General features: G+C 52.6%; 40 protein-coding genes (2 of these 40 cut by a window edge). 14 read left to right on the top strand and 26 right to left on the bottom strand.

Features of this window, described 5'->3' with window-relative positions; genetic code table 11:
* On the top strand, positions 1 to 1,026 hold the 3' portion of the coding sequence (locus tag AB1L42_RS15840; protein WP_367057763.1) for a hypothetical protein. The gene continues 90 nt to the left of window position 1, outside the view; only the last 1,026 of its 1,116 coding nucleotides appear in the window; its start codon lies off the left edge, out of view; the stop codon is at positions 1,024 to 1,026.
* A gap of 77 nt (positions 1,027 to 1,103) precedes the next feature.
* Here the strand turns inward: AB1L42_RS15840 and AB1L42_RS15835 are convergent, their stop codons facing one another.
* Positions 1,104 to 5,072, bottom strand: coding sequence for a hypothetical protein (locus tag AB1L42_RS15835; protein WP_367057760.1), 3,969 nt, complete (start codon positions 5,070 to 5,072; stop codon positions 1,104 to 1,106).
* 379 nt (positions 5,073 to 5,451) lie between these two features.
* Between AB1L42_RS15835 and AB1L42_RS15830 the strand changes: the two genes are divergently transcribed.
* Positions 5,452 to 7,623 (top strand): hypothetical protein, encoded by a 2,172-nt coding sequence (locus AB1L42_RS15830; RefSeq protein ID WP_367057757.1) that lies wholly within the window; start codon positions 5,452 to 5,454, stop codon positions 7,621 to 7,623.
* A gap of 221 nt (positions 7,624 to 7,844) precedes the next feature.
* On the opposite strand, the gene AB1L42_RS15825 is transcribed toward AB1L42_RS15830, so the two are convergent.
* Together AB1L42_RS15825 and AB1L42_RS15820 are read right to left on the bottom strand one after the other, a co-directional pair.
* On the bottom strand, positions 7,845 to 9,215 hold the full coding sequence (locus tag AB1L42_RS15825; RefSeq protein ID WP_367057754.1) for a sigma 54-interacting transcriptional regulator: 1,371 nt from the start codon (positions 9,213 to 9,215) through the stop codon (positions 7,845 to 7,847).
* Positions 9,216 to 10,131: 916 nt separating this feature from the next.
* Positions 10,132 to 10,614 carry a division/cell wall cluster transcriptional repressor MraZ gene (locus AB1L42_RS15820; RefSeq protein ID WP_367057751.1) on the bottom strand — a complete coding sequence of 161 codons (483 nt, stop codon included), beginning with the start codon at positions 10,612 to 10,614 and terminating at the stop codon, positions 10,132 to 10,134.
* A 253-nt stretch (positions 10,615 to 10,867) separates the two neighbouring features.
* On the opposite strand from AB1L42_RS15820, the gene AB1L42_RS15815 reads away from it, so the two are divergent.
* The gene (locus AB1L42_RS15815; protein WP_367057748.1) at positions 10,868 to 12,265 is read left to right on the top strand and encodes a phage portal protein; all 1,398 of its coding nucleotides are present in this window, start codon (positions 10,868 to 10,870) and stop codon (positions 12,263 to 12,265) included.
* Positions 12,266 to 12,389: 124 nt separating this feature from the next.
* Here AB1L42_RS15815 and AB1L42_RS15810 read toward each other — a convergent pair whose 3' ends face one another.
* Positions 12,390 to 13,343, bottom strand: coding sequence for a GNAT family N-acetyltransferase (locus AB1L42_RS15810; RefSeq protein WP_367057745.1), 954 nt, complete (start codon positions 13,341 to 13,343; stop codon positions 12,390 to 12,392).
* 495 nt (positions 13,344 to 13,838) lie between these two features.
* On the opposite strand from AB1L42_RS15810, the gene AB1L42_RS15805 reads away from it, so the two are divergent.
* The 3 genes from AB1L42_RS15805 to AB1L42_RS15795 all read left to right on the top strand — a co-directional run bounded on the left by AB1L42_RS15805 (position 13,839) and on the right by AB1L42_RS15795 (position 16,413).
* Positions 13,839 to 14,258 (top strand): hypothetical protein, encoded by a 420-nt coding sequence (locus tag AB1L42_RS15805; protein WP_367057738.1) that lies wholly within the window; start codon positions 13,839 to 13,841, stop codon positions 14,256 to 14,258.
* A 115-nt stretch (positions 14,259 to 14,373) separates the two neighbouring features.
* Entirely contained in the window at positions 14,374 to 14,955 is a 582-nt protein-coding gene (locus AB1L42_RS15800) for an aminodeoxychorismate/anthranilate synthase component II (RefSeq protein ID WP_367057735.1), read from the top strand.
* A gap of 129 nt (positions 14,956 to 15,084) precedes the next feature.
* Entirely contained in the window at positions 15,085 to 16,413 is a 1,329-nt protein-coding gene (locus AB1L42_RS15795) for an HD domain-containing protein (RefSeq protein ID WP_367057732.1), read from the top strand.
* Positions 16,414 to 16,617: 204 nt separating this feature from the next.
* Here AB1L42_RS15795 and AB1L42_RS15790 read toward each other — a convergent pair whose 3' ends face one another.
* Positions 16,618 to 18,033 carry a sialate O-acetylesterase gene (locus AB1L42_RS15790; RefSeq protein ID WP_367057729.1) on the bottom strand — a complete coding sequence of 472 codons (1,416 nt, stop codon included), beginning with the start codon at positions 18,031 to 18,033 and terminating at the stop codon, positions 16,618 to 16,620.
* Positions 18,034 to 18,381: 348 nt separating this feature from the next.
* Between AB1L42_RS15790 and AB1L42_RS15785 the strand changes: the two genes are divergently transcribed.
* The 4 genes from AB1L42_RS15785 to AB1L42_RS15770 all read left to right on the top strand — a co-directional run bounded on the left by AB1L42_RS15785 (position 18,382) and on the right by AB1L42_RS15770 (position 21,981).
* Positions 18,382 to 19,644, top strand: coding sequence for a hypothetical protein (locus AB1L42_RS15785; protein WP_367057726.1), 1,263 nt, complete (start codon positions 18,382 to 18,384; stop codon positions 19,642 to 19,644).
* Between the two features lie 79 nt (positions 19,645 to 19,723).
* Positions 19,724 to 19,891: a hypothetical protein gene (locus AB1L42_RS15780; RefSeq protein WP_367057723.1), complete on the top strand. Its 168-nt coding sequence runs from the start codon at positions 19,724 to 19,726 to the stop codon at positions 19,889 to 19,891.
* Between the two features lie 106 nt (positions 19,892 to 19,997).
* Entirely contained in the window at positions 19,998 to 20,225 is a 228-nt protein-coding gene (locus AB1L42_RS15775; protein ID WP_367057720.1) for a hypothetical protein, read from the top strand.
* A 448-nt stretch (positions 20,226 to 20,673) separates the two neighbouring features.
* Positions 20,674 to 21,981: an L-fuconate dehydratase gene (locus AB1L42_RS15770; RefSeq protein WP_367057717.1), complete on the top strand. Its 1,308-nt coding sequence runs from the start codon at positions 20,674 to 20,676 to the stop codon at positions 21,979 to 21,981.
* 67 nt (positions 21,982 to 22,048) lie between these two features.
* Here AB1L42_RS15770 and AB1L42_RS15765 read toward each other — a convergent pair whose 3' ends face one another.
* The gene (locus AB1L42_RS15765) at positions 22,049 to 23,053 is read right to left on the bottom strand and encodes a vWA domain-containing protein (protein ID WP_367057714.1); all 1,005 of its coding nucleotides are present in this window, start codon (positions 23,051 to 23,053) and stop codon (positions 22,049 to 22,051) included.
* Between the two features lie 537 nt (positions 23,054 to 23,590).
* Here AB1L42_RS15765 and AB1L42_RS15760 point away from each other — a divergent pair.
* A complete protein-coding gene (locus tag AB1L42_RS15760) occupies positions 23,591 to 24,013 on the top strand; it encodes a DCC1-like thiol-disulfide oxidoreductase family protein (RefSeq protein ID WP_367057711.1) in 423 nt (140 codons plus the stop codon).
* A gap of 202 nt (positions 24,014 to 24,215) precedes the next feature.
* Here the strand turns inward: AB1L42_RS15760 and AB1L42_RS15755 are convergent, their stop codons facing one another.
* The 7 genes from AB1L42_RS15755 to rimO all read right to left on the bottom strand — a co-directional run bounded on the left by AB1L42_RS15755 (position 24,216) and on the right by rimO (position 34,365).
* Positions 24,216 to 25,133 carry a hypothetical protein gene (locus AB1L42_RS15755; protein WP_367057708.1) on the bottom strand — a complete coding sequence of 306 codons (918 nt, stop codon included), beginning with the start codon at positions 25,131 to 25,133 and terminating at the stop codon, positions 24,216 to 24,218.
* A gap of 292 nt (positions 25,134 to 25,425) precedes the next feature.
* The gene (locus tag AB1L42_RS15750) at positions 25,426 to 26,691 is read right to left on the bottom strand and encodes an aldose 1-epimerase family protein (RefSeq protein WP_367057705.1); all 1,266 of its coding nucleotides are present in this window, start codon (positions 26,689 to 26,691) and stop codon (positions 25,426 to 25,428) included.
* Between the two features lie 160 nt (positions 26,692 to 26,851).
* Positions 26,852 to 27,865, bottom strand: coding sequence for a fatty acid desaturase (locus AB1L42_RS15745; RefSeq protein ID WP_367057702.1), 1,014 nt, complete (start codon positions 27,863 to 27,865; stop codon positions 26,852 to 26,854).
* A gap of 274 nt (positions 27,866 to 28,139) precedes the next feature.
* Entirely contained in the window at positions 28,140 to 30,446 is a 2,307-nt protein-coding gene (locus AB1L42_RS15740; RefSeq protein ID WP_367057699.1) for an MMPL family transporter, read from the bottom strand.
* A 320-nt stretch (positions 30,447 to 30,766) separates the two neighbouring features.
* Positions 30,767 to 31,891, bottom strand: coding sequence for a CPBP family intramembrane glutamic endopeptidase (locus AB1L42_RS15735; RefSeq protein ID WP_367057696.1), 1,125 nt, complete (start codon positions 31,889 to 31,891; stop codon positions 30,767 to 30,769).
* 331 nt (positions 31,892 to 32,222) lie between these two features.
* Complete coding sequence (gene pgsA, locus AB1L42_RS15730) at positions 32,223 to 32,861, bottom strand: CDP-diacylglycerol--glycerol-3-phosphate 3-phosphatidyltransferase (RefSeq protein WP_367057693.1); 639 nt, start codon at positions 32,859 to 32,861, stop codon at positions 32,223 to 32,225.
* 70 nt (positions 32,862 to 32,931) lie between these two features.
* Positions 32,932 to 34,365, bottom strand: a complete 1,434-nt coding sequence (gene rimO, locus AB1L42_RS15725; protein ID WP_367057690.1) for a 30S ribosomal protein S12 methylthiotransferase RimO — start codon at positions 34,363 to 34,365, stop codon at positions 32,932 to 32,934.
* A 379-nt stretch (positions 34,366 to 34,744) separates the two neighbouring features.
* Here rimO and AB1L42_RS15720 point away from each other — a divergent pair, with 379 nt between their 5' ends.
* Positions 34,745 to 35,269 carry a DUF1643 domain-containing protein gene (locus AB1L42_RS15720; RefSeq protein ID WP_367057687.1) on the top strand — a complete coding sequence of 175 codons (525 nt, stop codon included), beginning with the start codon at positions 34,745 to 34,747 and terminating at the stop codon, positions 35,267 to 35,269.
* Positions 35,270 to 35,324: 55 nt separating this feature from the next.
* Here the strand turns inward: AB1L42_RS15720 and AB1L42_RS15715 are convergent, their stop codons facing one another.
* From AB1L42_RS15715 to AB1L42_RS15685, 7 genes are all read right to left on the bottom strand, one after another.
* Entirely contained in the window at positions 35,325 to 36,617 is a 1,293-nt protein-coding gene (locus AB1L42_RS15715; protein ID WP_367057684.1) for a DUF1552 domain-containing protein, read from the bottom strand.
* Between the two features lie 76 nt (positions 36,618 to 36,693).
* A complete protein-coding gene (locus AB1L42_RS15710) occupies positions 36,694 to 39,114 on the bottom strand; it encodes a DUF1592 domain-containing protein (protein WP_367057681.1) in 2,421 nt (806 codons plus the stop codon).
* 541 nt (positions 39,115 to 39,655) lie between these two features.
* The gene (locus AB1L42_RS15705) at positions 39,656 to 40,570 is read right to left on the bottom strand and encodes an alpha/beta hydrolase (protein WP_367057678.1); all 915 of its coding nucleotides are present in this window, start codon (positions 40,568 to 40,570) and stop codon (positions 39,656 to 39,658) included.
* A 162-nt stretch (positions 40,571 to 40,732) separates the two neighbouring features.
* Positions 40,733 to 42,604, bottom strand: a complete 1,872-nt coding sequence (locus AB1L42_RS15700; RefSeq protein ID WP_367057675.1) for a polymorphic toxin-type HINT domain-containing protein — start codon at positions 42,602 to 42,604, stop codon at positions 40,733 to 40,735.
* Positions 42,605 to 42,655: 51 nt separating this feature from the next.
* On the bottom strand, positions 42,656 to 44,092 hold the full coding sequence (locus AB1L42_RS15695; protein ID WP_367057672.1) for a hypothetical protein: 1,437 nt from the start codon (positions 44,090 to 44,092) through the stop codon (positions 42,656 to 42,658).
* A gap of 381 nt (positions 44,093 to 44,473) precedes the next feature.
* Entirely contained in the window at positions 44,474 to 45,805 is a 1,332-nt protein-coding gene (locus tag AB1L42_RS15690; RefSeq protein WP_367057669.1) for a DUF1552 domain-containing protein, read from the bottom strand.
* A gap of 149 nt (positions 45,806 to 45,954) precedes the next feature.
* Positions 45,955 to 48,441, bottom strand: a complete 2,487-nt coding sequence (locus AB1L42_RS15685; protein ID WP_367057666.1) for a DUF1592 domain-containing protein — start codon at positions 48,439 to 48,441, stop codon at positions 45,955 to 45,957.
* A gap of 181 nt (positions 48,442 to 48,622) precedes the next feature.
* On the opposite strand from AB1L42_RS15685, the gene AB1L42_RS15680 reads away from it, so the two are divergent.
* Complete coding sequence (locus AB1L42_RS15680; protein WP_367057663.1) at positions 48,623 to 48,988, top strand: putative quinol monooxygenase; 366 nt, start codon at positions 48,623 to 48,625, stop codon at positions 48,986 to 48,988.
* A 174-nt stretch (positions 48,989 to 49,162) separates the two neighbouring features.
* Here the strand turns inward: AB1L42_RS15680 and AB1L42_RS15675 are convergent, their stop codons facing one another.
* The 6 genes from AB1L42_RS15675 to AB1L42_RS15650 all read right to left on the bottom strand — a co-directional run bounded on the left by AB1L42_RS15675 (position 49,163) and on the right by AB1L42_RS15650 (position 57,497).
* The gene (locus tag AB1L42_RS15675) at positions 49,163 to 49,609 is read right to left on the bottom strand and encodes a carboxypeptidase-like regulatory domain-containing protein (RefSeq protein WP_367057660.1); all 447 of its coding nucleotides are present in this window, start codon (positions 49,607 to 49,609) and stop codon (positions 49,163 to 49,165) included.
* Positions 49,610 to 49,896: 287 nt separating this feature from the next.
* A complete protein-coding gene (locus AB1L42_RS15670) occupies positions 49,897 to 50,850 on the bottom strand; it encodes a DUF1559 domain-containing protein (protein WP_367057657.1) in 954 nt (317 codons plus the stop codon).
* A gap of 873 nt (positions 50,851 to 51,723) precedes the next feature.
* The gene (locus AB1L42_RS15665) at positions 51,724 to 54,000 is read right to left on the bottom strand and encodes a tetratricopeptide repeat protein (protein ID WP_367057654.1); all 2,277 of its coding nucleotides are present in this window, start codon (positions 53,998 to 54,000) and stop codon (positions 51,724 to 51,726) included.
* Positions 54,001 to 54,157: 157 nt separating this feature from the next.
* The gene (locus tag AB1L42_RS15660) at positions 54,158 to 55,084 is read right to left on the bottom strand and encodes a nuclear transport factor 2 family protein (RefSeq protein ID WP_367057651.1); all 927 of its coding nucleotides are present in this window, start codon (positions 55,082 to 55,084) and stop codon (positions 54,158 to 54,160) included.
* A gap of 693 nt (positions 55,085 to 55,777) precedes the next feature.
* Positions 55,778 to 56,758, bottom strand: a complete 981-nt coding sequence (gene lipA / locus AB1L42_RS15655; RefSeq protein WP_367057648.1) for a lipoyl synthase — start codon at positions 56,756 to 56,758, stop codon at positions 55,778 to 55,780.
* A complete protein-coding gene (locus AB1L42_RS15650) occupies positions 56,751 to 57,497 on the bottom strand; it encodes a hypothetical protein (protein ID WP_367057645.1) in 747 nt (248 codons plus the stop codon). Before AB1L42_RS15650 ends, lipA begins: the two co-directional genes overlap by 8 nt.
* A 152-nt stretch (positions 57,498 to 57,649) precedes the next feature.
* Between AB1L42_RS15650 and tilS the strand changes: the two genes are divergently transcribed.
* A protein-coding gene (gene tilS, locus AB1L42_RS15645; RefSeq protein WP_367057642.1) for a tRNA lysidine(34) synthetase TilS crosses the window boundary here: on the top strand, positions 57,650 to 57,671 show its start. 1,001 nt of this gene lie beyond the right edge of the window; the window shows 22 of its 1,023 coding nt (coding positions 1-22); it begins with the start codon at positions 57,650 to 57,652; its stop codon lies off the right edge, out of view.

The following is a 57,671-nucleotide window of genomic DNA, read 5'->3' as shown; positions in this document are numbered from 1 at the left end:
GGATTGGCTTACTGGGTTGAACGTCCGCGCGGTCCCGTTTGCCAGGGGACGTTGATGGCCCGGACAACTTACATCTCCTCTCCAGCAGACGGAAAGTTGGCCGAACTTCTCGTTGAAGAAGGTGCGAGTATCGAGATGGACCAGCCATTGGTTCGCATCGTCGATGACACCCTCGAACAAGCTGTCGTGACCAAGACTCGCGAAATTGACGCCCTCGAATTCCAACATCGACAGGCTCTGGCAGCTGCTGAGCTGGAACTGGCTTGGCGGCAACGAGCTTTGGATTCGGAGATTTGTGAGATCCAGCTGCAGTCAGCGACATTTCTGAAGGAGAAGTACAACTTCGAAATGCAGCAGAGCATGCTCAACGACATTCTTGCTGGTCAAGAATTGGTCATGGCGGACAACGACAGCTCATTCGTCAGTTCGCTGATCGTCGAAGGAGCGACCAAGCCTTCGGACCGCATGGCGACCATTCTGGAGATGGAACTGGCGAGCAACGCCGCTGAGGTTTCATCCGCTCAGGTTGAGATCTGTGATCTGCGTCAAAAGCAACTCGAACAACTTCGCCATGCACTTCCTGCACAAGTCCGTCGGACTGAGGGAGTCGACGTCGCGGAAGCGAATCTGAAGCGTGCACGTGCAGAACTTGATCAGCTTCGAGCCCAGCAAGAGAGCCTGACTGTCCTTTCCCCGTCGATTGGTCGGGTCGGTGTCTACCAGAATCGTGTTGGCTCTCGAGTCACAGAGGGAGCACCGATCGTTGAACTTCTCGACGATGCGCACCGGTATCTTCTGGTCAATGTTCCTTCGACCGAGATCGTCTCGTTTCCAATCGATCAGAAGCTGCTTCTGATCTTCCCCGGAAACCAGCATCGATTCGGAAAAGTGACTCTCATCGCTCCGCAGGCTCAGCACTGTTCACTTTTGAATCAATCTGCGATTCAGGTTCAGGTCGAACAGGTTGGGAAGATGTGGCCAAACGTCCCGATCGGCTCGCAAGTTGAAGTTCAAATCGATCGTTGAACCGTCGAGACGGTTTCATCGCACTCGCCTCACCGCATTGAACCGCTGAAGCGAGTGAGTCTGAAAACCGACGCTGGCTACGGAGTTTCCGCAACCACTCGAACTGGTTTCTCGAATCGGATTGGCTCGCTGTAGTCGGCGGTCATCAATTCGACCCCAACTTTCGAGTTGCATGCTCCAGCGGCAGTGAGAACGATATCGAACTCCTGCGAGTCACCCATTCCAACTTCAGCGACAGGTTGGAACACAACCCGATTCCCCTGAACCTGATATTGGCTGGGGCCTTTTGCGGACGTGAAGGTGAGCCCAGCTGGGATCACAAACTGAGTGAGGACGTTCTCAGCTGCTGCAGTTCCGTCGTTTTTGAGTTTCAGGCGGAACGAGACTTGTTCCCCAACGAGAACGGTTTGGTTCTGGCCGAGAACATCGATGTCGAGGTCGGCGAACCCCTTCACTTCGAGATTTGAAGAAGCTTCGACGATGTTGTTCTCATCGTCCCGAGCAACAAAGCTGAGGGCAATGTTTCCTGCCTGATCGGGGACAAGTTGAGTCTTCAGGTCTCGCGATTCACCTGCTTCCAGAACTTCAAAGTTTCGAATCAGAACTCGCTTTTCGGCGTCCCAGAAAGGCACGGGTTTCGCCGGGGAAAGTCCGGCAGGAATTCTCTCGATCACTTTCACGTTCGTCAGGCGTTGACTCGAAAGGTTGGTCACACGAGAAGTCAACTCGACCGGACGTCCAACGAATCCACGCTTGGGACCACTCTGGATCAGGCCGATTCGAGAATCGAGGATACGCAAATCCGAGTGTGTTTCCGCTTGTGTTTCACCGTTGACGGTCACGAGTGCTTGCGACGACGCCACACCGGCCGCTTCGGCAGTCAGCACGAGATCGATCGTTCGCGATTCTCCGGCCGGCAGTTCTCCAACTCGGTATTCAATGTCCTGCCCACCAGGATGGCTCAGCAATTCCGGAAGGATTGTTCGGAGGTAAACGTCTTTGGCAACACCCTCGCCGGTGTTCGAGATCGTCATTTGATAGGTCGCTGTTTTGCCGGTGACTGCTTCCTTCGGCCCCTTCATTTTCAGTTCAATTTTGGGAGCTGTCACTCGAATTCGGGCTGCGACGGCAGCTTCGAACGAGACGGTCGCCACACTTCCAATTTCGCCAGCTTCCATCGGGATGACGAGCAGCTGAATTTCCCAAACGTCCCCCGGGTGAAGCTCGGGACGTTCCCAGGTCAGGACGCCATTCGACAGAGAGGCCTGCGGAATTGTTCCCTTGAGTTTAGTTCCTTTTGGAATCCGATCTTCGACGACCAGCGACTTCGCTGAGCTACCGCCGACATTCTTGATGAGGATCGAGTAGATCAATGGCTCATCGATCGTTGCGCTTGCCGGAGCTTTCTTCTCGATGGTCAATTCTGGGCTTTGATCTCCTTCGTTGACATCTCGATCAATCGTTCCCCGACCAATCAGCTCGTTGTTGGTCTCTGGCTGTTCTGCTTCAGGAACTGCTTGTGCCTCAGGAATGTTGTTCGCCAACCCACTCTCTTGAACGTCCGAAAGAGGCTGGTTTCCGTTGTCGAGCTCAGCATCTGCTGCACCTCCGAATGAAAACGGAGCGACAGGGGCCATGCGATCGGTTGGCAGTGCGAGTTCGCGCGGAGTCGGGGATGATTCAAGACTCGACGGCGACAACCGTTCCTCTTGAATTCCCTGATGACTTCCGTCTGCAAATTTCACTTGAGGATTTGCTGGTGGCTCGATTGATTCGAACGGACTTGCGGGAGCTGACAATGTGTCTCCCGAGTCGGTTTGTAGCTCCATTCGATTTCGGTTCCGAGGAACGATCTGAGGAAGCTCTGATCCCGGATTTCCCGTTCCGTTTGAGAGATTGCCTGGGCTCACTTCTCGAGACGGGCTGACGTTTTGATCCCCGAAAAACGGACTTCCGTTTTCTTGAGCTCTGCCCGGAGTGATCGTAGGGAGTTCTCTCGTCGGGGCGGTCGAGAGCGGAGTTGGCATCACCAATTCGAGTTCGCCTGAAGATTCTGGCAAAGACTGTGGACTCGTAGTCGGCTCTGCGAGCGGAGCTGGTCGACTGAGGAGACCATCGTTCTTGGGTTGTTGTCGGGCTGGTGGAGTCGCAGCCTCTAGAGTCAGTTCCTGGGGATTTGGCCAGATGGGCTTCGCTTCCTCCGTCTCGCTTTCGATTGGGAGTTGTCGCGGCGCTGCTGTCAGTGGGAGTGACTGTGGTGTTGTTTGTATTGGAGCTGCTTCTGCGGATTTGTTTGTTGGAGAATTCGCAGGAGGGAGCAGTGTCAGCGGGACGACTTCGTCTTCTTCTGTACTCAAGGGAGTTGCCGAGAGCGGTGACGAAGCGGGAGCGTTCTGAGTTCTCAATGCCGGTGGGGTCGCAAATGGATTCTCTTGCGCTGGTGGAGCATTGTTCTGTACCGATAGCGTCGTTGAACCGGGTAGGACATCATCTGTTCCGCCAACCTCTGCAGCAGCAGGAACGGTGTTTTCGTACTTTGCAAACGGGTTTGGAGCATCTGTGAGTGCGAACGAAGTCACCGGTTGATTGTTTGATTCCGGTTGAGGAGCGCCTGGTCCGGGGAACGGTGGGTGATCGTTGCTCGTTCCAACATCGAGAGTCTCCGGCTGCATCGCCAGTGAATTCATCTGAGGCTCAACTGATCTGCTCAATCCTGGAAGTGTTGGACTTGGGCTTGCTTGTGGAGTTCCAGCGGTTTCAATTGGCAAACTTCGGTTCGATTCTGTCGGGTTTGATTCGGTCGCAAGTGGCCCACCGATTGAAGGATTCGATGCAGGCATTGCACCGAGTTGCGGCGGTGCTTCGACGCTGAGTCCGGGCAAAGTCGTCGGTGATGGAAGCACAACTTCCGAAGCGGGAGTCACGGCATTCTGATCGGCGGGTGAGTCTTCCCAACTGATCGGCTCAATTTCGGAGTTGTCACCGAGCTGTTTCTGATGCGACGGTCCGAACGAACTCTCTTTCTTGGGTGCCTCTGTGGGCGTGTTGTTTCCCAGCGAGAATGGAATCACCTCTGAGGAATCTTCTTCCGAAGCAATGTCATTAGAAACGGGCAGCAAGTCTTCTGAAGTGTTTTCGTTCTCACCGTTCGCCGATTTTTCTTTTGCAGCTTCCTCAGCTTCTCGCTTGGCTTTGGAGGCGACCCCATTGAAAAATCTCAGTGGGTAAGCATTCTCCTGAGCAGCTGGAGGCTCAACAAGTTTCTCGGATGATGGAAATTCCGAGTTGGCTGGCGCGGAAGGTGATCCGGTATCAACCGGGAAGACATCTGCTTCCACTCGCGATTCACCGACTGCGAATTCGACTCCTTGCGGGAATCCCCCTTGAGGATATTCGTTCGCAACGGGAGTCACTTCATCCGTGGATTCGATTGAGTCGTCAGCATTGAGAACAGTTCGAGGATTCCCAGCATCTCTGGAATCGTCTCTGCCGAATGGGTCTTCCAGCGGGACAGGGCTTGCCTCGATATGGACCAGCTCACCCGGTTCTGCTTCTTGAGAGGTTTCCGAACGAAATTGAATGAGCCCGGGAGAAAGTTCAGCGAGACCATTACTCCCGTTGGTCGTGGAAAATTCCTCCTCGCGCCCGTTCTCCTCGGTTTGCGTTGGAGAAGGTGCCGATGCAAGCGGTGAATCAACAGGCTGATTCGAGGATTTCAGCGGATCAGCGAGCGCAAAACGATTGTTGGGGAGGACCTCAGAGTTTGAAGCGGTCTCCGGAACCGCAGCAGCCGGAGTCGGCTCAAGTTCCTGATCGCTCTGTTCATTGAGATGATCGGGGAATTCAATCTGAACATCCTGAAAAAGATTCCCAGCGACTTTGGGCGTCTCTTTTGATGCTTCGGAAGGAGAATTGAGGGCTGTAAATGCTGAAGGATCAGGTTCAACATTATTTTTCTGCAGGCTTTCGTGAGCTTTCCAGACCACGAAGCAACTGCCGCCAATTACGCCCATCAGAACCAGGGACTTCACAATCAGGTTCTGCATTATGGGGAATCCTTTCCCGGATCATTGAAATCCCATCGAACGATGGGCGGTTCGAAAGTGCATCTTTGCACCGACAAGTGATAGCAAATTTTGCAAAACCGCGTAAAGGCGAATTCGAATGTTGATTTCAACGTGAGTCTTGATTCGTGATTCGGTCAATCAGTGGACATCGATCTGAACACGGACTGTTTGAATAGTCCGCTTACGCAAGTTAGAATGCTGACCGAAAATAGGTGGTTTTTAGCGATTGAATCGATTCTCGCAGCCACACATTTATTCCACGTCGATGGAGCGAAGTGGACGATAACTAAGAAGAGTCTCTTCGAGTCGTGATGACCACGCTTTGGGGAACAATGGAGCGACGGTGGAACAAATGCCAATGCGTCAACAATTTCTCTGGATCGCCGGTTGCTGCTCAATCATTATTTGGGCAGGGACACAAACTTGGGCGTATCAAGACGAGACACCTCAACCAGTGGGGCTGTCCGGGCTGATGGCAGCCTATGCCCCGGACGGCCTGAGCCCGGCCGATTTCGAGGATCTCAGCGAAGAAATTGACGAAAGCTGGAAAGAGTGGACCCTCGAAACCGGGCAGTTTGTCACGGATTTCTACGAAGGAGAAAACGACACTCTCGAAGCTCAGGAAACCGCGCTGAAGCGGGTTCGCGTCAAATTGAACACCATGGAGAAGGCCCTCGGGGATTCTCGATATCGCTCGATTCACGATCAGATTGGTCCGCTTTATTCCTCACTGATTGCCCGTGTGGATATGGCAGAAGCCGTTCTTGAAACGCTGACCATCGACGAAGAAACCGCTCTGAAGGTTCGAACTCAGGCAGCGACTGAAACTCTCAAATCCGCCCTGGCAGACTTTCGCCGGGATATGAACTCGGTGAGAGGCGGACAAGCCTGGCTGAAATGGGCCAAGTCCAACGAACTTCAGAATTTCCGACCTTCGAATGAAGAGTCGATCGAAGCTGTCAACAAGGTCAAAGCTCAACTCGAAACCCGAGAAGAATACGGAGACGAAATTCGCGAGTTCATGAGTCGCGAGTCGTTCCTCCAACTCGAAGATGCACTCGCTGCCGTTCAAGCAGCTGTTGCTCCAGTTTCACCCGAAGCACAGATCGAGCTTCGAGAACAACTCGGAATGTTCCTGGAAACTGTCGACGAGTACTACGACGAGCCATCGCCTGAGCTGGCTGCCTCGCTTCGAGAACAATTCGACGCGATTCGACTGACCGCCCCTGATGGGGGAGAAGCGTTGTCTTCAGCCTTCGCCGTTCACTTCCTCAACTACAACCTTCGTTTGGCGATCTCTGAAGGATTGCTGAACAAGGTGATCGGTGAGACCCGCAACGAGTCGTCTCAAATCAATGACTACATCATGGGAGCACGCGTCGTTGGAAACCAGAACTCCAACGTCAACCTTTCCGTGAACATCCAGCCGAGCACCAACGAAGCTCGCTTCGAGCTGAATCTTAATGGGGTCGTCCGAACGAACTCATTCGGATCGACAAGCCAGGCGACGATTCAAACGACCGGTTACCACACTTTCAATGCTGTCAAAAGCATTGGCTTCGATGGCAATGAGTTCTCGACTCGACCAGCGAGTGTTTCTGTTCGAGCGAATAACCGTCCAGTTGGAGCACGTACCCGTTTCAGTGGTGGATTGTTTGGCGGCATTGCAGATCGAATCGCAATGCGAGAAGCATCTGCTCGCATGGGGCAGGCGAACGGTTACACACAGCGAAGCATTCAAGAGGAAGTCAGTTCCGAGTTGAATCGCGAAGTCGATTCACGGTTTGCTGAAGCTTCAATGGAATTGCAAAACCGCTTGTACGGTCCGCTCCGCGAATATGGTCTTTATCCGGATGCAATTAAGTACTCCAGCACCAGCTCACAGATTCACGGTTCAACTCGACTGGCGAATCCTACAGAACTCGGTGGCGGGCGTCCTGATCCAGGTATCAAAGCTTCGTCGAAAGGAATTCTCGTTCAGGTTCACGAGACCCTGCTCAGCAACGGTTCGAATCGACTTGAGTTGGGAACCGAAGGCAAGCAGAAGCTGAGCGACGGCGAACTTCGTGAGATGATCGAAGAGCGATTGAGCAAGATTCTCGATCGCGAAGTCGACCTCGGAGAGCCAGATGAAAGCAGCGAAGGAACAATGTTCGTCTTCGATGAACCGAATCCGATTCGATTCCAGATCATCGAAGGGGAAGTCATTCTCACAATTCGTGCTGGTTTGGATCGTGGCGAAGAAGGTAGCATTCCTACTCAGATCATCACTGTTCCACTCAGTCCTTCTGTTGTCGAAGACAAAGTGATTCTGACGCGAGGCAATGTGGGCGTGAAGCCGGTCGAACGACCTTCCAACGTTGCCGAACAGGTCGCTCGAGCGAACGTGATGCGTCAGAAGATTCAAGCATCACTTCCTGAACAGGAAATCGATGCGGTCTTTGAACTCGAACAAGAGGGAAAGATCATCAAGCTGCGAATCACTTCGATTGTTGCCGAGAGCGGTTGGCTTTCTCTCAACATCGAATAGCAGTTAAGTCTTCGCCTGTCGTTGCTGAGTGAATTCAGTTTCGATGGCGAATTACTTTGCTGAGACAATCAGATCAATTGAAGAAGGACGTTTGCCCGCTGGGTGAACGTCCTTCTGTTTTCGCTTTACACAGGACAAACGTTCGGAAGCGAAGTTTTGCAAACAAAAAAAGCCGTCCGAGTGATTCTCGAACGGCTTTGTGCTGTCTTGATAGATGAGGATCAAGCAGCCCGGTCTTGTTTTCGGTTTGATCCGGGGCCTCCTCGTGGCGGGTATCCGTATTCTCTGAGTTTTCCAGAGAGAGTTCGAATTCCGATTTGCAGTGCCTTCGCCGTCAGTTCGCGGTTTCCGCCGAAGCGGTTGAAGGTGGCTTCGATCAACTTGCGTTCCATCTCGCGAAGAGTCATGCCGGGAGCTTCAGTCGACTCCTCGGTTTGTTCCAGCCATGGAAGCAGTTCTTCAACTGTGACGTCAGAGCTGCCCGCGAGGGAACAGATTCGATTCATCACGTTTTCGAGTTCCCGAACATTGCCCGGCCAGTGATGAGTTTCAAGGCGATTCAAGGCTTCGTTCGACAAGCGTCGTGGATGCTGTCCTTCTCGGACACTTGCCTGCTGAAGGAAGTGTTCTGCGAGGCACGCGACATCTTCGATTCGCTCACGAAGTGGAGCGACGGAGATGACGTTGCGTTCCAGAAGTTCCGCCAGTCGAAGGTCAAACTTCTGCTCGGCACAAAGCTTTCGCAAGTTTGCTGATGAGGTCGCGATGATTCGTGAACGGACAGGAACAAAGTTCTCGCCACGCTTGTACGCACTGTTACGAATCGCCGCAGCGAGTTTGGCCTGAACAGGCAGAGTGAGTGAATCAATGTCTTCCAGAACGAGCGTTCCGTCGGAAGCAGCACTGATGCGGCCTTCGCATTCTTCGTCGCCGAAGAGTTCTTTTTCGACAGCTGCCGATGTCAGCAGTTGGCAGCGAATCGTCAGCAAAGGTTTACTAGGGCCGGAACGTGTCAGGTGAATGGCTCGCGCTGCTTCACTCTTTCCGCAACCGACTTCACCGACGACGAGCACTGGCTGATCGTGCTCGGCAGCGAAGTGAATCTGGTTTCGCATTTCGCGAGTTTGACCGCTGAAACCGATCAGTCCGTCAAACATGCGGCCTTCGAGTTTCTGGCGAAGTTCCAGGTTCTCGATGATGAGTTGTGCTCGCCCCACAGCTGCGAACAATGCGCGACCGATTCGTTCTGGAGTGAGTGGAGGATCGACAACTTCGCAGGTGAGTGACTTTGGTAAGTTCATTCGCTGGCCGATGGATGGCAGCAGAACGAGCTGCGTTGGTCGATCAAGCCGACGAAGTTCTGAGTCGAGGTGTTGCACCTGCTCGATCGACTGTGGTTCGTCGATGACTGCGGCGGCGATCTCTTCGTCGAGGGCTAAATCGCGGAGTTGTTCAATGGAGGAAACCGCAATTGCGTCGTACCCGTTCCTGCGGATTGCAAGTTCGAGTTGCCGTTGAGCAGCGGGATCAGCTGCACACGCAACGACGCGTCCGGTTGGGCGAATAGTCGCCGGTGGGGTTGAAACAGACATGAGATTCCTGTCTGCGCGACCAACCAGTCATGCCAACAGCTGAGCTGGTATGTGAGAAGCATACCGCTGCGGAAATGATGATTGGAGGCGTTGGGTGATTAAGTGAGAGATGAGACTGAGGTGGGTTCAGAGAGGAGAGGGAGTGATATTCCTGACCGGCAGTTTGCGTCAAGATGCTTCAAATCGAATTTTCAACGATTTTGAAATGATGCAAATTTTTCATTCAAGTCGCCGATCAGTTGTGCCGGAGAGGTGCGAGTGTCTCACCCGCAAATGGCGACGATGGACTGATCCTGTAGGGCCAGAAATGTGATTCGCCAATCACTTACAGCAGCTTGGAGAGCGGGACTCAAGGTCACCCAAGTCGGTTGCAACGGTGTCGGATTCCTTAGGATCAATGACAAGAAGATGAAACTGCGGTGAGAGTGGATAGGGCAGTTTGGTCACCAATTGACATCAGAGGCACTTGAGATGGTCCGCGGTTCCGGAGTCTTCTGAGGCGATCTTTCTGATCCTCAATCGTCGTCGAGGTCCAAAGTGACAACATCTTCGATGGCTGTGTTGCCTCAAGAAGTTGTTCCTGAAGGGCGGACTCAGACCGCGAATCGCTCGGTCGGAATAAAGAAGAGGCTTCCGTTGGGCGAGTAGATGTCTCAGCCATGCAAAGAAGAAATATTGAAAGCGTGTGAAAAACATACCCGGCAGGTGATTGAAAGGGGCGTCCTTGCCATTTTCCATCCATGTTTACCGAGTGGGGACTCGGAGAGGTGTTGAGTAAGTCACTCTCGCCCATCTGCCGGGTATGCACTGAAAGCAGGGAAATCAACTAACAGAAAATCTGTTTGGTGTTGCAGGCGTCCATCACAGGGCGTGTGGCTGCCATGTGATCTTGAGGACGTGTTCTAAGCACATTGACTTAGCTGGAGAGTTCCTTGAACAGGTCTCCAAATCCGGGCATGTCTGTTCGCAGCTGTTCGAGCCAGGCTTCGGGTTTCCAGATTTCAACGCAAACGACTGCACCGACAATCATGACGTCGCCCCCTTTGGGAACGTCGAGGAATTCTCGAAAACCTTCCGGGATCAACAGGCGAGACCGATTCGCCAGTTTGACGTCAGATGAACGGGTCGACAAAAGCCGCCCAAGCCGTTGGACGTCGGTCCATCTCTGCTCCATACGACCTGTGCGGATCTTCTCGCGGATCAGCGATACGCCATCGCTCATCCGCTGACGCCAGTCGGCAGCTTTCCACAAGCTGAGACATCCGTAACGTTCCTTCGCCAGGATGGTCTGACCGTCGTCACCTAAGACAGCGGACGCAAACTCCGTCGGCAGAGTGAGTCGGAATCGATCGTCCAACGATCGACGGTACTCACCTGTGATGAATGCGTCCGGGGGCATGATCCAGTACCAGCAAGACTGTTGGTCACTTTTGTAACAACAGACTATTGGGTGCTTTCCCCACTTTCAATTCACTTTTTAAAGAACTTTTGGGCGTGTTTCCCACATTCGTGATGCTAATTGAGAAACGGTAGCGGTCAATCCGATTGTGACGCATTTGTCGAAAATTTCTCTGAATGAATGAGGGCGCGCAACCCGCTCACGACTGAATGAACCGCACCGATTCGCACCCGTTTTTTGCAGGAATTCCGCGATGTTTCAGCTTCTTCGTGACAAGTTTTCGACCGCGCAATTGAAGGCCCGCTATCAAAGACTTGTTCAGGAGAGACTACTACAGCTCACAGAATCGACGTCGACCATGCCTGTTTCTGAAGATCCGGGAGACTGGGAGATGGTGGGTGGAAAACATCAGAGTGGGCAAGATCCCCACACTCAGGCGATGACGCGTGAGCAGGTGCGGAAGCTCATTCAGGAGAATCCTCACGCGAGCAACATTCTGAGAACGCTCGAGTGTTACGTGACCGGTCCGGGGCTGCAGTTCAAGCACGAATGTGTGTGCAAGTCGAGTCGGATGTCGGACGCTGACGACGACTTGCTGGAAGCAGCCGACAGCCTGTGGGAAGCGTTTCTGCAAAGTGCCGACGGACATTACTCCTCGCAGGAACATGCTCGGAGGACCTGGCGAGATGGAGAATGTTTCATCCGAAAGTTCGGACGAGAAAGCTGGCCGCCGTCCGTGCGGTTTGTCGATCCCGAGCGGTTCGCAGCGACTCCTCAAGAACCGGACTCACAGGGAATTGTGACAGCCCCGCATGATGTCGAGACTCCGCTGGCGTATCTCTACTCATCACGAGGCGGACGAGTCGCTTCCGCTGGTCTACGCGCTGATCGAATTCCGGCCGATGAAATCCTTCAGACGCGAATCGGAGTCGATTCCAACGAGAAGCGCGGGCGCTCACTCTTCGCCGCGATTCTGGAACCGTTGATCGCGTATTCGAAGTGGATGGAGACGGAACTCTTGGCTCGGAAGCTTCAGTCATCGATCGTGCTGTGGCGGAAAGTTCAGGGATCGTCACAGACGGCGGATGCGTTTGCGGAGAATGCGGGAAGCGGCACGACTTTGAACGGACAGCGCCGCGAACGGTTCTCTCCGGGATCAATTTTGACGACGAATCATGCGACCGACATTCAGTTCCTTCAGCCCAACACGAATTTCGGGGACGCAGCGTCTCTCGGAAGGATGTTGCTGTTGTCGATCGCGGCTGGGGCAGGGCTGCCAGAGTTTATGTTGACGTCGGATGCTTCCAACGGAAACTTCGCTTCGACGATGGTCGCGGAGGGGCCGGCGGTGAAGTACTTCCAAAGTCAGCAGCAGTTTTTCTCGAAGGAGTTTTCGAGGCTGTGGAAATGGATCATGCAAGATGCGGTCGAACTCGGTTTGCTTCCGATCGATTTCTTCGAACGTGTGACAATCAAGTGGACGTTCCCGGGACTGGTCAACAGAGACCGCCCGAAAGAGCGGCTTACGGATGCGCGGCTTGTCGAGTCCGGAATTCTCTCGCGGGCAGAAGTGGCTCGCCGCGATGGGGTCGATCCTGTGGTGATGGAATCCGAGCGAGAACGCGAGCGAGGGCTGGAGTCTGATTCGTAAGCTTGGGCAAACTTGAATCGCAGACGGATCGGCGGGAACGAGCGAGGTGACTCTCGTGAATCATTCCCGCCGATGGAAGCAATGACAGATTGCTGAATCGCGGGAACTCCGAGTGTTGACTCGTTTACATCTTCTTGCGGTAGACGACCGCAGCATCAATTGGCTCGAAGCTGGCGGTCTCGATGGCTTTGAGGGCACCGGGTGAACTGTCGACGACGTGGATTTCTGCCCGAGTGATGAAGTCTGATCGCAGTCGACGCAGAGTTTCGATGATGAGCGTCGTTGCGAAGCCCTGCGAGCGGTACTTTTCTTCCACGTATAAGTCGACCAGCCCGATCACGCGTTCTCCCCAGCGGGGCATGAAGTGGTCCAATCCGACGACGGTGAGTGAACCGATCCGCTCCTTGGTGCGTTTTTCTACGAGGCTGAAGTACATCGATTCGATATTTCCGAAGTGTGTCAGCCACCACATGGTGGGATTCTTCGGTTGCTCCATGACCTGCAGCTCGGATCGTCTGCGGAGCCCCATGAGCTTGATGTTCATCGGATCGCGAGTCGTCCGAAGATCGCGTTGAAAGACGGTCGACCGAGACTCCGGCTCATAGCCGGCTGAAAGCATAAATGGGGCAGCCTGGGCATCTGACTCGAGAAATCCGGAACAACGCGCTCCGCCGTAGAGTCCGAAGTAGAAGGGATCACAGTAGCGAGACTGACCAGCCTGTATGGTCTGGGCTCCCTTCTGAAGCAAGTATTCTTCTGCTCGCTGCAGCAGTTCTCGACCGAGTCCCCGTCGCTGATGAGTGGGGCTGACCACGATCCAGCAAATTACTCCCCGAGAGTGGTCGAGTGAATTGAGGTCTTTCGAGAATCCAAACCCGGCGTGGGCGAAGCCGACGACTTTCCCATCTTCCACAGCGATGATTAGACCTTCGGGGTCGAAATAGGGAAGGCCGTACGCAGCGATTTCGTAGGCTTCAATCGAGGAGGGTTGAGCCGCCCCACGTCCCAGCTCTGCCCTGCGACACAACTCGAAAAGAAATGGGGGATCGGAATTCCGGAAGTGTCGGAACTGAATCACTCATTCTCCTTCGTGGATTGCATTGGGGGCCAGTGTCTCCTCGTGATCATGGGGTTCAGACCATTCGTTCTGAACAGTTGCTTGCTGATGTGAGATGTTGAGTAATGGTCGACAATCGACGCTCCAAAATTCACACCAACCAGTCCCGTTCACTTTCAATTTCTTGAATCTGCTGACAGCCAACCCTCACTCAATGCCGAATCTTTTCTTTTCAATGCTCAGGGCACGAAAGTCAAGACTCGTTCCCGGTTTCGCCGTTTTTTGCGCTCGATCAAAATCTGGTCGCTATCGACGTCGCTGCAAGACTCTATTCAATCAACGAGCAGTTTCGGAAACTGAGCTGAGTTGTGTGATTCTCCGCGATGCTTACAACACTTCTGAGATCGGCATTTCGGAAAGGGTGATTCCTTGAGTCGAGGAATTTTGGTATGCTAATTCGCTGGAATGTTCGACGCAACGTTCGCATGCCCCTCTTTCCGATCGATCCAATTGCCGATGCCGACATCCGAAGTGACTGACAGCGATTTACTCGCTTATCTTGATGAGATGCTCCCCGTGGAGCGAGCGACTCAGATCGAAGCTGTGCTCCGTGAGTCTGCAGGGCTTCGAAAGCGAGCAGCTTTGTTGTCTCGACGACGCGATCATGGAGCTCACACCGTGGGTGAAATCTGGCGCCGACGTCAATTGAGCTGTCCGTCGCGTGAAACTCTGGGATCGATGCTGTTGGGAGTCGCTGAGCCGGACCTCGAAGAGTACATTCAGTTTCATATTCAGGTCGTCGGATGCCGAGTCTGTCTGGCCAATCTGCTGGATTTGAAAGAGAAGCAGTCTCAGGGTGCCGATGACAGTGGTCGTCCGCAAAGATATTTCGAATCGTCGGCGGGACTCTTTCGCTCCCAATATCCACAAGACTAGACTGCCTCTTTATTCTTCGTCCTGATTCACTCCATGGGAAAACTCCAGACTCCCGGGAATGTTGAGCACTCGTCAGGTCGAGAAGTTGATCTCTTTTGACTGATCCGCAGAGACTATGATTTTCGTTCTCGATAACTACGACTCCTTCACGTACAACCTCGTCCAGCGACTGGGGGAAATCGACTCGTCGCTCGACATTCGTGTCTATCGCAACGATCAGATTTCCTGCAGCGAGATTGATGCGTTGAATCCATCGAGGATTATCATCTCGCCGGGACCATGTACTCCGGCCGAAGCTGGCCTCTCTTGCGAAGTCATTCGCCACTTTGCTCCTCGTGTTCCGCTGCTCGGCGTCTGTCTGGGGCACCAGTGCATTTCGGAAGCTTTCGGGGGAGAAGTCGTGCGGGCAGATCGTCTGATGCACGGTAAGACTTCTGCGATTCATCACGACCAGCAGGGGATTTTCCGAGGAATCGAAACTCCCGCAGTTCTGACCCGATATCATTCCCTCATCGTTCCGGAGACGACACTGCCGGAAGAGTTGATCCCCTGTGCTTGGACGCGAGACGAAGATCATCCCGCAGAACTGATGGCTGTCCGGCATCGAGATTATCCGGTGCACGGAGTGCAGTTTCATCCGGAGAGCTTTTTGTCCGACTGCGGAACGGACATCCTTCGGAACTTTCTGAAACTGTAGTCCAGCTTCAGAGAGGTTTCGCAGCAATTCACTCGGGTGCGATTTGCTGAGTCTCAGGGCTGGCAGAATGCGAGTGCCTGCGAGAACAGGCTTTGCTTCGAGAATTCACTTCAAGAAAGTTTCGATGTGATGCGATCGCTCGAAGACATTCCAGAACTGGCGGATCTGCATTCAGGCAGGTCGTTGATTCGTGTGCCAGCTGAGCAGAACGTGCCGTTCACTTCGCGAGTGCGTGCGATCGTCGATACTGCAGAGTTTCAGCGACTGAACGAAATCAGTCAGCTTGGGCTGGTTTCCAAGGTCTATCCCGGAGCTCGTCACACTCGATTTGAGCACGCACTGGGTGTGTATCACAACGCTCTTCTCTATTTGAGACAGCTCTCCAAGGACTCTCGTTTTCGAGAGCGGGTCACCGCGCATCAGGCGGAAGTTCTCATCGCTTCATCTCTGCTGCACGATCTCGGGCACTGGCCGTTTTGTCATCCCATTGAAGATCTCGGGATTTCCGGACTCGTCCCGCATGAGGTGAGAGCTTCTCGCTACTTAAGCGAGAACGCGGAATTGTCTCACGTTCTGCGTGAGCAATGGGGTATCGATCCCGATGAGGTCCTGGAGATCCTCGTTCCGAAGAAGTCAGATACAGGACTGAAGCTTCTCCGCTCGATACTGTCGGGACCAATCGACGTCGACAAGATGGACTATCTCGATCGTGACAGTTTGCATTGTGGTGTGCCGTACGGACGCAACTTCGATCGCCAGCGACTCATTCAGTCACTCGTCTTAAATGAGGAGGGCGATGGTCTCGCGATTACTGAAAAAGGGAAGACAGCTGCCGAGTTGATGGTCTTTGCGAGGTATGTCATGTTCAGCGAGGTGTACTGGCATCATGCTGTTCGATCCGCGACGAGCATGTTCGCGAGAGCTTTCTATTCAATTCATGAGAATGTCGATTTGAATCGCCTCTTTCATTCAACCGATGCGGAGATGATTTTCGAATTGAGGGCTGCTGCGAAGGATACTCCCACAGAAAAACTGATCGACTGTCTATTCGGTCCGCAACGTATTCTTTACAAGCGGGCGATCGAACTGAGTCATGATCAGCAGTCGCCTGCGTACACTGCACTCGCTGGTCGACCTTATTCGGAAGTCGTCGTCATTACCCAACGCCTGATCAAGCGGCTGAACGACGAAGGGCTAAAGTTGGCGGAAATGGATCTTGTGCTCGATACCCCGCCTCCTCACCGGGAAGTGGAGTTTTCGATCGACATCTTCTTCCCTAAGCAAAGCCAGTTTCGTCCGCTACAGGTTGTCTCACCGGTCGTGGATGCCCTGGCGACGAGGCAATTCGACGACTGGGTGAAGCGCGTTCGTGTCTTCATTCACCCGAAGCATCGCGACGCCGTCTCAGGACTGAACTGGGAAAGACTCCTGTTGGAAGCAGTTTCCTCCGAAGGGTGAGCGATTCGGACGCATGTTCATTTCGCTTTCGACTCGACTTCCATCGACATCGTTCGTTTCTGCGAATTGAAGCTTGCGTAAAACAGAAAATCTCGGCCCTCCTTCAAGTGTGGAAGACCGAGATCGTCAGTTTACAGCATGTCGCTCGTTGTGAAGTCACTCACCGAGATCACCAAACACGTTGGGCGAATCTCGGAATGTGGGCTACTCGCCGGCGCGGAACGGAGAAGCTGGGAGTCCGTTCTTGTTGGACAGATTCGGTTCAGCTTCCTGGTGCCATCCCAGTCGCACTGACTTCGGCATCGGAACATCATCGGATGAGACCACAACGGTCTTCCCTTTGATTTCGGCTTTCGCTGGTTTGTATTCACCATCTTCACCAGCAATTTCGAAGTGAGAGAGCGGTTCGCCGTTGCGCGACACCAGCCCATCGCCGACATGGTCAAAGCGGAGAACAATCTTGTCGCCTTTGACGTTCATTGATTTGAAGAGTGGTCCGGAGTAAACCAGGTCGTCGTGGCCGTAAGTCTTAGCGAGTGCCCACAGAGCGAGCCGGTAGCCGACGTCCTGCTTGTTTCGCGGATGAATGTCATCGAGATTCCCAATATCGACTGTCACAGCCATACCTGTATTGGGGATAGTCAACGCTTCGGTTTGAGCTTCCCAGACTTTCGGGAGGATGACGTCTTCACCTTTGTATCGGTATGGAGCGAGTTGAACGTAGTAGAACGGCAACTCAGGATTGCTCCACAGGTGTCGCCATCCACTGATCAAAGCCTTCATCTTCTCGAAGTAGAGCATTCCATCATGACGGTTGGACTCGCCCTGATACCAGATGGCTCCGCGGATCGCGTAAGGGACGAGTGGTGAAATCATTCCATTGTAGAGAGCGAGCGGAGACTGATGATTCACTTTGCCGTCCGGGCCCACTTCTGGATATTCTTCGAGCTTGTCAGCGATCGACTTCAGAGCAGGAACTTCTTTAAAACCGACGGGAGGAGTCCACGGTTCGATACGGGTTCCGCCCCAGTTGGAGCCGATCAATCCAATCGGCACGTCGAGTTGAGCCTGCAGGTTGAGTGCGAAGAAGTAGCCGACAGCTGTGTAGTTTCCGACTGTTTCGGGGGTTGTCACTTCCCAACCGTTCGAAGGAACATTGTCCTGCGGAGTCTTCATCGGAGTGTGAGGAATCTTGATGTGCCGAATCAGTGGGTAATTGGCAGCCGCTCGTTCTTCCTCAGCGTTTTTGGAATTGTTGACGGTCCATTCCATGTTGGATTGACCGGAACACAACCAAACTTCACCGACAGCAACGTTCTTCAAAGTCAGCTCGGAAGAACCGGCAATTTGAACTTCGTAACTGGGACCGGTTTTGAGGTCTTCAAAAATGACTTCCCAACGGCCATTTTCGTTGGCGGTTCCAGTTTTGGATTTTCCTTGAACAGTCACCGTGACTTCTTGTCCGGGCTCATCCCAGCCCCAGATGGGAACTTTCTGGCCACGCTGGAGGACCATGTTGTCTCCGATGATCGAAGGCAACTTGACTTCGGCGTCGACGCTGACCGGGGCCATACAGCCGATCAACACCGCGACAGAGAACATCCATTTGATTGGTTTCATCACAACTTTCTCTTCAAGAAAACCACAGGTGCTGCCCAACTGAGGTGATTGTCAGCCGGACTTCCATCAATGAATTTCGATTCTATTGTGAACCGGTCGTCAGTGGAACTGATGGCGCGTCCCAGTCATGGCTTTGTGAAATTCACAGACTCAAAACTCTGACGTCGTGGCAAAACTTGAGGAGAGAACGCACTCGGCGGGGAGAAGCGGTATTGCGTTCATTTTCCGGTTCGTGTTATTTCTTCAAAAATGGCTCTTTGTTCCCAATTTCGCTCAGGTGTCGGGATGTTGGCACTGTGAGGGAACTTTTTATTTGTTCGAATACAATCGTGTCCACAGGATGTACGGATGTGGTGTGCTAACTGTCAGGAAGATGTCGCCACCGAAATCTCACAGGACGGGCAAACTTTAAAATGCACAACCTGCGGTGATGTTGTCCGTGAAGTATTTGCCCCAAGTTTGCATCCAGAAACCAAGTCCGCTCGTGAGTTGCTTCAAAAATGGGCCGAAGAACAGAAGCTGACGATTCAAAAATCCTCTCAGCCCAAAGCATCACCCACAGCTACGGACTCCGCTCACATCGTCCAGAATCCAGCTGTAACCGAACAACCACTGAACGAACAATCTTCGCCGACTATAGCTTCGCCGGTTGAGTCAACGAAAAAAGAAACTGCTGCGCAACTTCAATCAAAAGGTGCGAAAGAGCCTCGCGACGAAAATGCACAGCAACTCGTCGAAAAGAGACTCATTGACAAATCAGCTGTGGAAGAAGCAGATACCGATCAAAGCGATGTCGACGACTTAAACACGAGTCCAAAATCCGTAGACAACATTTCCGTTTCGAAATCAGTTCGGCCAGCGGATCAGCGTAAAGCTGAAACTCCTTCGCGAAGCAGCAGCGATCCGAGCTTTCGCGTTGATACAGCTCATGGAAGTGAACAATTCAGCGATAATCGGGAAGACAGCTCGCATGGGAAACGGCGACGACTGATTCCGCGTGCTCCTGACTTGTCTTCTGTAAGCCATGAACAGATGGAAGAAGAAGTCGCGACCTCAAATGAATTGCCCGTTGACGACTTTGAATCGTCGGCCGATCACGAAACGGGGCATGACCGCGATGACGAGACAGTAAGAACTCGTGATCATGTCAAAACGATGGAATCACGCGCGACGCGTCAGGAAAATCACTCCGATCAAGTTCCTCCGCCACCACATTTCGATATGCAGAATGTCCGCAAGAAGTCACGTTCCCGTCCCGGAAAAGTGGAAGCGATGTGGGGACAGCTGCTGGCATATGCTGGCGTCGGCATTCTGACACTTGGATCAATCCTCGTCCTCTGGGGATACTTTGGAGCCATCGAAAGCTATGCCTCAACCGGTTGGCTGTTGTCGACAGCTGGGCAAATGCTCCTGCTGCTTGGCCTGGTGACTCTGATTTCTGGAGGGATGGAGCAAACTAAAACTGAAGTCACAGAACAGATCGAATACCTCGGCGGACGGATGATTCGCATTGAGGAGTCAACGGAACAGCTCTTACACGGACCGCACTTTGTTCGACACAAGGAGGCCTCTCCGAAGAATTCACAACTCCATCCGAAAAGAGCGGAATAGGATTTGAACTGATTGGGCGTTCTCCCTAACATTCGCCCCGCATCGATTCGATTCGACTGAGAACAGGGAGTCAAATCCAATGACAGGATACACAGTTCATACTGGGTCAAACGACAAGTTCCGCGACGGATGGGACAACATTTTCTCGAAGCCGAAATCGAAGACTGCTTCAAAGAAAAAAGCAGCAACGAAGAAAGTAGCTCCCAAAAAGAAAGCTGCTGCTGCCAAGAAGAAAAAGAAGAAGTAACGGTCGGACAGGATTGATCGGCCGTCGATGATGTGCTGCAAGTGACTCGCTGTGGAACAGCGGTCTGTTTCGTCGGTTATCCATCAAATGACATTGGAGGTCAAAGATGTCACATTCTGATCAATTAAGTGATCAACGCGTGCTCTCCCTAGACGATCAGGACAGCGCTTACGAAATCATCTCAAGCGACGAAGTTGATCGTGTCGTTGAGGTGCTCGAAGACTTGATGAATCGAGTGAAGAGCGAAAACATCCGCTCGATCCTCGATGAAGCAGCAGACGAGATTTACTCCCTCGTCTACTCCGAAGAACACGCTGACGCGGACGCTGCATAAGCGCGAAAACGTCGCCGCTGAAGTCTCGGATTCGCTCAGTCAACGACAGCATGTCGCTGTTCGGTTGACGTGCAGACACCACATTCGGACACGGACTTCGGCACTCGCATTCGATTGAGAAAGCCCCGGAAGCAGTGCGTACGACTGCTTCCGGGGCTTTCTTGCGTTCGAGAACGGTAATTGCCGTGGAATCCTCACGCAGATGCCTTTCAAGGGGACTCGAATTCGAGGATTTTGACCGCGTTTTTGAGTCGACACTTGCTCGTTCTCCGATTTGCGAGGATAACATGAGCGGCGTTTCGAAAATGCTGCGGTGGACAGGGTCATCATCACCGCGAGCCAGCTTCGCGAACCGCTTTGCCGATCCATTGAAGTGATTGTACTGGAAATTGACGCGCGCAATCGCTGTCGGCCGCAGACACTCCTTGCATGAGACGATCGATTTTCCATGACCACAATCACAGGTATTACAGCAAGAGACATTCGCTTTCCGACGTCACAGCATCTGGATGGGTCAGATGCAATGAATCCAGATCCAGACTATTCGGCAGCATATGTTGTCCTCGAAACCGACGCGCCGAGCGGAGTGTCAGGTCATGGGATGACATTCACGATCGGACGCGGAAACGAATTGTGTGTCGCTGCCATTCAGGCACTTGAGCCGTTCGTCATTGGAAAGAGCCTGGAAGAGATCATCAATGATCCCGGGGCATTCTGGAGCTACATTACCGGGGACAGCCAATTGCGATGGGTCGGACCTGAGAAAGGTGTGATTCACCTGGCGACAGCTGCAGTTGTGAACGCGGTCTGGGATCTTATTGCGAAGGTCAAACAGAAGCCGCTTTGGCGTCTTCTGAGCGAGATGACTCCTGAAGAACTTGTGAGGTCGATCGACTTTCAATACATCACAGATTTCCTGACACCCGAAGAAGCGTTGGACATTCTTCGTCGACAGGAACCGACGCGACAGCAGCGCATCGATCATCTGCTCGCAAATGGACTCGCTTCCTACACAACTTCGGCGGGCTGGCTGGGGTACAGCGATCAAAAACTTCGCGAGTTGTGCCGACAGTGTTTGAGTGACGGTTGGCAATGTTTCAAGATTAAGGTCGGTCAGAATCTGGAGGATGATATTCGCCGCTGCGAAATTATCCGGGAGGAAATTGGTCCCGACCGCAGACTCATGATCGACGCGAATCAGGTGTGGGATGTCGCTGAAGCCATCGAGTGGGTTCAAAAACTCGCGAGGTTCAATCCCTGGTTTATCGAAGAGCCAACGTCCCCCGATGACGTTCTTGGCCATGCTGCCATTGCCAAAGCGGTTGCCCCCATCAAAGTCGCGACAGGTGAGCACTGCGCCAATCGGGTGATGTTCAAGCAGTTCTTGCAAGCGAAGGGGATGGGGGTTTGTCAGATCGACAGTTGTCGGTTAGGCGGCGTGAATGAAATTCTGGCTGTGTTACTCATGGCAGCGAAATGTGATATTCCAGTTTGTCCCCATGCTGGGGGTGTCGGCTTGTGCGAGTACGTGCAACACTTGTCGATGTTCGACTACGTCGCTGTCAGCGGAAAGACGGAAGACCGGATCACCGAGTTCGCTGGTCATTTGCACGAGCACTTTGTGAATCCGGTTCAAATGAGAAACGGAAACTACCTGGCTCCGGAAGCAGCTGGTTACAGCATTGAAATGTTCCCTGAATCGCTCGATCGGTTTGAATATCCAAACGGAGAAGCTTGGAAAGAGATCATCGCTTAGAGCACTTTTTAATGAAGATGTTGACCGCGACGAACGGCTCCGTGAATGACCGTCCAGATGAGTCCCTTTACGGTGACCGGTCGACCGTTCGCGATGAGAGTTTCGGTCGGTTCGAAACGTCGGGGCCGAATGGAGACTGCGGGAAGTGTTCGACTTCTGGAATAAAGCGATACGATCCGCCATTGCGGGCTGCGAGTTCTTTCAGGAACTTCTCGCCCTCGTCATCTCCGAAACCAATGCAGTTGATCGACACTTTCGCGACGTTGGCTTTTGAGACGTTCTCCACGACGCGGTATTTGAAGTCGCCGTCGGTGAGGAAGTAGATGACTTCCGGACGGAGTTGCAGTGCCATCAAGAGCGCGATTTCCGGGTCCGTTTTTCCTTCCGGCTTGGCGGTTGCCATCCAGCGAAGGTATCTCTGCTTGGCTCCGTTTGTCGCATCAGCAAGTTGAGCGGATGGCATCGGGTATGCGTGTTCATTGAAGAGGATCATGAAGAACCGCTGCGTCTCTTCCATCGCTTGAATCGATGTGAGCAATTCCATTTGAACCCGAGCGAAGCGAGTTTTCGTCGGTCCCGGGAAAGGGTGAAGCATGCTCTTGGAAGCGTCAACAACGAACACGACGCTGTGACCTTGAAGATTGACTCCAAAGAAATGTGCGCCCCCGAGTCCGTCAGCGTCTCCATCGCCATTTTTCGCAAAGACCCCCGTTGGAATCAGCGGGCCGACGTCTTCGCTCATCGTTCCGGTCCCGTTCGAGGGAGCCATGCGAGGAAGGTCTCCTGCGATTTCGTATCGAGGGGCGGAAGTGACCGGAGCGGAGGCGGGTTGAAGAAAGCTGGGAGGTGCTTGTCGTTCTTGGTTTGAGCGATCTGCATCAGCTTCGACGCCGAAATTCATCTCGGCGGTGACGGTCATCTCGGGAAAGTCGCGAACTTCACTGTTTCCGACGATCGTTGACAGCTCGAGAGATCTGGCTTCCGGAAGAATCATCAACGCAAAAACGCCGACGACCATGAGATGGAGGATCAGCGATGCAGCTGCCGGCACCCCTTTCTCAATCATTCTCATTGTCGGACCTGCGAAGATGGAAGAAGAGAAGAAACGAAATCCGAAACGTCGTCTCTTGCATACAATCGGCTGATCGAAAAAAGTTCTCTCCAGGATTTACGGTAACCAGCAAGAATGGAAGATGCAAAAGTGAAATCTCGGGAATCCTGAGACGCAAGCCGAGACAATGGGGAAACGTTAACAATTGTATCGGCTGTGTGTGCTATCACTGCGTTGACGCGAGTTGTCCCATCTCAGATTTGCCGCGACCTCACTTGAGCAACTCCCGCGATCACCGCATCAAGCAATTTCAGGCGATTTCAGAGATTGAACGACCAAAGGTGAAAACGCCAGGAACTGATTGCTTTCAACGACCAATTTGAAACTTGATCGAACAGGCGATTTTAAGTGTTGATTTGCCTTCAGAATTAGACAAAAAATGGCCTTCAGTGCTCATGGAATCGACGAGGGAATTCTGTTTTGAACCGGAGTGAATAGCGGTTCGTAGCCTATTGCATTGCTGAAATTTGTACTCTCGCAACTGACGGAAACCGGATCATGAACAGCTCAGTTGAGTCCCCCAACGACGAGACCGCTCCGATCGTCTTTTTTGACGGTGTTTGCGGTTTCTGCAACGGGACTGTCGACTTCCTGATGAAACGGGACCCCGATCACCATTTGCGATTCGCACCGCTTCAAGGGGCAACGGCTCAGAAGCTTTTGACGGAGGAGCAGAGAAATCTCGATTCGATCGTCTTCAAAGAATCAACAGACGTCTGGAAGAAGTCCGCAGCGATCGTGCGCATTCTGTGGAAGATCGGCGGTGTCTGGAGTTTTCTCGGAACGTTGCTTTGGCTCGTCCCGTTTCCGATTCGCGATTTCTTCTACGGTTTAATTGCCCGCGTGAGATACAGGATTTTCGGCAAGCGTGAAGCTTGTCGAATGCCATCCGAAGAAGAGCGGAACGTGATGCTTGAGTAAGCAACGAAACGTGACTTCGCGGATTTTGGTGCTACGCAAGATTTGCTTTCTCAGAGAACAGAAAAGCCACCAGAGGACATTTCGAACCTCTGGTGGCTCACAGTTTGAATTGAAGCAGATCAGAGTTGGCTTGGCTCCGCGCCATTGCACGAGGGCGATGATTGCTCGTCTACCGCTCTGAGATCTTCTTCTCAATTGAGTCTTAACGATTCTTCTTCGTATCGACTTTCATCACGAGATCAAGCTTCGATGGAAGTTCTTGTCCGTTTGCAAGGAAGGTCAGATCGCCGACGATGTGCATTTCGTTGCTTGATTCGACGACGTCTTTCAAAGATGGATCGTACCACAGCGTCCCTTTTGATGACTCAACGTTGAGCGCGCTGTCTTTAAGTTCGAGTGGCAACTTTCCGCCGGTGATTTCGAACGTGAGCGACTTTGTTTTAACGTCGATCTTTTCCATCGACTTCCCGTTGTGCTGCTCTGGCCCAGCATAGGTGTATTCGCGAACGAGATAGAAGACCTGACCGCTGCCAAGATAAGCTTCTTCGTTCCGTTCCCAAGTGTCCCCGACAGAAACCGGTTCTGTTGGAAGGCGATCGATTGCCATCTTGGTTTCTTTCTGGAGTCGATCGTCCGACAACTCGTCAGAGAACGCCTCCGGGAGATCCTGATTGGAGTCGTTTGTGTACTTCGCCGACTTCACTTCATGGTTGTCACCGAAGGTGATTTCCCAAGTCGATTCGGCAGCAACAGCGATGTATTTCGCGATGTCCGCGAGGGGGCCATCGAGCGTGGCATTGTTTGGATTCCCGGTGTCGAAATTGAACGAAACACCTCCCGGAAGTTCCATGTTCATCTGCATCAGCTCCAGATTGCCAAGCACTTTGACTTGCCCCGGAGTCGCATTCTCAACGGTGTCCTTCATCACGATGTAATTGTCGACCGCGGTGACGATGTCCATACCCGCGATGTTCAAGGTTTGATCGACATCCATTTCGATTTCCGTTTTCGTCACCTCACCCTGTTCAAACGTGGGCGAATAGGAGAGGTCTGTCTGGGCGAAAACGGTCAGCGGCGACGAGATTAACAATGCAGCCAGGGACAGGATTCTCAGAACCATTCGATCATTCCTTCATTTCTTGTGTGTAGACAGGTGATGGTGAAGCAACTCGACTTTCTTTTAGAATCGCAGAGATGCCTCCAATGAAGGACTGGCCCAGGCGATTCGTTCTCTCATACGAATTGATTCGCACGAGAGATGAAATAATTTGGCAGAAAATGCTGGCTTTCTCTCTTTTTGATCTCGTGTTTGCCCCAAACCTTTCTGCAACTCACATGTGCTAGTCGCTGTTGAATCTCGATGAAACTGTCAGTTAGCGATTCAGTCGAGTTCGGAGCTGAGACGCCTGGCCTTATTCCGGCGGGTCCTGAAGTATCTCTGTCGGTCGATCATTCTGAAGCTTCCGGATTTCTTCGATCGACTCATTGATTTGCTGAGTCGAATTCATGAATTCGTAGGTCAGCGTGAACTGGCGAGTTTCGTCAGCGGCGAGGACGGGAATTCGTCCGTGCGGCCGCTCGACGCTTCGATTGAATGGATAGGAAGTGCCGGGTTCCAGCCCTGTGACGTATCCGTTTTCGATCGTGGTCAAGTTTTTCCAAAGCGTGAAGCATGGCAATTGGTCGACGTTGTACCTAATCGTGGCTGCGCGATTGCCTTCGCTGTTCTTCAAACAGACCAGCGTCTCGGAATTTGCATCGGCATAGAGCTTCATCAGATAGACTTTTTCGATGTAGCCTTTCGTCGGGGCGGCATAGGTCCATGGGGCATCAATGTCTTCCGTCGCTGCTGCGTTCATTGGCTGAACGGATTGCACTGGAGCGATGAAATTCGCTCCTTCTGACAGCAACGGCACACCGAAGTTGGTGTGATAGATGAGTTGGATTTCTTGAGGGTCCGATCCGATGTTGGTGACTTCGTCTGAGATCGTCAGCTCGGTCGATCCTGGAATCGTGGAGACTTCGGTGGTCAGCTTTAGCTTCGGCCCGAACAACATCGATTCATGAACGGTCCCACGCAGGCGAATTCGGTGAGGCGGGGCTTTGTCGATTAGCAACTCGACACGCGAGGCAGGGATGTTCCCGACCTTTCCGTGGAGCGTCAGCATCATCTCCGCTTCGGCACCTGTATTGTCGGTGAACTGATCAACTCCGGGATGCCCAGCGAACTCCAGGCCGCATCGGACCATCCATTCGTTGAATCCTTCCAGCCATCCAATTCCTCCGCGAGATTCGAGGTTGACCCACTGCGGGTGGACGACTTCTTTGACCGGAGATTCCCAACCGATGCGGAAGTCGTTGATTTCCACATCGAGAATGCTCATGCCTCGTGTTGGGATGACTCGAAAGGCCATCGCACCATTCTCGATGGTGATGAGATCGACCCCATTCTGCTTGCCTCCGTGCAGCACTTCCTTGCGGACTGACCAACCGGAAGCTTTTGCGATGCCATCGAAGTTTTTGGAAGAGAGAGTCTTCTCTCGAACCCATTGGCCGGACTGCGTATCAATCAGCACGAAGCGGTGACTATCGGCTTCGAGATCCTCGGCTCTTAAGACCGGCCAGATTGCGCATGTAAATATGACGACACGAAGAACCGTGCTGAGTGAGCGGCGCATTGGTGAGTGTCCTGAGAATTCAGAGAACTGAGATCCAGAAGTGGTTCTCTGATTGTTGACGACTTCGAATTGAATCGCAACCTGAGACGACAAATGTCATCGTCAGATGGACTCGTCAATGCGTCAAGCACTTAGGACTGAGCAACGCTCGCACGTTCAACTACGCGTCGATGACGGCGTCTTTCTCGCCGAGAATCTGGGCTGTAACGTCCTCACTGAAGTCGCTGACGTCGTGAGGTTTCTCTTCTGAGGGAGGAGGAGCGCCCACGTTCATGCCAACTCCCGGATTCAAGATCAGCGAGGGAATCAAGTCGCGAATGGCACCCCAGTAGGTTTTGAAGATGGGGTAGTCGAGCGACGGGTTTTCGACCTCGTATTGTGCCATGCGATCGCAGAGTGCTTCGTGGCGATAGCGGGGATGACGATGGTGCGGTCCGTGGACGAAGATGTCGAAGTTGAAGTACGTGCAAATCGTGGTGATCGGGCTTGAACCGATGACGGTGCGCGTTCCCAGAAGCGGATCGTAGCTTCGCATTCCGAGATGCTCTGTGAACTTGCGAAACGTCTGGTAGATGCCTGCGATGACATGCGGAATGATCCACACGATCAAGAAGAGGTGCCAGCTCGAAGTGACAGCGACGAGTGTGAAAATTGCTGTCCATACAACGGCGATGGCAATGTACTCGTTGCGGATCAATCGTCGGACTTCGGGATTCTGAAGTGACGAATCTTTGTGGAAGTAGAGTCGTCCGTAGACATATGGAGACGTCAAGAACCCGAACGGGATTTCCAACCAACAAAAGATTCTACGGAACCAGAGCGACGCATTCGGGTCAGAGTAGGGCCACAGTTCCCAGTCGGTCGACTTGTTCAAGTAAGCGTGATGTCGAATGTGGCTTTCACGATAGACATGGAACGGAACGAAAATCATCGTCCCGATGAATCTGCCAATGATGATGCTCCACTTTTTCGATCCCCCCAGCGTGTGATGGGCTGCTTCGTGGAAGCAACTCGTCCAGCAGAAGAGGGAATACGAGACGAGCAGTGTCCAGAAAGCCCATGTGATCCAATGGTCGTTCGGCCAGGAGAATGCGAGCGCAAACATCCCGGCGAGTCCGATCGGTGCGAAGAGAAACCGAGGAATCGTAGACCATGACACGGACTGTTTGGACACGGAAGTATTTGCAGGCTGGCTCATCGTGCTCGACATTGGATTGAAACCACTTTCGACAGTTTCCTCCATGTTAGGTCCCGTCACGAACGGATCACTTCATCTATTTTAGTCTCCGGTCCCATTTTACCCAGAGTCTCATGCGGCTTGAAGATTTAGTTTGATCCTGACGGTTGCTCGGATCGTGTCAGCCTCGACTGTGTGTGCAGGTCGTAAGTTGCTTCACATGAAGTGTTTGCGCACAATGTTGCGGTTTGCGAAGAGGGCCATTCGCAGGTTATTCAGAAACGACGGTTTGTTGCTTCTCAGCTTCGCTGCTTGGACACAATGAGCTTTGAGGAGGTTCCGATTTAGGTCGGTTCCAAAGCGCGAGGAGTGCTGGGAGAGTGATGAGATCACTCAGAAGTGCGATCGTTAGGATCGATGCCATCAGCAACCCGAACTGACGTGTTGGGATGAAGGCACTGAGTGCGAAGACGAGCATCGAAGCAGCACAGATCAGCGTTGTTTGAAGCATCGCTGCTCCACAGACAGCCACGGACTCAATGATCGCTTCCCGCGTGTGTCCTGTTTCCATCGTCTTCATGCGATGGAAGCATAGGAAGTGAATGGTATCGTCGACTGCGATTCCCATCGCGACCCCAGCCGTCATCATGGAACCGATATCGATCGGCACGGACAGCAGGCCCATCGCTCCGAACGTCACAATGACTGGAAAGGTATTCAGAACCGTCACCATAAGTGCCAAAGCGGGCTGTCGGAGGACGAGCAGCACAGAGATTCCGATCAGTCCAAAAGCTGTCAACAGGCTCCAAAAGAGATCGTGCATGATCATGACTTGCACACTCTCAATGAGTGGCATCATCCCTGTGTATTCTGCACGAACTGAGTTCGGGGGAAGCTCTTGTGCGTCGAGAATCTTTTCGACCTGTGCTTTGATCTTCGCCTGCAATTCTCCATAGCTTCGGCCTTCCGTGGCTCGCACGCGGCCAGTCAGTCTCCAGGCATCTCCGTTTTCACCTGAGTGAAAGTAGTTCGACTCTTCGAACAGATCACGAGAGTCGTAGAGTCGTCGACGGATCAATGCTTGTCTGACCAGAGGGCCTTTCGATTCTGTCCAGACTTCTTCGGGGAGAAACGAACGTGCGGAGAGGACGCTATCGATACCCGGAACAGTCTCCAATGCGCTGTGAATTGTGCTGACCAGTTCCACCTGTTGAGACAGACTCATTGCGTCTTCGTTTTCGATGTGAACGACCACTTCGACAGGCACAGATGGTCCGATCTTCTCTTCGAGCCACTGGTAGTCAGTGATAATTTTCGTGTCACTCGCGAAGAGTGATGTCGCGTCGACACTGGTTCTGATTGATCGCAATCCTTGGCCCAGACCGATGATGCCCACAATCGATACGAATGTGATCAGAACGGAGTAGCGGACGACGACACATCCAAACGCGTGGAGCTGCTTTGCTGAGAACAGGTTGGTGGACTCTTTCTTTCGAATCGGCCACTTGCAGAGTGCGTCGGGAAGAACTCCCATCAGGATTGCGACTGTCACGAGCAGTCCGCAGGCGCTGATGCGTCCGAACGCAGCGACCGGAGCAATGCCGCTGACTGCGAGAGAACTCAAGCCAACGGCTGTTGTGATGGCAGCCAGGCAACAGGGAGCCCAGCCTTCACGCATTGCTTCTTGGACCGCTTCCACCGGGGGAAGCACGTTCGATTGTGCGAAATAGTAATTGCAATAATGGACGCCCGCCGAAACTGTGAGGACGAAGACGAGTGGAGGAGCGACGATCAGAACAGCATCGAGCGTAAGTCCGGAAAAATAGACAGCTGCGAGAACGAGACCTTGACCCAGGCAGGCGATGCCGATGATCAAGCCGGAAATTCTCCAGGACCTCAGACAAGCAATGCACAAGATGGCAGCGACGAGGGTGGAAAGTGCTCCGTAAAAATTGATCCCCTCCAGACTTTCCGCGTCAATCGCAACTCCATCGTGCGGCGGTCCCGCGACAATCAACTCTGCCTGAGACAAGCCAGTCACGTCTTCCGAGACATTCAAAAGGTGCTCAATGGATTTCTTCCGGGCTTCGTTGCCGTCATACGTCAGCACAACAAGAGCGCAACTCGTTTCTTGATCCGGACCAACGAGCACTCCCGTCATTCGTTGAATTGCATCTTCAGTGGACAACCCAAGCGGAGGAGATGTCATCTGCTCAAGAATACCGGGACCAGTCAGAACACGTTCGAACGGGACAACTTCCGGAATTTCAGGCAGTGAATTCCGGGCCATGACTTCTTGCTGCAACTTCAGCAGTCTGGGATCGTCGAGCGTGCAGCCTTCCCAGCTGACATAGACGACGTCATTCCCTTCAAAGTTGCTCCGGAATTCTTCAAACGCCTGTCGCTGTGGATTGGTCGGAGACATCCACTTTTCAGGAGTGATTCGCATTCCATCAATGCTGCGAATCGCACCGACGATGACGAAGGGAACGAGAAGACCGATCACCGCCAGCGTGAGCCAGGCACGTTTCTTGACGCGCTGGCGAAACACTTCGGATTGATCAGTGAGTGCGTTCATTGAAGCTGTGAGAATTGGAATCGGTCGGAATCGAGATGTGAAACGGTCTAGCTATCGCGGTGCATTAGACGCGACCAGATCGTGCTTCGAGAATGATCCACGATAAAAACTTACCTCAATTGCGATCTCTCAACGAGTTTTTTGCATGTGGCGATGCGTGATGCCGCTCGATCACCGGCGAAAGCGTTCATTCTCGTTCGAACTTGTAGAAAGCGTTGATTGAGAGAAATCGGATCGATCCGTTCACCCAACCTGTCCTGATTGCCCAACGCAATGTGGAGAGTCGCAGCCGCGTCCCACCTCTACGGTAATGCACCGGGTTATTGAGGAATCAAGACTCGAACCACGTCATAGCCACACAGTGCAAGCATCACGGCAGCGATAACCAACGGGAGTGCGAAAGTATCTGATTTCAGGACGTAGCGTTTCGGTTCTTCGGAAGTCTCAGGTTGTGCAAGAGCGCTGTCGAACTGTTCGTCGGCCGGAACTGTTGATTTTTCCGGCACCCTTCGTGTTCTCATCTGGAAGAGCCAGTAGAAGCACCAGACTGCATATGCCAATGCAACTGGAAGATAGAACCAAGGGGTTTCCAGATCATCCTGATCGACTCTAAGCAAAACGGTGGCCAGAGCATTATTTAGAAAGTGAAACAGTACTGGCGCCCAGAAGCTTCGTGTTGTGAGGTAGACCCAGTGAAGTGTCAGGCCGACCGGGAGAATCGCAAAGATATGAGGGGGATACATGTGCACCCCGGCAAACAACAGCGTGGTCAGGGCCACTCCGAGTGTGATTCCCCATCGGCGGGTCAGACCTTGTCCGATCAACCCACGAAACAGAAATTCTTCGCCGATTGCTGGGACGACAGCGATGAAAAAGACTGCGAGGAGCAGCGTGGAGTCGTTGAATTTTCCAAGAACTTCATGAACGTCCGTTCCTTGAAACATTTCCAGAAGAGGAATGTTTTCCACAAGTTTTGCCCAGCCGAGTTCCCCGAGTTGCATCATGGAGTCAGCGATGACAGTCATCGGGACAACCAGGCTGGTCGCGACCAGCAACTGGCCCAACGACGGTGAATCCATCTTCAATTTGCGGAGCGGCCTCGGAGACATTCTCCACAAGCCGAGTGGAATCAGAAAGACATAGCAGACGAGAGCTGGAGCCGTGACGACGGTCAACTTCTTGTTCGGCGACAGCGCTTCGAACCATGGCTCGAATTGGAAGTCCTGAAGCTGTTCGACGTTTTGCAGAGTGACTGCCATCATGGCGATGATCACGACTACCATCCCGATCATCTGCAGAAGGAAGAACAGGAAGATCCAGAACAACGATTCAGGAAGTCCCGGTCCTGCTGGCCGAGATCGGTCGCGGTTGTCGATGACGACCGAAGCCTCACCCGAAGAATTTGAATATTCAGGTCGAGGAGCGTTGTCGAGGTCTTCGTTCATAGTCTCTCATGGGCGAGGCGGGAAATCGCGAGAGCCCAACTTCCTATTGCAGCACCGCCAATGAGCGGATGCATCAGCCTGAGTGTCAACGTTTCTCTGAGGAGATTGCCTCAACACGATTATTGCTTCGGCGAGCGACTTTGCGAAGCGTGTTCACGAAAACAGCTTACGCAACAGGTTCTACAATCGCGACTGGCGCACTTATTCCGGTCTTCGCGAAACTGCAGGAACGATGACCACATATTCTGTCTCAGAAGTGCCAAGCGAATTCCTCGGCACGAGCGGGCAGTCTTCAATTGAAGAGAAAGTGATTTATGACTGGTTGTTGGAATTACTTCTCTGGAGTCGACTTCTGTTGGGCCATCAACGCCATGCCTCTCCAGGTGTATTCAGCTCCTGAATAGAGCGTGATCAAAACCATTGCGATGATCATCCAGTCTCGAACGGAAACGAACAGCTCTGCGTATTGACCGAGAAATTCCATGAGTGCTGGACTCATGGACGCAAGGCAAAGCGGGATGGTGACCGACTGAATGATCATCTTCAGCTTGCCGCTCCATTTCGCTGAGAAGTCGATTCCGTGGCCTTCGAGGACAGATCGCAGACCGGTCACAAACATCTCGCGACCGATCACAATAAACGTCGTCCATGGACAGATGCCGCTGTCGGGATGAGCTGTCAGGAAGATCAATGTTCCGCCGACAATGACTTTGTCGACGAAGGGGTCCATGATGCGGCCAAGAACCGTAACCTGATTCCATTTTCTGGCCAGATAGCCGTCGACATAGTCGGTGGCTGCAGCGATGACGAAAATTGCTGTCGTCAGAAGCCAGTAGTCCGTGAAGTCAATGAGTGCCAGAACGACGAACGAAAGAATCAGTCTCGAAAAGGTGATCAGGTTCGGGATGTTCAGTGATTCTTCCCGAGCAGTCACCGGCGACTCGTTCGACGTTTCCACCTCGTCCGTCATCAATCTTCTCTTTCGTTTCAACTTGGCACTGTTAGAGCGACCGACTGCTGCGGTGTTTTACGGAGAGAATCTAACCGGAAACAATTTCGTCTTCGGATTCGTCGTCGGAAAGAACGCCGACAAGATCGTAGTCACGAGCTTCGACAATTGTGACCGGCACCATATCTCCTGGTGTCAGATCATCGGATTCGATGAAGACGTTTCCATCGATTTCCGGAGCATCGGCGAAGATGCGACCTACCCAGACTCCGGGAGTGTCAGTCGGGCCGTCAATAATGCAGTCAAGTTCATAGTCAACGAGCGACTTCCCGAAGTCGAACGCGATGCTTTGCTGTGTCTGCATCAGTTTCTGCTGACGGGCTGTCTTGACCTCTTCCGGAAGATGGCCATCCAGCTTGACGGCCGGCGTTCCCGGTTCCAGTGAATAGGGAAAGACACCCATGCGTTCAAAGCGAGTATCAGCGACGAACTGATTGAGCTCTTCAAATTGTTCGTCGGTCTCACCCGGGAAACCGACCACGAATGTTGTGCGAAGCACAAGATTGTCAATCCGGCTGCGGAGTTTCTCGACGAGCTCGATCGTCTTGTCTCGGTTGACACGTCGCTGCATCCGTTTCAGGACCTTGCTGTTGATATGCTGGAGAGGCATATCGAGGTACGGCAGAACACGTGAAGATGCTGCAATGGTGTCGATCAGCTGGTCCGTGAAGTTCACCGGGTACAAGTACATCAAGCGGATCCAGTCGATCCCCTCGACTTTCTCAAGCTCCTGAAGCAGTTGGACGAGGCGAACTTCTCCGTAAAGATCCATTCCATAGTAGGTCGTGTCTTGAGCGACAAGAATCAGTTCGCGGACTCCATCCTCGACGAGTTCACGAGCCTCTTCCACAACCATTTCGATCGGCTTTGTGACGTGCTTGCCGCGCATGCTTGGAATCGAACAGAACGTGCAAGTCCGATCGCAACCTTCTGAGATCTTCAGGTAGGCAAAGTGCGACGGTGTGATTCGAAGTCGGGCGCGGTCATCAAGTGCTTTAACAGCAGCGGGCCGAAACAGTTCTCGTTGTTCGCGATGTCCACCCACCAGCCTGTCAGCGACGCGGGTGATTTCATCTCGACCAAAAACCCCGACGATATGGTCAATGTCGGGCATCTCGTCGAGAAGAGTTCCACCGACACGTTCTGGAAGACACCCAGCGACGATGACTCCCTTCGTCTTTCCGGACTTCTTCAGGTCGAGCATCTCCTGAATGACAGCTTTGGATTCCTTACGCGACTCATCGATGAATCCGCATGTGTTCACGATGACGAAGTCCGCCAGGTCGGGTTGAGAGACGAGCGAGTAGCCGTCCAGCGCCAGCGATCCAAGCATCTTCTCGCTGTCAACGAGGTTTTTGGGGCATCCCAAACTGACAAATGCATAGGTCCCCTTCGAGTACCCAGCTTCGTCCGTAACTGTGCCTGAATCAGGACTTGGAACATCGATGATTGGAAGATCGACCATAAAATTGTCAGTGAATTATTGAGGAGGATGCAGTCGTTGAGATCCTCCTCCGGTGAGAAATCGCGTCCGAATCTGGAATTCTAGCATGAGTCGAGTCGATTTTCGATCATCGAAACCTGATGTCTTTGGACAGCTTGAATCGTCTTGCTAGACCCATTCAACTCACATTCCGCAACTGAAAATGTGATCGCTCACGCACATCAACGAAATTTCAGGAACTTGACGCTTCAACGTTCGATACCGCAAGGCGATCTGCAGTCTTTTGCGGAATGACCTACCGAAGGTTGCTCAGCCATCAACGAGTTGTCACGATCTGCAGGCAGATTCGCTTTTGAATTCGTTGAGCGAAGTGATCGCCTGACTGAGACTGAATTGAGTTATGTCGATTGTTGAAAAAAAGCACGAAGCAGAAGGTGTTCGGAGCGTCGCAATTTACTCGGAATGCGAGCAATTTCGGTACACCTTAACCCGCACATGGAACCGGCCAGTTCAACGACGAGTGGCATTCATTGGTCTGAACCCGTCGACCGCCACGGAGTTGCAGAACGACCCGACTGTCGCTCGATGTATCCAGTTTGCCAGGGACTGGGAGTTTGACGAAATGACTATGCTGAACGCGTTTGCGTTTCGGGCGACTGATCCTAAAGTGATGAAGAAGCACGAGTGTCCGGTCGGGATCGACAACGACCGGTACATCCAGAAAGTCGTTCAGCGGAGCGATCTGATCATCTGCTGCTGGGGAACACATGCGACTCATTTGGATCGGAGCCGGGAACTCCTCGAGAAGCTTGAGCAATGGAAGTGTTCTCTCCATTGCCTGAAGTTGACGAAGGCTGGCCTTCCCGGTCATCCCCTCTATTTGAAGAGATCATCGGTTCCGTTGCAGCTGGCTTCTTCCGAGTGAGGGCACAATGCACTCTTCGAAATCAGGCCATCGAATCCTCGATAACGGATTCTGATTAAGTGAAGTCGAGTCCTGTCATTGTTCCGGAACTGGTCTTGAAGTGATCTGTTGCGAGACCAACCTGCTGAAGCATGCTCACATAGAGATTCGTGAGCGGATAGTTGTTCTTCTGATCGAATGCCAAGTGCTGGCCGTGTCGGAATTTTCCACCAGCAAGTAAGACTGGCATGTTTTGGTTGCTGTGATTGGATGCGTTTCCAAGGTTGCTTGTCAGAAAGACAGACGTCCGGTCGAGCAGGCTTTCGCCATCTTCGTCGACGGACTGAAGGTCTCGCAGGAAGTCTCCCCAAGCACCAATAATGGCAGCTTCGACAATCGCCAACTGCGAGAGCTTTTCTTCATCCAGCCCGTGGTGACTGAGAGAGTGATAACCTTCGTCGACTCCATCAAGCGGAACGACTCCGCCTGAACCCCCCAGATGATAGGTGATGAAGCGAGTTGAGTCCGTTTGAATGGCCAGACGAACCATGTCTGCCATGAGCTTCTGAATTCCGATGAAGTCATTCGCGTTACGAATGTCGACCGGTTTTTTCGCATCAACTTTCGGCTTGGGAAGTTTCGCCCATTCTTCATTTGCTGCGAGTCGATACTCGAGATCACGGACACTCGTGAGGTACTCATCGAGCCGTCGTTGATCACCTCGACCAAGCTGACGCGACAGTCGTTTGGAATCGTCCATGACGAGATCCATGATGCTGCGTCCCTCACGAATTCGCTGAGCTTGGTTTTCTCGCTCAGCCGGGCTGTCGTCAACGAAGAGTTGCTCGAACAACCGGGAAGGAGAGTCCTCGGCGGGAATCATCGACCCGTTTTCGGTGTAACAGGGGCTGTTGGTTCCGCTGCTGGCGAGAACCAGTGAAGGGAACCGGGTTTGGTGTCCAAGGAATTTGGACATGTACTGATCGAGAGAAATGGTGTTCTTGCCCTGTCCATTTCCACCCATCGGTTGCGCTGACAACAGGCTCGCTTCGGCGCGGTGTCCTCCGCTCACTTCTGGATGCGAGGATCCCGACACAACGGTGAACTTGTTGCGGATGTCTTCGAGCTGTTTGAGATACGGGCTGGCGGTGTAGCCGAATCCGGAATCTTTGGGGTTCAGATTCTCACCGAGAAGCCCCAGGCCAAGAGTCATTGCGACGAAGCGTCGAGGCTGGCGAGGTGTGCTCGAGTCAGCAAACGCTTTCTCCATGGCGGTCAGCCAGGGCAGACTGATGGCGACGCCGGCACCACGCAAGATGGAGCGTCGATTGAGTTTCAGCCCGCGTCCGAAATAGATTCGTTTACTCATCTGTTTTACCTCGTAGTCTGTTGTCTTCGGTGTATCTCTTGGCGACGAGAAGAATGTCTCGGGTTGTTATTCTTTGTTACTTCGATTGGAAGATGTCACTGACAACGACCTCTTCCACGATTGTGCGAAACCCGAATTGATCTTCGCGAGCAGCTTCGACGATTTTCTTGATCTCGTCGCGATCTGAGAAGGAGATAGGGGCTCCCGTTCCGTATGTCAGCAGTTTGCTGGCGAGATTCTCAGCGAGGCCTTCGGGATTCTGACAAACGAGTTCTTGAAACTCAGCCAGATTGTCGAAGGATTCTCCGGATGCAAGCGAGTTGCTGGGATCAATGACGGCTGCACTCTTGGAACTCTTCCCTCTTTGTTGAGGATATCGATCTCGCCAGGCTCCTGATGCGTCAAAGTGTTCGAGGACGAATCCGGGTGGGTCGATCGCTTTGTGGCACGACGCGCAGGAAGGATCGGATTTGTGCTTATCGAGCATTTCACGAATGGTGGTCGCACCTCGAATGTCCGGTTCGATTCCCGGGATTCCCGAAGGGGGAGGAGGGATCTCGACGCCGAGGAGCCGCTCAGAAACCCAGACACCACGGAGCACTGGAGACGTTGTTGTCCCGTTGGCTGTCACTTTCAAAATAGCGCCCTGAGTCAACAGTCCGCCCCGGTTACTTTGTGGATTGAGCGAGACATACTGCAGCTCGTCACCTTCGATTCCGTCAATCTCGTAGTACCGAGCCAGGCGTTCATTCAGGAACGTATGGTCAGAGCGAATGATGTTTGTGACGCTGAGGTTGTTGTCGAGCAAGTACTGAAGAAAAGTGTGGGTTTCCTCCAGCATCGATTCCTGAACAATCAGGTCAAAATCGGGATGCAGTCGTCGATCGGGTGTCGTGAAATCAATCTCAGAGAGGTCGAGCCACTCCGCAGCAAAATCGGGGAGAAAGTTCAGTGCTTTCGAATCGGCGAGCATTCGCTGCACCTGATCTCGCAGGACGTCTTCGTTCTGCAGCTTCCCACGACTTGCAAGATCGAGAAGTTCTTCGTCAGGAGGAGAATTCCAGAGGAAGTAACTCATTCGAGTCGCGAGTTCGTAATCGTCGAGTTGATTGGAAGGCTCGGTGAAGTACAGAAATCTTGGCGAACACAACAGCGAGCGGTATCCCAGTCGAATTGAGTCGAGAAGATTCTTGCTCTCGTTGTAGGATGCCATCGCGAAGTCCAAGTACGGCTCAATTTCGTCTTCGGTCACCGGTCGACGAAAGGCTCGATTGGCAAATTCGAGTATCAATTCCTTGAGGTCTCGGCGTGGTTGGTCGCTGTTGACTTTCGAGAACTTCCAACCTTTCGGGCTGTGAGAGATCTCGAGATCTCCCAACAGTTGTTTCCGAATTTCCTGATCGGTCGGACCAAGATGAATGCGATCGACAACGATGTTTTCAATCGCAACACCGGGGACGTTCTGTGGGCCTCCCTCGCCGGTTCCGATTTGTCCGCCAGCGAAGCGGGCCTTCTTTAATTCGACATCGGCCGGTCGGATTTCAAGCATTTCGCCTTTTTCGAGCCAGCACTGAAACGTCCACTCGTCCAATTTTTCGGTTGCTTCGAATGCCCCCACCCAAGAGAGCAACGATGAACTCGAGACACACTTCCCGGACCGCACGGAGCACCAGACTCCTTTTTGCTTGGGGATGTTCAAAGCTTTGGCGCGAACGGTGAATCGATACCAACCATCTTCGCGTGCCGTGGTCGCAGGAACGCGTCCGTAGAATGAGACGGTTCCCGACCACGTGACAGCCATCCCGTCGATTAGTTCGGGTTCACGAGTCCTGCGACGCGGATTCGTTCTCGAAATTGCTTTCGCATCCAGCTTCTTCGTTTCGAGATCTTTTTGAGACAGCGCACGTTGAAAGGCGTCATCCAAAGCAAGGTCAACAATGTCGAGATGCTGTTGCAACTGGAAATGGGACATCGCCTGTCCGTCGCTGACAGTTGTGAAGCCACTCGACTTTGGCTCTTCGGGCATTCGTTCAGCGAGTGGAATATCAATTCCGAGCAAGTCATGCAGGGTCCGCTCGAGTTGAAGATTCGTCAGGCGTCTCCCTTGAACACGACCTGTCAGTTCGCGCTCGTGTTTTTCCAATTGTCGGATCCAGCCGCTCAATTTTTCTCCGAATGCCTCACGTTCGCTGTCCGAAAGATCGGAACCTTCTTCCGGAGGCATTTCCCCCTGTTCGACGCGATCATAGATGCGAACCCATCGTTCCAGATTTTTTGAATCGGATGTGTCTGCTTGCAGAGCAGTGATGTCGAAGTTGGCTTCCGAATATTCGCCTTCATGGCAACCGGCGCAGTGTTCTGTCAGAAACTTATTGATTTCATCAGGACGTTTGCGAGTTGTTTCGGCGTTCAAGATGGATGCGGAGAGCAGCAGAACGGACCCCGAGACGCAGATCAACAATGATCGCAAGATTGAATTGGGGCAGAAAAGACTCATAGGAAAACCTTGAGGAAGTTGCTCTTGCCAGTGAACTCGCTGGGATCGTTTACTTTAGGTAGTTCAGCGGCGAGTCAGAGTTCTCTCAAACGAGTTCGAAAACTCTTTTGGTGGGACTGCTTATTGTGGGGACGCCCAATGGTCGTACTCGTAAGAGTGCTTGATTGGAGCGGTTCGTGCGTGAAGTTGCCCAGGTAGGGGTGGGCGGGAGTGTTTCAACAGGTGTGGTTTGCATTGGGTTGAGGTTCGTGATTGGGAACGACAACCGGGTGACCAGTGATGTTCATCGGCTCTTTGACAGGCGCCGTTTCAGTCAACTAAGTCGATGCTTGGGTTGGAGATTCATCACACACCGATCCTGCAGGATGCAACAAATCTCCTCACGTATTCTACGTTGCACCCATGCGGGACTCAACACAATTCAAGGACAGCGACGACATTCGTAACTTCCGGTACACGCTTTTCCGGGTACAAAACTAACGCCGAAGCAAGTCGATTGTTTCGAGAATTCTGCCAAAATCGGCCAGCGCAATTGCAGGCGTTATTCGGTCCAGCCCATTCGCTGTAGCCAGTCGGAGCAGAGTGATGACCAGCGAGTGACTGGTTGATCGTCGACAGGCCGCAATCCGTAGCCGTGACCGCCCGATTCGAAGACATGTAGTTCACACGGGACGTCGGCCTTCTTTAAAGCAACGAAGAGTAGGGCGCTGCTTAATGGGCTGACGCGATCGTCATAGGCATGAACGAGAAACATCGGAGGCGTTTCTGGAGTTGCATTCAAATCCTCAAGAAGTCCGTCTTCCGACTCATTCGCAAGCCACGCAGGGTAGATGAGAATGGCCGAATTCGGCTGACAGGATTTTTGGTCTGACTCGTCAACAGGCTCGTACTGCCGTGCAGTCATGATGGCTGCTCGGGCGGCGGTATGACCACCTGCTGAGAACCCGAGAACACCGACGCGATCGGGATTAAGCCCCCAGTTTTCAGCGTGAGCCCGGGTGATTGAGATGGCACGTTGTGTGTCTTGAACAGGAGCTTGCCATTTCGGATCGAGGTCGCGCGTGGGAACACGATACTTCAAGACAATCGCCGAGACTCCCAGCCCGTTGAGCCATTCGGCAACTTCGGTTCCTTCCAGATCCCAGGCGAGAATCGAAAAGCCACCGCCCGGACAAATGACAACGGATGATCCGTTGCGAGTTTCTTCAGGTGCCAGATAAACGTGCATTTCCGGCGTGGAGACGTTGCCGAGCTTGATAATACGGCGACCGGCAATCAGGCGATCTTCAGGTTTGGTGAAGTCTTGTTCCGGGCCAACTTCTCGATCGTCGTTCGGAGGTGTCGATGGCCACAACTTGAGAACGTCATCCTGAGCGACGACTGTCTGCGACGGGATCACAAATGCGGACACGACTGCCAGCCACGTCAGACCAAACTTCAATACCGAGCGATTCATCAAGATCTCCTTTTGTGTTGAGATTTTGACGCTATCGATTTCGCTCAAGTTTGTCTATCGAGTGCGCTTGCGGGAGCCGCCGATGTCATGATTTTCGAGATTCCTCGATGGCCCATTTTGTGACGCAGCTTGATCGTAGCTCATGAACATGGTGCCTGACAGCTATTCAAACTTTCGCATCACTCCCGGGTAGACCATGTCGGTTGGTCTCCGTTCACCCAGACCATGTGTCAGAATGAGATCTTCTCCCACGAAGTAGGTGGAAAAGTCAGCGACGATCAGATTGTAGACCGGCGCATTCTCTGCGGGGGTGATCGAGGTGATTTCTCTTGTTTCACCCGACACAGTGACGAATGACATTCCCGGTTCAAGTTCTTTGGCCAGCCTCCATCCCAGTCCTGACACCCAGAAGGGATGCCCCAGGCTGCACCGAATTATGTCATGAGATGTGACGATCTCGATTGTCTCGGTGTCTTCAACTAGTGAACAGTGAAGGACGGGTTTGAATGTGATCTCACCGGTTTCAATATCCTGTGAGAGTACCTGATCCCCGACAGCGATTTCTTCAATCGGTATCGAACCTCGCTCCGTCTCGACGAGAGTCCCCGGAACCAGACATGATCCTGCTCTGATAGTATCAACTTGATCAACTCGCAGAGCCTCTCCTCGACGGTTGTCTACGTACCAGGTTCCATCATTATAGTTGTCGTTGAGTTGAAGTTTTCCATCGGCAAGTTGCACTTCTTGGTGAACGTTCCACCAGTCATAGCAGTCTTGCGAAGTTTCCCATTGTCTTGCAACTTCGATTTGAGTCGCGGAAGCGAGTGTCCTCATAATTCGAGCATCACGCACGTCTTGGCCTGTTTCGATTGCCGCTTGGCCATAGTTCATTAGAATTGTGGAACCAACATTCGCTTCAGTTAAGTCGAAGATGACCGGAACTTCGTCGCGTTGAAACCACTCACCCCAAAGATTCCATCCCACCAGTCCTCTCGGCAACCTTGCGGGTCTTCTGGGCAACGCTGGAATTGGCAGTGCCCCGTTTGATACACGAACTTCTCTTGTGGTCGTGATCGTTGTATCGGAAGAATCAACACTGACGACTCGATAAATTGTGTTGATCGGGTTGAACGCGGTCGTCGTTCCAAAATCAGGATCATCAAACTGGTAACGCGTAGTCGTCGACGTCATTCCTTGCAGAAGATAGGGAACGTAAGTCTCTGGTCGCCGATCCCGCAGCAGCTTCGCAGCTTGAGTTCTGAATTTTGCCGAGTCAGAAAGCACTGCCTGGCGAGCCAGTGCTTCACATGCTCGATAGCTGTCGATCGTTCCCAGCCAGTCCTGGAAAATCTTCGCTTCTCTCTGACCTTTTGAAGCAAAGTTGCGTTCGAGGGCCGGAATGGCATCGGGAGTTCGAATTGTGTTGAGTTCGGCAATCCATTTCTTCTCGGCCTTCGAACCGGGCGCGCAATGGGAAATGAGTCTTGAGAGTCTGTCGATCTCTTTTTCCCATTCTGCGAGATTTTCTTCTGTTCGGGCAGCTTCGTTGGCCATTCGTCGAACTTGTTCGGGAGAGATCCAGGTCCCATTTCGATGAATATGACCGAGCCGTTCATGTGCTTCGTGAAAGCTGTAGTCAATGAGAAGAGTCCGGACCAGATGAGCACGTTCTTCGGCGTATAACCCGTGCTCTCGACATCCATCCGCAAGGAACAGTTGGTCACGAAAATTGTCTTCAAGCTTGGCGCGCTCTTCACGGTATCTGTAGAGACGGTTCCAACGATCGTCTTGCTCTACGACCCGATGAAACGGCATCCAGTCGTTCCCGTTCCAGACATCTCCGGAAACCCACCGGTTTAACGGGTGATCCGGATGACTCTGGAGAAACTCGCTCAGGAAGGGGTCCCGTTCGGTTTGCTCTGATGCTGCATCCGTGGCCACTTCTTCCGCAGAGAGGCTACCTCGGGAGTTGAGTCCTGCAAGACTGGCGACGATTCCGAGAAGAATGAAACGATTCCAATGACGGACGGACATGGGGAGTCTCCATGAGGGATTGAGAGCATCCGATGAGTGTGCTGATGTGAGTTATTGTTTCAAAGATTGAATTAATCTTGATCGTTCGGCAGCCAATGATCCGTCGTAGTACGAGGAGAATTCGCGGACGCGACGACTGGCCGATTTGACCCGACGATTCGAATTGACATCCTCTTTCGCGTTTTCCTCGGAACGTTCAATTTGTGCCTGCAGTCGTTCGAGCTTCTCCAGTTCTGCTCTGGCGCCTGCGGATTGTCGTTGGTACTTCCCGGCCAGTTCTTGACGACGTTGAATCATCCTTCGGCCAACTGCAGTCAACTCGCTACGGCTTTGCATCAGCGTTGCGTAGCTGTTGGAGATGACGAGTAAATCTCGCTCGGCCGCCCATAACTGTTCCTCTAAGGCGGTTCTCTGAATACGCTTAGTGGTGATAATTCTCCGAACTAGAAATGTGATTCTTTGACCGGAATTCGCGTTGACCAACTCGGCAATCTCCGTGCTGAGGATGTCAATTTTGATTCGCAACTCGGTGATGACATTCTGAACTAGAACGAGGTTTGTCTGAATGGAATCTTCGGCTTCCAAAGAGGCGGAGTATTGTTCCTGCAGCGCGGCGATTTTGGCATCGAGGTCAGCGACATCGTCTGTGGCGACGTCCCGGAACTCGTTGAGTTTCTCTTCGAGTTCGACTTGCTGCTGGGCGATTTGCTCGCTCTCTTCCTTTGCTTTCTCAAGCTCTTCGGTTTGGGTTTCGACAATCGCTGACTTGGTCTTTTCGATGGCTGCGAGCAGGCTTCTTCGAGTGAGTGCCGCATCTCCTCGTCCACTCCGGAAATAGAGGCTGTAGCGATCTTTGAGGTTCTCGTTCAGACGCGCTTCGGCCTGTTTGGCTTCAGCAGAAATGGAGTCATTTCCAAGAGAGTTCTGAAGGAAATCAATCGCGATCCCGATCCAGTACGCACTCTTGGCCGCTTGAGCAAACTGAGGGTTCTCTTTCGGGATGGATCGGATGATTTTGGAAAGTTGTTCCAGTTCCGTAATTGCTGAGGAGTACTTGTTTTTTTCGATGAGCTGTCGAATCAACTCTTCACGGGCGAGCAACACCGGTTCGGTCGCAGACGCTGCTTCTTGAAGCTTGGATGTACCTTCGGCAGCCTGAAAGTTCTTTCGCAGCACGATCGAATAGGCATAGTCCAGTAAACTGGATTCGCCACCGAGTTCGTTGCGCTGCCGATTGTAGATTGCATCGAGAGTTGAAGCTTCGACTGGCCCCTTCTGAAAACCTGCATCCAACAGCTCACTAATCGCCTTGTAGAGCGGGGACTCGCCAGAAGAGCTCTCGGGTGGGACTGATTCAGGTTGAGAAGGTTGGCCAACGATGGCCACTGGCTCCGTACCGATTTCCTGACCTTGAACCGGGCTGCTTGGCGAAACGACCAGCAGCGCGATGAAAGAAAGTGCCAAGAGAATCTGCGAATCACCACTCATTGTGAGCCCATATCCGCAAGGAGTTTTCACTTGCTGACTCGACAGACTCCTCACGACAACGCATTCGTAAAGCGTTGCTTCGAAATCTGATGACTCAGCCAAGTATTGAAAACTGACGACAATGTCAGTTTTTACAGCATGATTCTTCGCAGCATGTCATTTGTGCGACGGGGCTGCGTTTCATCTTTTCGACATCAATTGTTTCCGTACGTACAGTCCCAATCCAGTGGGACTACTTCAAAATACGGGAGCCAGAATCTGAATCAACAGAAATTGTTTCGAAAATTCCCGTGGCGAAAATTAACGAGAGATCATGAAAGACTGGGAGGAATTGGTAGACGCGGCAAACCGGGAGCTTCGGCGTTTAGTAGGCTCAACCTATCAGGAGTTTCGCTGTTCGAGACCTCGGACTCCGGTGGCAGTGCTGCTGCCGAATGTGTCGATGTCGAGTCCCATCTGCTGAGCGAAGGTGACGAATAAATTCGCAAAGGGGGTGTTGTCGACATCATCGTGAGCGACATAGTTGCCGTGTTGAAATCCTCCACCTGCAATCATCACAGGCAAATTGCGAGGGCTGTGGCTGCTCGCGTTGCCGAGGTTTGAACCATAAAGAATGGTGGTTCGGTCGAGTAGAGTTGATTCGGTTTCGACAACGTCTTTCATCTTGGCGAGGAACCGATTGAAAGCTGCGAACTCAGCCTGTTCGATGATTTTCAGTTCGTCGATCTTCTCCGGGTCTTTCCCATGATGGGAGAGCTGATGCCAGTCCGTCGAGACTCCGTCGATGGCGGGGACGGCGTTCATTCCGCTGAGCTGGAAGGTTGCCGTGCGGGTCGAATCGCTTTGCAGGGCGAGGACGAGCATGTCGTACATCAGATTCTGACGTCCAATCGCATCCGCACGGTCAGAGATGTCGACGGGAGCTTTGGCGTCGACTTCTGGTTTGGGTCGAGTGGCCCAGGATTTCGATTGATTGAGACGAACTTCGAGTTCGCGGATCGCTGTGAAATACTCGTCGAGTTTGCGCTGATCTTGTATCCCAAGCTTGCTGTTGAGTTTTTCTGCGTCTCCTTTGACTGTGTCGAGAATGCTTTGGCCGCGATCAAGTTGTTTGAGTTCACGTTGCACTTCAGCACTCGATCCGTTGACGAAAAGTGCTTTGAAGACGTTCGACGGGCGGGTCTCGCCGGGAATTTCAACACCGTTCGAATTCCAGGACATGGAGCGTCCGCTTGTGGACAAAACCAAGCTCGGAAATCGAGTTTCCAACCCGACTTTCTCTGCCATCAATTGATCGATGGAAATTGTGTTCTTGAAGCCAGCCAGCCCCGGACGTTGAGCGGAGGTAAGCCAGGTCAGCTCGGATGCATGACCGTTGTTACCCTGTTGTTCGGGATGAGCGAGTCCCGAAATCACAGTCAAATGGTCAAGATGATCCTGCATCTGGTTGAGGTACGGAGTGCTTCCGTCGAGAGACCCTTCTTTGGACGGAAACAGGAACGGCGTGTGGAAACCGAGTGTCGCACATAGAGCCACGAATCGGCGCGGTGTGGCCTGCTGCGAGGCAGCACTGGCTCGAGCAGAACTCTGAAACGCGGGAACCATCGCGTCGAGAAATGGAAGTCCAACGACGGCAGCTCCTGCGCCGCGCAGAAAGTGGCGTCGGTTGAGAGTTCGAGTTGTCGAAAAGTAGACGCGTTTAGATGTCGACATGGGGCTGCTGTGGTTAATGTCAATCTGAGGATGAACAACTCTGTCAATAAAACCGCTCGTTCGTCGATCTATTCGAAGTGATTTTAGAACATCTCGACTCTCAAGTTTCTGGACTGAAATGTGGGTCACGACTCGTTTCGGTGTGTCGTCTATTTGCTTCGAAAAATTTCGCTTTCAACGACAGCGTACACGAGTTCCCCGATCCCGGTTTGATTTTCGATCGAATGTTGCACGATCAGATCGATTTCCTCTCGATCTGAGAATCCGAGTTCGCGACCTGTGGCAAACGTCAGAAGTTTCTCAACGAATGTTCGGGTCAATGTTTCTTTCTCTTGGCTGAGTTGATCTCGAAACTCGACAAATCCTTTGAATTTCTTGCCGTCCAGAGTCTCTCCAGATGCGTCCACATGCAACCCGAGTTTGTAGCGAGTCTTTCTGCCATGCACGATTTTCGAGATGGGTGTTCCTCGACCGGATGTAATGCGATAGCGGTCTCGCCAGGCTCCAATCGGATTAAAACTCTCGAGCGCGAAGCCGGGAGGATCGATCATCTGGTGGCATGAGCGGCAGTTCTCGAGATTGCGGTGTTTGGCGAGAATCTGACGGAGTGTCGAAGCTCCACGCGTGTCTGGCTCCACTCCAGGAACTCCCGGGGGAGGGGGGGAAGGTGTGATGCCTAGGATTCGTTCCAGCACCCAGACTCCACGAACAACAGGAGATGTATTCGTTCCGTTGGCAGAGACTTTCAAAACTGCTGCCTGAGTTAAAAAACCTCCGCGGATCTGACTCGCTTCGTCATCGCCGAGAGCGACCTTGCGGATCTCGGGACCATCCACTTCAGGAAGTCCGTAGTGATCAGCCAACCGGCTATTGATCATGGCAAAGTCAGACTTCACGAGTGTTTCAATCGGCAGATCTTCCTTGATCAGCGTTTCGAGGTAAGCGAGTGTCTCACGCCGCATCGAGTGGAGGAGGAACTGATCGTATTCAGGAAAGAGAACCGAATCTGGAGTTGTGAATTCGAGTTCTCGGAGATTCAGCCAGGACTCAGAAAAATCAGAGAGAAACCTTTCGAACTTCTCGCTCTTGATCAGCCGAGATGTTTGCGATCGTAGAGTTTCCGGGTTGGAAGTTAATTCTCCTTTCGAGGCAGCTGCGAGTAGTTCTGCATCCGGACTTGTTCGCGTCAAAAAGTACGACAAGCGAGTTGCGAGTGCGTAGTCGTCCAGTGGGCCAGCGGGCTCCTGGAGAAAGAGAAAACGTGGCGAGCACATGATGGCTGCCGTAGCTGTCTTCAAAGCCTCTTCGATTGACTCACCGTTTTCGACATGTGAGCGAAACAACTCCCGGTAGGGTTGAACGTCTTCGTCCGTGGCAGGTCGGCGAAAGGCTGCCGTTGCGACTCTTTGTAGTGAGTGTGCAGCAACGATCAACGGATCGTCCGCGACAACTTCAAATCGAGGCTGGTACCAGGATTTTTCTTTGTCCTTCGGGTTCTTCGGAGGGACTTCGTGTCGATCGACTCCATCGAAGAGAAGTCGATGGCCACGGCTGGGAAACTCCTCGGTTAATGGACCATCGAGTTCGACATTCAGAATTGCCAGTCCCGGTCCACGATACCGATCGATGCCCAACTTCTTAATGGCGTATTTGGTGTCATAAATTCCATACGGAGTGATTTCGATCATGTAGCGATCTTCGATCCAGGCTGTCAGCTCGATCGTTGTCGGCTCTCCGGGCGGCATTGCGAAGTACTCGAAAGTCGGACGTTCCAGCCCGCGAGCAAATGTTGTGGCACCGACGGAAAACTCGATCGGTTCATCTGACTGGTAGGCATACCCTGTGATTCGAATTCGGTACCAGCCTGCGGATCGCGTCCCGGCTTCTCTCAACATACCGGTGGGGTAACCCCACGGTTGAAAGAAAACGACAGCATCGTCTGGAAGTTTCAACCAGTTCTTCCCGAGAAATCGATCGGCGTTCGCAGTTTTCGCATACGAAGCATCGATGTGAATGGACTCGGGTGGAGATGTGTTTTTTGCAATGCTGGTTTCGAGGACGAGATCTGCTGCATCGAGGTATCGCTGCAACTGAACCATCGACATATTCAACGCTGAACCAATGTTATCGAACTCATGAGACAAGCTGTCAGGCGGGAGGAGTTCCGCCAGCTTCAAGTTTGTCCCAAACATGTCGTTGAGAGTGTTCTGGTACTCTGAAGCATTGAGTCGTCGGAGTTGTGTCCCTTTTTGAGCGGCATGAGCTTCGACAAGGAGCGGTCGAATCGTCGACAGAAAGTCCTCTCGATTTTCCTTCGAGAGAGTGCTCGCATCTGGTGGCGGCATTTCTCCAGCTTCGATCTTGTCAAAGATGCGGACCCAGGTGTCCAGCCATCGTGCTTCGTCGATCGAACCTTCCACAGCTGTCAGATCGAGTCCGCCTTCAGCGGTGGACGAGTCATGGCAGTCCAGGCAGTTTGACGTGAAGAATGCGGTGCTCGCTTGCTTCACATCCGTCGGATTCGCGCAGCATGGTCTGGCATCAACCAGAAGAGTCAAGGCGAGACTGTTCAGGATGATTGCGAGTGAGGCGGCCGACAATTTGTGGAGGCGGAACATCGTGGTGGAAACGCTCATCGAATACGGCAGGTCTGGAATAATCGCATCAGGGTCAACTAGTATAGCCCTCTATTTTGACGACGTGCTCGTCAAAGAACAATGAGCGGCGTAATTCTTTTGCCTACTTTGATTTGCAACGAGAAGAGGCGGCTTTGGCGATTTTCGTGGGCGTCGAACGAATTCGAAGACGCAGCGTGACTTGAAGAAGCACCGCGATCGCTCATCACAAGACAAGAGCCAGCAGAAAGAGGCTGGCAGCGAATGGGGAGGTAAAATGCTGGTTGTTACGGTCAGATTCGAGACGAAACCTGATTGCATTGAAGAGTTTCGCGAAGCCATTCTGTTTCAAGCCCGTTCTTCGAGAGAGAATGAAGAAGGCTGTCGACAGTTCGATGTCTGTCAATCAATCGATGAACCGACAGTATTTTCGGTCTACGAAATCTATCAAGACGAAGCTGCCTTCGAGGTTCACAAAACAAGCCCTCACTCAGCGATTACTCGCGAGCGTATCGGAGATCTTTTGGCATCCCGAGATCTCAAGGTTTGGACTCGGATTAGCGATTGATTGAGACGGCCGGTAATTCCGCGCGGTATGAAAACAGCGGATCGCATGCTCGGAAGAGATTGAGCACTCTCTGTCTCACGAGATCATGAAGCGTACTGACCGGTTCTGTGCTCTCGTTTGAATTTGGTAGTTAAACGAGAGCACAGAAGGTGCAGTTTTCAGTCTGGCGATTTCTTAGAGAGGTTGGGAAGTCGACCCATCACTTGCCAGATCGAAGTCGAAGGTGGATGAATCGTCATCAACTGTCACGACGATTTTGGAGTCTTTCCGATAAGCTTCATGGAACTCTTCCACACCTGAGTTTTCGACAGGTGGTCCAGCTTCGGATTCTTCACCGACTCCGCCTTCTTCTTCGGAGTTCAATCCGAGAATCTTTCGAGTGGTGCTGAACTCGATTTGCTTTTCGCCGGGCATCACGCCGTACTTTTCGCTGTTGAACCAAAGTCGATAATACCCTGACGAATTTGTCAGTCCGTACGATTCGTTTCCGTTCGAGACATCTTTGAACGCGACCACTGCTCCAGGAACGGGTTCTCCATCAATCTTGATGGTTCCACTGACATCCACCAGGCCGAGGCTTGCGTAGTCGGGAGATTGGCTGCTGCATGCCGACAAAAACACGAGGCAACAAACGAGTGCTAAACGATATCTAATCATAATCAATGAGTGAGTTAAGTTGAGTCAGTAAGTCTGCCTGAAAACCGAGGCAGAGTGAAGACGAAGCGTTTCGCGTCGAGCGGCAAAGTCGGTCCAACTCTCCCGGAGCTCAAGACGGAATTACTCAGCTTTTGGTTGAGCGTATCCGTCTTAAGTTGTTTCGTGAGAGTTTACATAAGACCTGACGAATCAATACTTGATTGCTGCTCGTTGACTCCAATATGTGAATCAATAACGAGTTTTAATCGACGTTAGAATTCGCCGATGACTTCACCGTTTCGGATCGTTCCGAGTGATCGAAGAAGATCCTGGTCGATGTTCTCAGAGACGAATCGGACAGCACCGTCAGCCATTCCAAAATGAGCTCCGCCTGGATGGTAGCTTCCGAATGACATTTCCATGATCACCCCATGAACACTTGGATCCGTGACGCGGGCATTGAGTTTCCCGTAGGTTGATCCGAGGCCTTCGCTGTATTCCGTGCCGCCACGATCGCCAGGACGACAATCCCAGCCACCCGTTTGCGGTGCACCGAACAGCCAGTAGTCCATTCCCTGGTTGTCTTTGACAAAGTTAGGCTCTGTTCGGCTTTCACCGATCATGAACGTGGAAGATGTTCCGTCCAGAATGTCGCGAATACGGGTGCTGCTGCAGCCGTAGAACATTCCGTCCAGTCCTGTCTGTTCTTCGAGAGCATGGACGGGATGTCCGGAAGGAACAGTACTGAGATCGTCGGAAACAGCGTTCGAACCTGATACGGCTCGGTAGCTTGTTGGGACTCGACCGGGAATTCCCTGGTTGTCGACGTTTGTGGGCACAGCCATGCTTGGGCATCGAAAGACGGACACGACAGTTCCACAAGCCGATTGGTTGGGCGATCCGTTGGCGTTCCAGTTTCCGGGGCCGCTTTCCTGCCAAACGAGAGTGTTGTACAGGTTAGCTTGCTCCAGTTCAGGAAGAATCATTGCCGACCAGAGTGTTTCTCTCTCGTCAAAACCGAAGGGGAATGCACCCTTTTGGTCATGATAGTTGTGAAGTGCGAGGCAGATGTTTTTGAGGTTGTTCTTACAGGACGTTCGTCGGGCTGCCTCACGTGCCTGTTGAACTGCTGGGAGTAGCAGTGCAATCAGAATTGCAATGATTGCAATGACGACGAGAAGTTCAATCAGCGTGAACCCTCGGCGTGATTTAATGTTTACAGACATTCCTTTCAGTTCCTCATTCAATTGCAGTACCGTGGATAAGATAAAATGACAAGTTGTGCTCTAGATGAGTCGAGAAACTCTTCTCAACGCTTGTAAGGCTTCGCTTTGGAAGGCCATAAATGATTCAACATGTGTAACACTTTGGATGTTTCCACATGCATGATTGGATGGGTTGTTCGAGAGCTCCGTTTAATTGGGAGATCTTCTCGAAACCGCATTCATCGTTATTTGCGGTTGCCTGTATTGGTCAGATTCACTGGGTGATGCGGTTGCTCTTTTGAGACATCGCAGGCCAGAGGTCAGATGCTCTGGTTGTTCGGATTTGCTTTGATGCAACTCGTGATCTGATGAATCAGGGAACGATTCATGAGCACAGGTCGAAAGCGACTCTGCGTCTCTTCATGAACCTCGACAGCACACGTTGTCATTGAATTGATGATCCGTCACTCGCGAGGGAAATGACGTCCATCAAGACGGGCGGAATGTTCTCGATGAGTGTTAAGGTTTGATGAGCAATCGATTGTGATTGTGAAAGTTTTTGAGTTTGAGAACGAATTGCACGTGCCACTGATCATGGATCAATTCAACTTGATCGGTCACTGAAGAATCCGCTCGAGATATTCAGGCGTTTGATTGCAATTTCGCGAGAATTGCATCAATGCGGGATGATGAATTGCCGCTGATTGGACAAGTGGAGATCGATGAAGTTTGGAAATCTGAATGATCAGGCGATCGAGAGGGAGGAAATGTGATCGGCCCGCGTCGATGAATGGGCGATGCGAAGTTGCCGAAATGAAGTAAAAAGAAAAACGCAGCGTACCCACTTTGGGAACGCTGCGTTCAGCAGAAGTTCAAGACAACTCGATTTGAAGTTTATGGCTTCGTGAAGGTGAGTTTCGTCGAGTCGTCGATCGAGCTGAATTGCATCGTCTTGTCGGATGTCAGTTCGATTTTGCAGAGCATGGTCCCTCCGGAGTCCGGCTGCATTACGAGATTCTTGCCTCGAACAGTGAAGGCCCCTTTAACCGATTGTGGTTTTCCGTCCCGTGTAAAGGTCCAGGTGAAGGAGTCTTTCGGATCGAGGATCATCACGTAAGTCCCTTTGTCATCTTGAGCTGTCCAGGTTCCCACAAGTTGTGCGATGGGGTAGGCCGGTTTTTCAAGATCTGGAGCGGGAGCTTGGTCGGACGAAGAGCTGTCGGACTTGGGTGGATCGTACATTTTCACGAGGTCGGCAGTCAGAGTGTCATCCGGTTTGATCTGAATGACTTTCTTCCACTGTGCGACTGCTGCGTCCTCGTGACCGGCTGTCAGGTAGTGATACCCCAGCAGGAACATCGCTGCCGCATCGTCAGGATTTTCGCGAACGTGTGCTTCCAGCTTGCGAAGCTGTTTGGTGTAGACGTCGGCGTCATCGTACAGGCTGATCATTGTCGTCCAGTCCCATCCCGGACCAGCCGCCAGAACTGCATGAATTGTGGCAGCTGCATCTTGGTATTGTCCGAGTGCAAAGAGGCACAAGCTTCGGAATTCGTTCAGCGCTGCGTCTTCAGGAGCGTATGAAAGTGACTCGTTTGTGAGTTTCAGTGCCTGATCGAATTGTTCGTCGTAGAAGGCTTGTCGGGCTTTGTTGAACGTTTCGGTCAACGGATCCGAAGAGCTGTCGCTCGAATCGCTCTCACTGGATTCTTGTGACTCGTACGATGGGTTCCCGACGATCGGCTGAGAGTAGTTCACGACTGTCTGATCGTTCACGTAAACCGGACCGGTGTAGTACGGGTTGTAATAGTCGCCGACACCGAACATGTAGTCGACAACGTTCAGGCCCCACATCGTTGCTCCGAATGCCGCTGCAACTGGATATTCATCCCAAAGGTAATTCCAGCTTCCGTGTCCCCAGACCGGGCAATATCCGTTGTACCATCCCCAGCTGCGCGACCAGTGGCCGGCTGGTCCGAAGTACCCAGTGTGTCCCCAGGCACCATTTGGACCGACATGTCCAGTATGCCCCCAGTGACCTCCGTTGGGACCCCAGACTCCCGTGTGTCCCCAGTAGCCGTTCGGTCCCCAGAATCCAAAGTGATTCACTTCGCCGCCGTGTGGACCGACCCATTGTTGACGTGCCCAGGCACTGTCTCCCCAATGGTTTTGAAGCTGATCGAAACGTGTCGAAAGATCTTGATGACGTTCTGGGATGGTCCCTCGATCGCTGGGAGTCCACCGAGTTCCAGCTCCACCCTGTCCGGGTCGCATTCCCGGATTGAGTGTGCCAGCTCCACCTTCGCCCGGTCGAGTTCCCGGCAGTCGTTCTCCAGCTCCACCTTCTCCGGGACGAGTTCCCGGCAAGCGAGTTCCGGCTCCTCCTTCACCCGGACGCATACCTGGGAGTCTTTCACCAGCGCCTCCTTCTCCGGGATGAATGCTTGGAAGCCGATTGCCTGCGCCACCAGCTCCTCCCCGGGCAGGTCCGAATCCGGGAAGTGACGCTGTGCCTGATCCGGGACCGAAACCATTAGAGGGATGAAATCCATTCGGGTGTGTTCCGCCGCCTGAAGGTAGACCGGGGCGTCCATTGCCGCCGAAGATGTCCGGTCGATTTCCGGGAGTAAGATCAGGACGAGTAATTCCTCCGCCGGGGCTCAAAGGATTCCGATCTCCAGTTCCCAATCCGAGACCGCCAGACCCGAAACCGCCGGTTTGAGGCCGATGAACCAGGTTGGAGTTGTTGAATCCGCCGCCTCCTCCAAGATTCAAATTGGGGCGATCGCCTGACAGCGGTGAGTGCGATGGTAGATTTGGTCGGAATCCGCCTCCGGAAAGTCCTCCTCCGGAGAAGCCATTGCCGCCTCCAAAGTTGCCACCTCCGCCGAAACTCCCGCCGTGAAATCCTCCTCCACCACCAAAGTTGGCGCTGTGAATCCCTCCGCCTCCTCCGCCGAGTCCTCCAGCATGGAATCCCCCGCCACCAAGACCGCCTCCGTGGAAGCCTCCTCCACCGATTCCACCACCGTGAAATCCGCCGCCACCAAGACCCCCACCGTGGAATCCTCCGAGGCCACCGCCACCGAAGCCGCGTGCGAAAGTCGTGTTGGTCGACAAAGGGAAACTCAGGGCTGCGATGGCGCACACCCAGAAGTATCGTCGATTCATTTTTGTTCTCCCAAACGTGTCGAGCACGTTGTTATGGATTTTGTAACTGGATTGAATTCAACCTGATGGGCTGTGTTGTTCTCATCGCGAAACAACATCAATCAGGTTTATGGATTCGTCTTCATCTCAAAATTGATGAATCTGGCAACTTCAAGCGTTAGTTGACATTCATTTCAACTTCGACGGTGGGTGGCTTTCGCACGACACGGTGAACGGTTGAAGGGAGGCTGACACCATTGACGAGACGTTGAGTCTCTGACACGACGATGGCGTCATCTCCGTCTGCCAAGTACGTCAAGAGTGCTGATCGACGGACTCCGTTGGCATCGAGTCCACTCATATTGACGGACCAGCTTCCATCAGGATTCGGTTGCCACCAGCCTTCGGTTGTTCCGCCGTGAGACTCGAAGACCCACGAGTGAAACTGATTTCGTTCGGCGTCCCAGGCGATGCGGTGAGTTCCGGTCCAACTGACGTCGTCAGATTGCTCGACTGTAAATGTGCCAACGAGAAAATTCTGATCCTCTGACCAGTCCCAAGTTGATTGAGTGACGACACCTCGAACGTCTTCATGCCAGTCACCCAACAACCATGTGAGTGCTTTCAGTTGTTCGTGCGAACTCATTGTTCCTGAGCTGAGCTCGCGGATGCTGGCCATCAGCCAGGACCCGTTGTTTTGTTTGACGTGCGTTGTGGTGTAGTGAGTCCGGATTGTGGCTGCGCCTTCACCTTCAGGGGTGAAAGAGGCAACGCCGTCTTCGACCATTACTCCGTGGGCGATCTGTCGAATTGAGACCATTTCGATCATGAGTTCTCCGGGAGGCGTGACCGCGAAGTTGGCAGCGAGCTCTGCTTCGATGACTGGACGACCGTGGAAGATCGTTCCCGATATGTCGACGTACTCAGCTTCATCCGTAAACAGGTTCGCGAGGGCAGTCGCGTCGCGATTGTTAAACGCTTCGATGTAGTGATTCGCAGTCTGTTCCGCGATCACTTGTAGAGCAGGCTTTGTATTCGTCTGTGCTGGGGCGTTTGTGCTCCAGAACAGCATTGATACTGCAAGAAACGCAATGAGTCGCTGCATATGTTTACTCCTGAAGTGGCCTGAATTGAGAAGGGTTTACTTTGAGTCGCTTCCACGGTCGCAAATTCCAATGAACTCTGCGAAGTGTGAAAGCGACACTTTTTCAACGTCTGTTTGGATTGCACGAGAACTCGGATGAGATCGCTCACTCCACACGACATCGAGGGAGTGGCCAGTTTCGATCCGGGATATGAATGTGAGTATTTCACAGTTCGAGCAGTCAACACGTGGATGACTTTCACGGGAACGGGAAATCTGAAGAGGATGCAGTTTTCCAAATGTACTGAGCCCAAACATACGACGAGTTATGACACAACATGATTCTCTCTGTGATTCTTTCACGAACTCGTGAGAACAGTGTGAAGCTGTGGCGGTCCATCTGATGAAGAAAGAGCAGGGACCCTACTGAGAGAATACAACTTCTGAAGCTAAGCGACTACTTTCAGGAATGAAATCGCCAATGATGTCAGACTTCAACATGAGACGCCGACGTCGCAAATGTGCGTGTCTGGAATAAGTCCTCAAGCTTCATCGTGTGAGGAAGTAGAGGCTTCAGAACGTAGGCCATTAGGACGATTCATCGATTGTCGAGATTTGATGTGCGTCGTTACCAGGAGCCAAAAACGAAGCGATCCCGCCAATCCGAAGAAGGGCGAGATCGTCCATGTGTTTTCCGAGAACCGCTCGGTTGATTTATTTCACTGAAGAAATGACTGTTCCGGTGGCCATGTCGTGAACCATTTCGCCGGCGTGGTAACTTGATCGCACAAATGGGCCGCAAGCGACCATCGAGAACCCAAGTCGGTGACACTGCTTCGCGATTTCTTCGAACTCTTCCGGTGGAACGAATCGTTCGACAGGCAATTGACCGGGGCTGGGTTGCAGGTACTGGCCAATCGTGATCATGTCGACTCCGACTGCTCGCAAGTCGGCACAGGTTTCAACGACTTCTTCGATCGTTTCTCCGAGACCAAGCATCAGCCCGCTCTTTGTGGCCATCGACGGGTCTTCCTCTTTGACCTGTGCGAGGAGATCGAGTGTTCGCTGATAGACAGCGTTTCTGCGGACACGATCGTAGAGTCGAGGAACGGTTTCTGTATTGTGGTTGAAGACATCGGGCTTGGCCTCGATGACCCGGCTGATGGCCTGACGATTTCCGAGGAAATCTGACGTCAGGACTTCAACAGCTGCTCCAGTGCGTTCGCGAACTTTGACGACACATTGGTAGAAATGCTCGGCTCCTCCGTCGGGGAGATCATCGCGTGTGACGCAGGTGATGACGACATGCTTCAAACCGAGTCGGAGAGCTGCTTCGGCGACGCGATCCGGTTCGTCCTCTTCAACAGTTTCCGTCTTGCCTTTGGGGACCGAACAGAAGCCGCAAGGACGCGTGCAGACGTTTCCGAGAATCATGAACGTCGCCGTTCGCTGTGCCCAGCATTCGCTGCGGTTCGGGCACTTGGCGCTTTCGCAAACGGTCTCGAGACCGAGGTCTTCGATGATTCCCCCGGTGAATGCCATCTCCGCGCTCGGCATCGGACGCTTCAGCCATTTGGGAAGACGTCGTCGCGGCGCGCTTTTGCCGGCGTCTAATTGAGTGAGATTCGGGTCAGGCGAAGATCCACAACATCCGCCAGACGTCGCAGCGGAATCGACAATCGGAAGTTCATGCATGAGTCAAAATTCTTTGAGTCGTACGTTTCAGAAGTGGATGTCCTGTCGAGACATCAGATGTTTCGTATTGAAATTGTTCGGAGACTTTCCGGATGACAGTTTCACGCAGCGTTGGCATCGGGACCGGCTGGAGACGATGGGCTTGAATTGAAGTCGCCGAAACCCCGACGTTGTTCGGAGTCGTCAGACTCATCATCTCAGGTGGAGTGGTGACGTTCAAGAAGACACCATGGTTGGAAACCCAGGAACGGACGCTGCTGCCAAAGTATCCAAGTTGGCCCCCGCGTCCCCACAGCCCACTCGCTTCATGATTGCGTTTCGCAGGGACTTTGAGTTCCCGACAAGTGAGGCAAAGTGCCTGTTCCAGACGGCTTCGAAACTCTGAGAGTCCGACTCCGATTTTGTCTAACGGAAAAATTGGATAGACAGCAAGCTGACCCGGAGCATGAGCGAAGGCTCCGCCACTTCTGGCTACCCACCTCACATCAACATCTGGCGATGCCGTGTTTCGCTTTTCGAGATGAATGTGTGAACGTGATCCCTGACGCCCAACCGTAATGAGTGGGGGATGTTCACAGAGAAGCAAGATTCCGTCTGCCGATCGGCGTCCGCTGATCTCATAGGTGAGATACTCTTGCAGCCCGAGAAATGCAGGATAGTCGACAGTTCCGAGTAAATGGACCTCAAGCGTTCCCGCATGATGCGGAAGTTGATTTTCGCTTGAGTGGTAACTGGACATTTCCTGGCTCGTTAATCATAGAACTCCTCTGCCGAGATTTTGGCAGTGCTGGAGTAGTGAGATCTTCCTGACAAATCCTAACATTGTCGAATGTGACCGGTCCAGAGTAGGTCGCGACCTTCAGAAATGACAAGCAAGAGGCGATTGATTGAATGGCAAAATCGCAACATCCAG

Origin of the sequence: Thalassoglobus sp. JC818 (genome assembly GCF_040717535.1) — a bacterium.
Classification (GTDB): Bacteria; Planctomycetota; Planctomycetia; order Planctomycetales; family Planctomycetaceae; genus Thalassoglobus.
Note: the sequence above shows the minus strand (reverse complement) of the source record. Positions and strands in the feature narration are given on the sequence as shown.

Coding starts and splice junctions, on each gene's coding strand:
- AB1L42_RS15835 (WP_367057760.1), bottom strand. CDS start 5,072: ATGCAGAACCTGATTGTGAAGTCCCTGGTTCTGATGGGCGTAATTGGC.
- AB1L42_RS15830 (WP_367057757.1), top strand. CDS start 5,452: ATGCGTCAACAATTTCTCTGGATCGCCGGTTGCTGCTCAATCATTATT.
- AB1L42_RS15825 (WP_367057754.1), bottom strand. CDS start 9,215: ATGTCTGTTTCAACCCCACCGGCGACTATTCGCCCAACCGGACGCGTC.
- AB1L42_RS15820 (WP_367057751.1), bottom strand. CDS start 10,614: ATGCCCCCGGACGCATTCATCACAGGTGAGTACCGTCGATCGTTGGAC.
- AB1L42_RS15815 (WP_367057748.1), top strand. CDS start 10,868: ATGTTTCAGCTTCTTCGTGACAAGTTTTCGACCGCGCAATTGAAGGCC.
- AB1L42_RS15805 (WP_367057738.1), top strand. CDS start 13,839: ATGCCGACATCCGAAGTGACTGACAGCGATTTACTCGCTTATCTTGAT.
- AB1L42_RS15800 (WP_367057735.1), top strand. CDS start 14,374: ATGATTTTCGTTCTCGATAACTACGACTCCTTCACGTACAACCTCGTC.
- AB1L42_RS15795 (WP_367057732.1), top strand. CDS start 15,085: ATGCGATCGCTCGAAGACATTCCAGAACTGGCGGATCTGCATTCAGGC.
- AB1L42_RS15790 (WP_367057729.1), bottom strand. CDS start 18,033: ATGAAACCAATCAAATGGATGTTCTCTGTCGCGGTGTTGATCGGCTGT.
- AB1L42_RS15785 (WP_367057726.1), top strand. CDS start 18,382: ATGTGGTGTGCTAACTGTCAGGAAGATGTCGCCACCGAAATCTCACAG.
- AB1L42_RS15780 (WP_367057723.1), top strand. CDS start 19,724: ATGACAGGATACACAGTTCATACTGGGTCAAACGACAAGTTCCGCGAC.
- AB1L42_RS15775 (WP_367057720.1), top strand. CDS start 19,998: ATGTCACATTCTGATCAATTAAGTGATCAACGCGTGCTCTCCCTAGAC.
- AB1L42_RS15770 (WP_367057717.1), top strand. CDS start 20,674: ATGACCACAATCACAGGTATTACAGCAAGAGACATTCGCTTTCCGACG.
- AB1L42_RS15765 (WP_367057714.1), bottom strand. CDS start 23,053: ATGAGAATGATTGAGAAAGGGGTGCCGGCAGCTGCATCGCTGATCCTC.
- AB1L42_RS15760 (WP_367057711.1), top strand. CDS start 23,591: ATGAACAGCTCAGTTGAGTCCCCCAACGACGAGACCGCTCCGATCGTC.
- AB1L42_RS15755 (WP_367057708.1), bottom strand. CDS start 25,133: ATGGTTCTGAGAATCCTGTCCCTGGCTGCATTGTTAATCTCGTCGCCG.
- AB1L42_RS15750 (WP_367057705.1), bottom strand. CDS start 26,691: ATGCGCCGCTCACTCAGCACGGTTCTTCGTGTCGTCATATTTACATGC.
- AB1L42_RS15740 (WP_367057699.1), bottom strand. CDS start 30,446: ATGAACGCACTCACTGATCAATCCGAAGTGTTTCGCCAGCGCGTCAAG.
- AB1L42_RS15735 (WP_367057696.1), bottom strand. CDS start 31,891: ATGAACGAAGACCTCGACAACGCTCCTCGACCTGAATATTCAAATTCT.
- pgsA (WP_367057693.1), bottom strand. CDS start 32,861: ATGACGGACGAGGTGGAAACGTCGAACGAGTCGCCGGTGACTGCTCGG.
- rimO (WP_367057690.1), bottom strand. CDS start 34,365: ATGGTCGATCTTCCAATCATCGATGTTCCAAGTCCTGATTCAGGCACA.
- AB1L42_RS15720 (WP_367057687.1), top strand. CDS start 34,745: ATGTCGATTGTTGAAAAAAAGCACGAAGCAGAAGGTGTTCGGAGCGTC.
- AB1L42_RS15715 (WP_367057684.1), bottom strand. CDS start 36,617: ATGAGTAAACGAATCTATTTCGGACGCGGGCTGAAACTCAATCGACGC.
- AB1L42_RS15710 (WP_367057681.1), bottom strand. CDS start 39,114: ATGAGTCTTTTCTGCCCCAATTCAATCTTGCGATCATTGTTGATCTGC.
- AB1L42_RS15705 (WP_367057678.1), bottom strand. CDS start 40,570: ATGAATCGCTCGGTATTGAAGTTTGGTCTGACGTGGCTGGCAGTCGTG.
- AB1L42_RS15700 (WP_367057675.1), bottom strand. CDS start 42,604: ATGTCCGTCCGTCATTGGAATCGTTTCATTCTTCTCGGAATCGTCGCC.
- AB1L42_RS15695 (WP_367057672.1), bottom strand. CDS start 44,092: ATGAGTGGTGATTCGCAGATTCTCTTGGCACTTTCTTTCATCGCGCTG.
- AB1L42_RS15690 (WP_367057669.1), bottom strand. CDS start 45,805: ATGTCGACATCTAAACGCGTCTACTTTTCGACAACTCGAACTCTCAAC.
- AB1L42_RS15685 (WP_367057666.1), bottom strand. CDS start 48,441: ATGAGCGTTTCCACCACGATGTTCCGCCTCCACAAATTGTCGGCCGCC.
- AB1L42_RS15670 (WP_367057657.1), bottom strand. CDS start 50,850: ATGTCTGTAAACATTAAATCACGCCGAGGGTTCACGCTGATTGAACTT.
- AB1L42_RS15665 (WP_367057654.1), bottom strand. CDS start 54,000: ATGAATCGACGATACTTCTGGGTGTGCGCCATCGCAGCCCTGAGTTTC.
- AB1L42_RS15660 (WP_367057651.1), bottom strand. CDS start 55,084: ATGCAGCGACTCATTGCGTTTCTTGCAGTATCAATGCTGTTCTGGAGC.
- lipA (WP_367057648.1), bottom strand. CDS start 56,758: ATGCATGAACTTCCGATTGTCGATTCCGCTGCGACGTCTGGCGGATGT.
- AB1L42_RS15650 (WP_367057645.1), bottom strand. CDS start 57,497: ATGTCCAGTTACCACTCAAGCGAAAATCAACTTCCGCATCATGCGGGA.